We start from the raw sequence: 56,930 nt of genomic DNA on the forward strand, positions 1-56,930 counted from the left end.
CGAAGCAGTCCACACACCAGCCCCCGGAGGCCCGTCACCGCACCCCGACAGCCCCGCGCAGCGGACCCGCCCGCCGCCAGGCGCAACGGCGAGAAGCCCCCGCGGCTGGACAGCCGAAAACGTGGGCCGAAAAGCAAAGCGCCGCGGGCCACAAACGGCGAGGTCCCACACGGAGGGACAGCCAAAAACGCGGGTCAGATCCTCTCCAGGCTCCGGCCCGTACTGCGCGGGCCCAGCAGTGCCACGTCCAGGCACAGCAGCACCATCAGTCCCGCCGAGCCGGTGAACACCGCGGGCGGGCCGAGGTCGGTCAGTACGCTCAGCGCGACGAACGGCAGCACGACCGAGGTGAGCCGGGACAGTGAGTAGGCGATACCGATCGCGCTGCTGCGCAGACCGGTCGGGAAGATCTCGGTCTGGTAGACGTGGAAGGCGTTGGAGAAGACGTTGCTGCACACCGTCAGCAGGAAGCCGAAGGTGACGACGGCCCAGGCGGCGGTGGCGAAGCCGAAGGCCAGGCCGCAGCCGGCGATGCCGAGCGCCGAGGCGATGATCAGTGTCCGGCGCTCGATCCGGTCGATGAGCGGGAGGGACAGCGCGGAGCCGATCGGATAGCCGCAGAAGCTCAGCGCCGCGTACAGCAGCGACTCGGTGACGGTGTGGCCCTTCGCGGTGAGCACCACCGGCGCCAGCGACCCGAAGCCGTAGTAGCCGACGGTCTGCAGCACCTGGAAGATCCACCACATGACGGTGCGCCGCCGCTGCTCGCCCCGGAACATCTCCACCAGCGGCACCTTCCGCTCCGGGACCGTCTCCGCCTCCGGGACGGACGGCAGGCTGCCACCGCGCTCCCGGGCCACCCGCTCCTCGAGCCCGGCCACGATCCGTTCGGCCTCCTCGCCACGCCCCTGCACGGTCAACCACCGTGGTGACTCCGGGAGTTGGCGCCGCATCACCTGGAGGAAAGCGGCCCCCAGCGCACCGGCGACCAGCAGCCAGCGCCAGCCCTCGATGCCGAACAGCCGGTGCGCGGCCACCAGCCGGGCACCGAGCAGCGCGGCGACCGGAACCCCGGCAAAGCCGATGGTGTAGGCAGCGGCGATATAGCGGCCACGCACCGCCCGGGGCAGGAACTCCGCGAGATAGGTGTCCACCAGCACGAGTTCGGCGCCGAGCCCGAGACCGGACAGAAAGCGCAGCACGAGCAGCCAGGACAGGTTCGGGGCGGCGGCGCACAGCAGCGAGAAGAACGCGTACGCCCCCAGGTTGACCAGGAACATCCGGCGCCGCCCGAAGCGGTCGGCGAGCACCGACAGCACATTCGCACCGACGAACATCCCGAGGAAACCGGCGGCGATCACCCAGGACTTCGCGGTGTGCCCGAGGTGCCACTGTTCGGCGAGGGCCGCGGCCAGCACCCCGCCGAGGAAGATCTCGTAGAGATCGAAGAAGGCGCCGATGCCGACGATGAGGGTGATCCGGCGGTGCCACCGGGACGGCGGCAGCCGGTCCAGCCGTGCCCCGGCCCGGGCACCGATGGGGGTTCCCCCGCGCCGTTCCGGCGTGGGGGAGGTGGTGTCCGTCATGACGGTCCTCCCCTGAGCAGGTCCCGGCGCGCGCGGGACGGAGCCGGGTCCGCACCGCGTGGTCGGGCGTACGGCGAGGACCGTACTCCGTCAAGATCAGCAAGCGGAAGACCGCCTCCGCCCGTCCCGGACGGGTGGTATGGCCTGCGGATTCGGTGCGGCCGCGGGGCCGCTGGATACCATGCCGGGGTCCATCGAACGGTCCGGGAGGGGCTCCGCGTGACGGCGAAGCAGGACACGCCACGGCTGTCCGATCTCATGCCGTGGTCCGTGGCGCCGCTGCGGCTCGGCCGTTCCTGGGTGCGGGCGCCGGATCCGGCCACGCTGCGCGCCCGTTGGGCGGCGCTGGTGGCCGCCGAGGACGCGGTGGAACGCGAGCGGCTGTTCCGGCCGTCCCGGGCCCGGACCCTGCACTCCGCCGTCGGCCAGCTGCCGGGCCAGGCCACCCCGACCGGGCGGCTGTACCGGGCGAGCGGGCCGTGCCCCGAGCCGGTGCGGATCCTGCACGGCCCGTTCGACCAGCAGTGGCTGCTGCCGGACCACCGGCTGATCGACGGTGCGCGCCCGGAGCTGTGGCGGGTCGCGGACGAACGGCAGCTGTTCGCGGTCGAGTGGGGGCAGGTGCCGCAGCTGCCCGGACCTGCCGTGCTGTGCTCGGCGCTGCTGCCGGACGGGCGGCCGCCGGCCGGCCGCCCCGGACGGATCCACCCGCTCTACCGGCGGCCCGGCGGACGGGAGCCGAACATCGCCCCGGGCCTGCTCGCCCTGCTCGGCCGGCGCCTGGACCGCCAGGTGGACCCGACGGACCTGCTCGCCTGGCTCGCCGCGAGCGCCCACCACTCCCCCGACGGCTGCGCGGTCCCGCTCACCACCGACCCGGAACTCTGGGAGCGCGGCGTCACGCTCGGCGCACGGCTGCTGTGGCTCGGCACCCGGGGCGCCTTTGTGCACGGGGCGGACGGCGGGCCGTCGGGTGAGCGGCCCCGGATGCCGGGCGGCCGCCGCCCGTACGTACGCTCCGCACTGCCGGGCCGTGGGCTGCCCGGGGCCCTCGGCTACGACCCGGAGGAGGAGGCGCTGCTCCTCGGCAGCGGCCGGATCTCGCCGGTGCCGCCGGGCGCCTGGGACTTCCACGCGGGCGGCGCCCGTGTGCTGGAGGCGTGGTACGCCGAGCGCACCGGCGCGGGAACGGAACCGCCCGAGGCCGGTTCACTGGCCGCGCTGCGCCCCACCAGCTGGCCCCAGGAGTGGACCTCGGAGCTGCTGGAACTGATCACCGTGCTGGCGCTGTTGTCCGAACTCCGGCCGCAGTGCACGGAGTTGAGGCAGATCACGGCGGACGCCCCACAGCTGACGGCGGGTGAACTGCGGGCCGCGGGCATCCTCCCGGCGCCGGCCTCCGCGCACCGCCCGGCCTCCGTGCTCGACCACCACGAGGAGGGCCCGGAGGGGCAGTTCGCGCTGTTGTAGCGCCGGACATCCGACCACGGCCCGCCGGGAGCCCCGCACAGCAAACCACCCGTCGCAGCATGAGCGACGGGTGGTGGGGAGTGGTGCAACCGGCCGGGCGGGGACGGGGCCGGGCGAAAGGGGCGAGCGGCTCACGGCACCTCCGGGGCGAGGAGTCCCGCCCCGGCGAGCACACCGACGTATCGCCGGCGCCCCGGGTCTGATGAGCGATCGGACCGCAGTGCCGCGCCGGGACGGTGTGACCGCCCGAGATGCCGCTTCAAAAACGGGTCAGCCGTGCCCGCCGAACAGCGAGCGCCGCAGCCTGCGCAGCGGTGCGAACAGCGACACCCTGGCGCCGCGGCCATTCCTCGTACGCGAGTGATCACGAGCGGTGAGCTCCTGCATCAGCGACGTCGCACCCTCCGCCTCGCGCTGCGGGATGGCAGGACCACCCAGCACCGCGAGATGGCGGTCGAGACGCGCACTGGATGCGACGCTCCCGCACTTGATGGCAGGGACTCGCGCCCTGCTACGCACTGTTATCTGTTCCATGACTCTCCCCACCCTATGAGGGCACCCGGCCCGGGCAGGGTAACCCTATCTCTCTTGGAGGACACGCGTGCAGACCGGTCACCGGATTCACCTGCCTCGCTCTGACGTTGACGCACACCATACGGAATGTCACGTACACGGGCCGGAGCAGGGCGAGTTGAGCAACCGTCGGATGCCGGGGCGGGCCGCGCGGGGTGTCTGACGGGCCGCCGGAACGCACAAGGAGAGACCGGGATCACGGCCTCTCCCCGGCGCCCGGCGTACGGGTCGTCACGCAGCGGAGGCGAACACCGGCAGATAGCCGCCGGACTGGCCGGTGGCGGTGGGGTGGTAGGACTCCAGGACGGGGAACGTCACGCTGTGCAGCCAGGCGCTGCCGGAGCACAGCTCATGACCGGAGAAGGTGGCGTTGACATCGGCGAAGGAGAAGCCGTGGTCGGCGGCCCGCTTGGCGGTGACGCCGTTGATGTCGTCGGCGGCGGCGTTGATCGCGGCGCGGGACTTCTCGGAGAGACCGGCGATGCAGTTTCCCTTGAGTTTGTAGAAGTGCGGATAGCCGAGGACCACCACCTGCGCGGCCGGGGCCTTCTGGGAGATGGCGTTGTACACCCCGTCGAGCCGGCCGGGCAGGGTGTTGGCGATGTAGCTCCGGGCCTGGGCGACCCGGGTCAGACAGGCGCTCTCGCCCTGGAGCGCACAGGTCGTCATAGTGTCGGCGAATCCGGCGTCATTGCCGCCGATGGTGATGCTCACCAGACCGGTGGAGCCGTTGAGGGGCGCGAGTTGACTGCTGAGAACATCACCCGTTCGGGCGCCCGAACAGGCGGTGAACTGGAAGGACGAGGGGGAGTGCGCGGCAGCCCAGAGGGCCGGGTAGGCCTTGGTGCTGCGCTTGCAGGAGCCGCTGGCGCTGTCATAGCTGCCGGCTCCGACGCCGGAGGAGTAGGAGTCGCCGAGCGCCACATAGCCGGTGGCGGTGGGGAGTTGGGCGGACGCGGCGGCGCTCGCGCCGGTGAGCGCGAGCGCCGTGGTGACGAAGAAGGCGGACGTCAAGGCCGCGAATCGGGACAGTCTCATGGAACCTCCCTTAGCAGGATCTCTGCCACATCTGTCGTAGCAAGACTCGCGGGATGCCGGAAGTGTCCATGCCAAAAGTCGTCTGCGGTTCACGGCAAATCTGCCGGTCCGGGGGGATGTTCACTGCCCGGTCATTGCCTAGGCGCGAGGCGCCGAGGACAGTCCGGGAGACGTCCTGGCATCTGCGTCCGGGCCCGCGCGGCCTTTTGACAGCGCCTCGGCGCCCTTGCGCGATCAGTCCTCGGTGTGATGCCGACGGCGGGCGAGGCCGGGCACGAGAAAGGCGGTGGCCGCGACGAAGACGGCCACCAGCAGGAGCACCAGCGTCGGCCGGGTCCCCAGACCGAGCAGCCCGGCCCCGAGGAGACCGCCGGCGAACATCGAGGCGACCGAGAGCAGCCGGCGGCCCGCGGCATGGCTGCCGTATCCCAGCCGCCGGTCCCGCCCCACCGGCGACCCGCTGACCAGGGCCGTCATCGCCCGGGTCTCCACGGTCGTGGTGAGGTCGGGCGAGGCGGCCCGCATGGCGGTGACATTGCGCATGCCCATCGCCACCGCCATCAGGCCGATGACGACACTGCGCCGGCCCGGCGGCAGCCCCGGGGACGGCCCCGACTCCCAGGCCGCCGCCGCGGCGGAGAACAGCAGCGCCGCCTCCACGGCCAGCGCCGCCGGGAACCACTGGTACGACCGTGCGGCCAGGGTGGACTCCATCCGCGCCCCGAGGGCCGCGCCCAGCACAAAGGCGCCGAGCGAGATCATCGTCGCCACCACCGGGAGCCCGCCCTGCCCGGCGATACCGAAGCCGAGAAAGAGCAGATTGCCGGTCTGGGTGGCGGTGAAGACCTGACCGAGCGCCAGAAAGCTGACGGCATCGAGCATCCCGGTGGCCACGGTCAGACAGACCATGACCACCGTGAGGGGGGTTCCGCCCGGCGGCTCCAACGGACGCGGCTCCTTCCGGCGGTCACCTCGCCTCGCGGCACGTCCCCCCAGTCTCCGGACGGCCCGCCCACCGGACCGCCATTGCGCCGTCTGTGGGCGGCCCGCCGTGGGCGACCGGCCACCCCTCGCGTCCGCGGCCCGGCCGCGCAGGTTCCGCCCTTCGTCCGTCGCGCCCGCCACGGCGCTCGGCTGCGGCGCTCGGTCGGGACGCCCGGTTGGGGCACTCGGTCGGGGCCCTCGGCTGTGGTGCTCGGTCGGGGCGTTCGACTGTGGTGGTCGGCTGGGGTGCTCGACTGCGGGGAAACGCCGGGATAATCCGTGTACGTGGCGGGCCGCCGTGACGGATCATGGCGGCATGTGTGCCGATCACGTCCAGCCGTCCGCCGCCGAGGAGTCCGTTCCGCTCCGGCTGACCATGGACGACAGCGATTCGCCCGCCGATGTCGTCGATGCGCTCTTCCTGGGCCGGTTCGCCAAGGGAGAGCAGCCGTACGCCCGCAGCCGGTCCGTCGACCGGGTGCGGTCGGGGCTGACCCTGCTGCCACCGGGCGCCCGGATCCTGCGCGCGGCGAAGGACGAGGACCGCAGCGCCACCCTCGCCGAGGGCCACGGTTTCACCCTGCTGATCTCCCGCTGGAACCGCGGCGCCGATGTGACGGTCACCGCCGTCACCGACGAGCTGGCCGAGAAGGTACTGGGACAGGCCGCGGACGGGGCGGAGGACGAACCGGAGCCGCAGCCGGAGAACGTCCCGATGGGCTTCTGGTACTTCTCACCGCGCCGCGGGCCGCACCGTACCTCCCGGCAGATCTCGGCGGGCACCTGGGAGGAGATCCGCCCCAACTACACGGCGCCGGTGGCCGACGCGATGGACCGGCTGATGAAGGTCGCGCCCGACGAGATCTCCGGCCGCCTGCTGTTGCTGCACGGACCGCCCGGTACGGGCAAGACCTCCGCGCTGCGCACCCTGGCCCGCTCCTGGCGGGACTGGTGCCAGGTGGACTGCGTCCTGGACCCGGAGCGGCTGTTCAACGACGTCGGCTATCTGATGGACATCGCCATCGGTGAGGACGACAGCACCGGCAAGGGCCGCTGGCGGCTGCTGCTCCTGGAGGACTGCGACGAGCTGATCCGCGGCGAGGCCAAGCATGCCGCAGGGCAGGCCCTGTCCCGGCTGCTCAATCTGACGGACGGTCTGCTGGGCCAGGGCCGGAACGTCCTGGTCGGGGTGACCACCAACGAGGACCTGGAGCGGATGCACCCCGCGGTGGTCCGCCCCGGCCGCTGCCTGGCCCGTATCGAGGTCGGCCCGCTGAACCGCACCGAAGCAGCACACTGGCTGGGCACGGACCAGGGCATCGGCCGCGACGGCGCCACCCTCGCCGAACTGTACGCACTCCGCCGCGGCAACCGCCCCGCCTCGGTCCCGGCCCAGGACCCGGGGGCGGATGCGGGTCTCTACCTGTAAACCACAACTGGCCGGCGCCCAGCGGACGAAAGAAAAACCGCTGCCGCCGGGGACCGGACCCAGCACCCTGCCGGAGTCCGGCACGGTCGCACTCGGTCGTCGCCCGGCCGCCACCCGTCCCCCTCCGGCGCCGCGGTATTCCGCTCCGGAGAGGACGGCCGGAAGCGCATGGCGCCCGGCATCCTCGGCCGCCGGATACCGCTTGGCACCCCGACTCCGCAGCCACCAGCACAGTGCCGGCGCATCGTGTCGCCCTCATTGAGGAAGCGGATGCGACCTCCGAGATGCGCCCCCCCTTCACCGGGATCCGGACCCCGGCGAATCTGGTCAGTGCTCAGGGAAATGATGCGCCCACGGGAAGCCGGAGATTCTGGCCACTTGTTACGCGGCTCGGTCCATTGCTGACCCGGAGTGCCATCACTGTCGACATAGAGGTCAGACGCAAAAGCGGAACACCGCTGTCCGCACACGGACGCTTCTTGAAGCAGTACCAGTGCAGAGTGGGCCCGAATCCCACCACGAGGTGAGACCGGCCCGACAGCCTGGAGTCCCAGTGCCTGATGGCGACTTGGCCATACGCCTCGCCCACGCCCAAGCCGACAAGCATAAGGGGTGCCCTTGCCCTCGACCGGGCCTGGATTTCCCGGCCCGGCAGAGAGCAGGGCCACCCCTCACAGCGACCCGCCCATCAGCCACCCCCACAGGTCACCGCACTCTCCCCCGCGGTTTCAGCTCCACCGGCGGCAGTTCGGGCGCGGGCAGCCGGTCACCGTCGTAGCCGTGGACGGTGCCGAAGCGGGAGCCCGTCATCCAGTCCGCCCGGGCCTGCTCGATGTCTTCCTGCGAGCGGCCCACGAAGTTCCACCACATCACGATCTCCTCCTCGAACGGCTCGCCGCCGAGGAGCATCAGGCTGCTGTCGGTGTCGGAGCGCAGGGGCAACTCGCTGCGGCCGCAGCCGAGGTAGAGGAGGGCGCCGGGTGCCAGGCGGACGCCGTCGACCTCGCTCTCGCCGGAGATGGTCAGCGCGGCGTACTCGAAGTCGGGGTCGACCGGCAGGCGGGTGTCCGTGCCGGCGGTGAGGGTGAGGTCGGCGCCGACCAGCGGGGAGTAGGTGGTGCCGGGCGAGGTGGCGCCGGCCAGTTCGCCGAGGATGACGGTCGCGGACAGTCCGCCGCCGTTGATCACGGGCAGATCGGTGTGGTGCTCGAAGGACGGAGCGGTGTCACGGTGTGCGCCGGGGAGTGCCACCCAGAGCTGGGCGCCGTGCAGGAACGGGCCATGGCCGTGCGGTGACTCCTCGGAGTGGGCGATGGCCCGGCCGGACGTCATCAGGCCCAATTCCCGCGGCCGTACGGTCTGCAGGCTGCCGAGGCTGTCGCGGTGCAGCACCTCGCCCTCGTGCAGCCAGCTGACGGTCTGCAGTCCCATGTGCGGGTGCGGCGGCACCTGCATCCCGGGCTCGTCGGCGATGTCGTCGGGACCGTAGTGGTCGACGAAGCACCAGCCGCCGACCATCCGCCGGCCGAGGTTCGGCAGCAGTCTGCGGACGACGGTGCTCTCGCCGAGTGGTACCTGCTTGCCGGGCTGGACGTCGCGGACCGGGCCCGTACGGCCGGTGCCGCCGCACAGGCTGGGCGCGGGTCTGAGTTCGAGGTTGCTCATGGCGCCACGATAGGCACGGTCAGGTGTGCGGTCCGGGCAGGCACACGAAGCGCCGGAGGATGATGCCCCGTCATGCATACAGCTCACGCAGCCGCACGGACAGGCAGGTCACACAGCCCTCCAGCTTCTCGAACTCGCTGATGTCCACGACGACCGGCTGATAGCCCAGGTCGGCGAAGAGCTCCGCGCTGCGGGGCGCGCCGGCGGCCATCAGCAGCTTGCCGCCGCCGAGCAGCACGACATGGGCGCCGGACTCCTCGGGGACAGGCAGGAAGCGGGGGAAGGCGGCGGGGTCGTCGACCAGGGGCGGATGGCCGATGACGGTGCCGTCCGGGAGTGCGGTCACGGCGGATTTGAGATGCAGTACGCGGCTTACCGGTACCGCGACCACGCGGGCGCCCAACGGCTCGAAGGCGGCGCGGAGTTGGCGGACGCCGTCGGCGTTGGTGCGGCCGCCGCGGCCCACGTAGACGGTGTCGCCGACCTTGAGGATGTCACCGCCGTCCAGCGTGCCCGGCGCCCGGATCTCGTTGACGGAGCAGCCGAGCGCCTCGACGGCCGCGCGGGCGTCCGGTATCTCGGGGCGGCGCTGTCCGGCGCCGGGGCGGGCCAGCAGTGCGACATTGCGGAACATGACCATGGTGTCCTCGACGAAGACCGCGTCGGGGCAGTCGTCGGCGGGGGCGACCTCGGTGGTGTGCCAGCCGTGCTCGCGCAGCACCTGGACGTAGGACTCCCACTGGCGCAGGGCGAGGGCGGGGTCGACCGGGCGCCGGTCTATATGGGTGACCAGCCCCTCGGCGAGGCGGGGGCCGGGGCGGCGGACGAGCGCCTGCTTGCTGGGCATGCGGCTCCTTTCGGGCGGTGGTTCGGGGGGCAGTGATGCGTCGGTGGGGTGGGGCCGGCCAGGCGCCGGCGTGGTGGGCGGGGGCAGGCACCGGCGTGGTGGGCAGGCGCCGGCGTGGTGGGCGGGGTCAGGCACCGGCGCGGCAGGCGCGGTCAGGCATCGGCGCGGTGGGCAGGGTCAGGCATCGGCTCCGTACGTGGCGCGCAGGGCGTTCTCGACGGCCGTACGGGCTGCGTGGTGGTCCAGGCCGAGGCGCCGGGCGCGGCGGGCGTAGCTCTCGGCGGCCGCGGCGGCTTCCTTGTCCGCGGCCTCCCCGGCCGCCGCGATGAAGCTGCCGTTGCGGCCGCGGGTCTCGATCACCCCGTCGGTCTCCAGGGCGCGGTAGGCCTTGGCGACGGTGTTGGCGGCCAGGCCGAGGTCTTCGGCGAGGCCGCGGACGGTGGGAAGTTTGTAGCCGACCGGCAGACCGCCGTCCCTGGCCTGATCCGCGATCTGGGTGCGTACCTGCTCGAAGGGCGCGGTGACCGCCGTCGGATCGATGGTGATGGTCAAGCTCTGCGGGGACACGGTGGCGCTCCTGGTACTGGTGGTGGGGCGGGCGGATGCGCGACGGCGCGTACCCCCGGGGGGCCGTCCCCGGGAGGCGTGCGCGTTTGCGTACCCGTCGGTGCGCGTGTTTGTCGCATCCATTGTGCGCCAGGAGCGCCCGCTGTGACGGGAGGTCTCGCCGATCGGGAGGTCTCGCCGGTCGGGAGGTCTTGCCGATCGGGAGGTGTCACCGCTCGGGGAAGGTCACAGCTCCAGGGTGGTGCCCGACGTCCGCAGCCAGGCGTTCATGCCGAGGACCAGCTCGGCCCCGGGGCGGATGTCGGTGGTCGCGCCGTCGGCGGTGGCTTCCGCGAGGGCGCCGGAATCCAGCAGCGGCCGGACGGGAGCGGCCCGGTCGGCGGCCAGCTCCTTCAGTTCGCCGCGCAGCGCCTCGTGGTAGCGCGGGTCCTGGGTGCTGGGGTAGGGGCATTTGACCCGGTCGGCCACCGCGTCGGGCAGCACGTCGCGGGTGGCGGCGCGCAGCAGCGACTTCTCCCGGCCGTCGAAGGTCTTCATCGACCAGGGGGTGTTGAAGACATAGTCGACGAGGCGGTGGTCGCAGAACGGGACGCGGACCTCCAGGCCGACGGCCATACTGGCCCGGTCCTTGCGGTCGAGCAGGATCTGCACGAAGCGGGTCAGATGCAGATAGCTGATCTCGCGCATCCGGCGCTGGAGACCGGTGTCGCTGTCGAGGCAGGGCACTTCGGCGAGCGCCTCGCGGTAGCGGCGCGACTCGTATCCGGGCAGGTCGATCTTGCCGAGCAGACCGCGGTCCAGCAGCGCCTCGCGGGTGGCGTCACCCCCGGCGAACCGGCCGGAGAGACCTGCCGCGATCCAGGGGAAGGTGTCGGCGCGGACGGCCTCGGGGTCGTGGAACCACCGGTAGCCGCCGAAGACCTCGTCCGCCGACTCGCCGGACAGCGCGACCGTGGACTGCTCGCGGACGGCCTTGAACAGCAGGTAGAGGGAGGTGTCGCCGTCGCCGAAGCCGTTGGGCAGATCGCGGGCGGCGAGCACCGCGGCGCGGTGGCCGGGGTCCATCAGGGCGGCGGTGTCCAGGACGATGTCGTGGTGCTCGGAGCCGACGTGCTCGGCCAGGGCGTGGGCGTACGGCCCGTCGGGGGTGCCGCGCAGCGCGTCGGGCTGGAAGTTCTCGGTGTGGCCGGTGAAGTCGACGGCGAACGAGCGGACCGGGCCGCAGCCCCGGTCAGCCAGGGCGCCGGCGGCGAGCGCGGTGATGGCGGAGGAGTCCAGGCCGCCGGAGAGCAGAGTGCACAGCGGCACATCGGCGATCAGCTGGCGGTCCACGATGTCATCGAGCAGTGCACGGACATGCGCGACGGTGGTGCCGAGGTCGTCGGTGTGCTCGCGGGCCGTGAGGGCCCAGTAGCGCTTGACGGTCACCCCGCCGCGGCCGACCCGGACGAGATGGCCGGGGCGTACTTCGTGCATGCCCTTGTAGACGGCGTGGCCGGGGGTCTTGGTGAAGGTGATGAGCTCGGCGAGGCCCTCGGCGTCGACGATGGGGCGTACGGAGGGGTGGGCGAGGATCGCCTTGGGCTCGGAGCCGAACAGCACCCCGTCGGGGGTGGGGTGGTAGTAGAGCGGCTTGATGCCCATCCGGTCGCGTATCAGCAGGAGTTGCTGGGTTCGTGGGTCCCAGAGCGCAAGGGCGTACATGCCGTTGAGGCGCTCGGTGAACGCCTCGCCCCATTGCAGGTAGGCGTGCAGCACCACTTCGGTGTCGCTCCGGGTACGGAAGGTGTGGCCCAGCTGCTCCAGTTCGGCCCGCAGCTCGCGGTAGTTGTACACCTCACCGCTGTACGTGGTGACGAGCAGGGTGCGGCCGTCGTGGGTGACGGTCATGGGCTGTGTGCCGCCGTCGATATCGATGACGGCGAGCCGGCGGTGGCCGAACGCGGCGTGGGTGTCGAGCCAGAGACCGGCCGCGTCCGGGCCGCGGCAGGCCATGGTTCCGGTCATCGCCTCAAGAGTGGCGCGCTGCCTGGTGAGGTCGCTGTCGTAGGAGATCCATCCGGTGATTCCGCACATGCTCGCGGCTCCTCCTTCGTGGGCGGCGGGCCGTCGCCGCACCGGTCGGCGGCCGGTGCGGAGCGTCGGCGCGCCCCGGGGTCTCGGCCACCGGCCACTCCCTGAAGGTCCGTGTCAGGCGGGCGGGTTGAGAAGTGGCCGATGCGCCGCCCACGCTCACCCCGTCGCCCCGTCACCCCGTCACCCCGTTCGCACCGTCGGCCCCCGGTCCGTCGAGAACGACCGCGCGGCCGGGGCCCGACGGGTCGTAGGCGACGGCGTCGCCGGGACGGTGCCAGTGGAGCAGGAAGCGGTGCCCCGCACGCAGCCCGTCCAGGCCGGCCCGGCTGTAGGCGACCATGTCGTCCGGCAGCGCATCCAGCGGGTACCACGCCAACTCCGCGCACTTGTCCGGCTCGCGGTTCCACGGCTCGCCGCCCGCGCCGTACGCCGCCTCGAAGAACCAGCCGATCCGGGGCCGCGCCGGGGGCGGGGCGCAGTGCTGCATCACGAGCGCGACCCTGAGGTCCTCGGGCGCCAGCTGGAGCCCGGTCTCCTCCGCCGCCTCCCGGATCATCGCCTCCCGGACATCCTCACCGTCCTCCGCATGGCCCGAAGGGACGTTCAGCAGACCGTCCGCATAGCCGGTACCGGCCCGGCGGGCGAGCAGCACCTCCGCACCGCGGCGCAACACCAGGTGGACATCGACCACTTCGGTGTGCCGACGGGGGAGGTCGGCGATCAGCACATACCGCTCATCGGCCACCGCCTTGCCCCACAACGCCGGATCGTGCGCGAGGCTCTCCACCTGCGTCCGCACCGCCAACGGCGCAACGAGGGCGGAGAGTTCGGCGGCCGGAATGCCGACCGGGCCGGCCTCGCCCCAGCGGCCCTCCACCAGCACCAGCCGGCCACCGGGGGTGAGCAGGCCGGCCCAGCGGCGCAGGGCGGCCGCGGGATCGGGCAGGGCCCACAGCAGATGGCGCACCAGGACGACATCGAACCGCCGCTCCCCCACGGGTGGTTCGGCGGCGTCACCGACCAGGAACGCGGCATCGCGGCCCGCGAGCTTGGTGCGCGCCCGCGCGATCATGCCGGCGGAGCGGTCGATGCCCGTGACGCGATGGCCCTGCTCGGCGGCGAGCAGGGCCAGGCTTCCCGTGCCGCAGCCCAGGTCGAGGACGGCGGCGGGCGCGGACGGCAGCCAGGAGCGCAGCCGGGCGGCCCAGGCGGCGCGGACGGCGGGGTCGCGCAGGCCGTGGTCGGGCTCGTCGTCGAAGGATGCGGCGGCCGCTTCCCAGTACGCGGCGTCGGCGGTCGGCAGCGGTGATTCCCCCTGGTCGGCAGGTGGGTTGGGGGGGTCGGTCGAGGGCTGACGGGACGGGTCGGCGGGCGCGTCGGTGCTCATCTGCCGATGGTGACAGCCCCCACTGACAACGGCGGCGGACGCGGTTCCCGGGCCTGCCGCGCGGGCAGGCGCGGGCGCCGGGGAGAGCGCCCGGCCAGGGTGCGGGGTACCGTGGTAGAGGCCGGTCGGGTGCGACGGCGCCGCCGTGCGAGAGCGCCCGTCGCACGGTTGGGACCGGCATTGGACCGGTCATATGTGTGCCTCACAGAGCAGCCGTCTCTCCGGAGACGGCGTCTTCGACCTCACGCGGACGGCCGTGGTGATGGCCGATCGCGCGGGGGTGGCGCAGGGCTGGACGAAGGGCGCCGAGCGGCTTCTCGGCTATGCGGTGTCCGAGGCCGTCGGCAGGCCCCTGGCGGAGCTGTTCGCGGGGGTGACCCCCGGGGCGTCACACGACAGCAGGTGGGAGTCCCGGCTGGCAGCGGCGGACGGCTGGAGCGGGCTGGAGGCCGTACGGCACAAGGACGGCCACCGGCTCGACCTGGAATTCCGCGTCCTGCCGGTCATGGACGCCCAAGAGCCCTCCGCACGTCTCGTCCTTGCCGCCGAGATGACCCGGACGCCCTGGTCAGGAGCGAGCCAGTCCTTCCTGGAGGGCATTCTCGGCATGTCGCCGATCGGTGTGGCCATGGTGAACGCCGATCTGCAGTTCGTGTGGCTGAACGACGCCCTGGAGAAGATGGGCGGTACCAGCCGCGAGCAGCGCCTCGGGAAGCATCTGCGGGACATCCAGCCGGGCCTCGCCGTGGAAGCCATCGAGGCCGAGATGCGCAAGGTGCTGAGCACCGGTACCCCCTCGGTCGGCTACGAGTACCTGGGACGCCCGCAGTCCGACCCGGAGCGGGAGCACGCCTACTCCACCTCGTTCTTTCGTCTGGAGGACGAAGCCGGTCAGGTGCTGGGCGTCTGCTACATGGTCCTGGACGTCACAGAAAGTTACCGGGCGCGCCAGCGGATGGCCCTGCTGAACCGGGCCGGTGAGCGCATCGGCAGCACCCTGGACGTCTGGCAGACCGCGCAGGAACTCGCCGATGCGGCGGTGCCCGATCTCGCCGACTTCGTCACCGTCGATCTGCTCGATGCGCTGCTCTCCGGGGAGGAGCCGGCGCCCGGCCCGGTCGATGCCGCGGATCTGGTCACCATGCGCCGTGCGGGACAGCAGTCCGTGCGTGCGGGCTGCCCCGAGGCGGTGGTGGCGGTCGGAGAGGCGGCCGCCTATCCCCCGTCGGCGCCCGTCGTGCTGAGTCTCATCGAGGGCAATTCCGCGCTGTTCCAGACGCTGGATCTCGCCGCCGGTGACTGGGCGGCGGACGACCCGGTCCGGGCGACGCACCTGCGGGAGCTGGGCTTCCACTCGCTGATGGTGGTGCCGCTCCGGGCGCGGGGCGCCTTCCTGGGGGCGGCCACCTTCGCCCGCTGGCAGCACACCGGGCCGTTCCAGCCCGACGACCTGGTGCTCGCCGAGGAATTCGTCACCCGCGCGGCGATCTCCATCGACAACGCCCGCCGGTACACCCGCGAGCACAACGCCGCCCTCACCCTCCAGCACAGCCTGCTGCCGCACGATCTGCCCGAACAGTGCGCGGTGGAAGCGGCCTACCGCTATCTGCCGGCCGACTCGCTCAGCGGTGTCGGCGGCGACTGGTTCGATGTGATCCCGCTGTCCGGCGCCCGGGTCGCGCTGGTGGTCGGCGATGTCGTCGGCCACGGGGTGCATGCCGCGGCCACCATGGGACGGCTGCGGGCCGCGGTGCAGGCGCTCGCCGACCTGGACCTGTCCCCGGAAGAGGTACTGGCGCACCTGGACGACATGCTCAACCGGGTCGCCCACGACGCGAACGCCGACGACGGGGTCATCGGAGCCACCTGCCTGTACGCGGTCTACGACCCGGTCGGCTGCCGCTGCACACTGTCCCGCGCCGGTCACCCCGCGCCGCTGCTCGTCAGTCCCGCGGGCAACGGCCGGCTGCTGGAGCTGCCGACCGGACCGCCGCTGGGGCTGGGCGGGATGCCCTTCGAATCCGTCGAACTGCCGTTGCCGGAAGGCAGTCTGCTGGCGCTCTACACCAACGGTCTGCTGCTGGGGAAGGCCCTCGATCTCGACGGGGGGATCACCAGGCTGCGTACCGCCCTGGCCGATCCGCAGGCCCCGCTGGAGGACCTCTGCGACACGGTGATCGGCGGTCTGCCGGGCGGCCGGCCGGTCGATGACGTGGCGTTGCTGCTGGCCCGTACCCGGGCGCTGGCGCCGGCGCAGCTGGCGACCTGGGAGGTCCCCGCCGATCCGTCCGCGGTCGGCCAGGCCCGCAGATCCGCCGCCGGCCGGCTGGCGGAGTGGGGCCTGGAGGAGCTCGTGTTCTCCACCGAGCTGATCGTCAGCGAGCTGGTCACCAACGCCATCCGGCACGCCTCCGGACCGATCGGCCTGCGGATGATCCGGGCGCGGACGCTGATCTGCGAGGTGTCGGACGGCAGCAGCACCTCGCCGCACCTCCGCCATGCGCGGACCACCGACGAGGGAGGCCGTGGCCTGTTCCTCATCGCCCGGTACGCCGAGCGCTGGGGCACCCGCTACACCCCCCAGGGAAAGATCATCTGGGCCGAGCAGCCGCTCCGGTCGGCCGCCGGGGCCGGACCGGCGAACGACATGAGCGCACTTCTCGACGACATCGACGACCCGGCCGCCTTCACCGGCGCTGAAGACCGCTGAGCGCCGTAGGGCGTTGAGCACCGTAGAGCATTGAGCGCCGTAGAGCATTGAGCGCCGTAGAGCATTGAGCGCCGTAGAGCGTTGAACGCCGAAGGCCGCAGCCCGACCCGCTGAGCTCCGAAGAGCATCGAACACCGAAGGGCGCTGAGCCCCGAAGAGCGCGACGACAACTCCCGCCGCGGGCACGGACCGAGAGCGGCACACGGCGGCCACGGCCACGGCCTTCGGGGCGACCGGACCGCCGTCACGGGCAACGCTCACCGCCCGGCGATGCCCGTTTCCTCCCCGCCTGCATGAGCCCTCGCTTAGCCGTCCCTTAACGGCACCATAAGGATCTCCAGGATCGCCCTTCGCCCCTCAAATCCGCTGTTCAGCGCGGCTAGCGTGCTTCTCGCAAAGCGGGTCGCAGACCGTCGGCGCCGGTCACCGGGGGCGGCGTCGCCGGCTGTGTCCCGACCCCCCACCGCTCCCCTCCGCCCCCACTCGACGCACTTGATGAAGGAGACCCCCACGATGACCGTTCGTCGCAAGGCCACCGGGATCGCACTGGTCGGTATCGCCCCGCTCGCGCTCACCGCGCTCACCGCGGGCCCGGCTGCCGCGCACGGTTCGATGACGGACCCGGTCAGCCGGGTGTCGGCCTGCTACGCGGAGGGCCCCGAGAGCCCGCAGTCCGCGGCCTGCAAGGCCGCCGTACAGGCCGGCGGGGCCCAGGCGCTCTACGACTGGAACGGTGTACGGGACGGCAACGCGGGCGGCAAGTCCAGGACGCGGATCCCGGACGGCAAGCTGTGCAGCGCCAACAGCGCGGAGTACAAGGGCCTGGACCTGCCCCGCGCCGACTGGCCGTCGTCCCCGATGCGGGCGGGCGGCCACACCTTCCACTACAAGGCCACCGCGCCCCACCGGGGCTCCTTCGAGCTGTACCTCACCAAGGCCGGCTATGACCCGAAGAAGCCGCTGAAGTGGTCCGACCTGGAGTCGAAGCCGTTCGCAAAGGTCAAGGACCCGAAGCTGACCAACGGGGAGTACCTCTTCGACGCGAAGGTGCCGGCGCGGTCCGGGCGCCATCTGATCTACAGCATCTGGCAGCGGTCGGACAGCCCCGAGGCCTTCTACACCTGCTCGGACGTCGTCTTCGGCAAGCAGGCCGGCGGCACCGGTGCCAGCTCCGCGACGGCGCCCGCGCCGGCCGCCTCCGCGCCGACCGACGCCCAGATCGCGGCGGGCGCCCCCAAGTCGTCGGTGGGCACGGGCCGCCACGACCACGGCGGCGGCACCGCCCACACGGGCACGGTCCGCTCGGCGGACGCCGGCGCCCCGGCCCCGGCCGGTGCTTCGGAGGCCAACGGCCCGCACCCCGACGGCGGTTCCCGTCCGGCCGGGGCCCAGCGGCTGGCGGAGACCGGTGGGGACAGCTCCACGGCCCCGCTCGCCATCAGCGGCGCCGTCGTGCTCGCCCTGGGCGCCGGGGTCCTGTTCACCACCACCCGCCGCAGGGCCGCCCGGAACCGCAGCTGAGCCCGGCACCCCCGGCCCGTCCGGGAAGCGACGCCGCCCCCTTCTTCGCCTCGGGGGCGGCGTCGCCCTGTTACGAGCCGATCGGCGGCAGCTCCTCGATGATGTCGTTGGCGACATGCTGGTAGATGACCGAACTCCGGCAGTCGACGACCTCACGGCGCTTGAAGACCTGGTCCATCAGGAGCGCATGCAGCCGGTCGACGTCGGGGACGGCGACATGGACGAGGAAGTCGTCGCCACCCGCGACGACATAGACGCTGAGCACCTCGGGCAGGGACGTCAGAAAAGCCTTGAAGCGCTCGATGACCTCGCGGTTCATCGGGCGGATGCGGACCGTGAGCAGCGCCTGGACGGGCCGGTTGAGGGCGCGCAGGTCCACGGTCGCGCGATAGCCGGTGATCACTCCCCGGGCACGCAGCGCCCGGACCCGCTCCAGGCAGGTGGAGGGCGCGATGTTCAGCCGGCGGGCCAGGTCACGATTGGTCTGCCGTGCATCGCGCTGCAGTTCACGGACAATCGCCGAATCAATGTCGTCCATGAGCCCCATGGTGCCGCAGCCGCCGAATTATGTTCGGCCAGGGACCACATTGATCAATCTTACGGTTACGTTCAGCGACTGTGACCGTACAACAGACTTCGCTTCCCGCATCCGAACGACCGGATGTACGGCGGCTGGGCGTCGGCAGCGGTACCGCGCTGTGCGCCGGGGCCGTCCTCGGCCCCGGCGTCCTGACGCTGCCGTCCCTCGCCGCCGACGCGGCCGGCCCCGCCTCGATCCTGGCCTGGGTGGTCCTGCTCGCCCTGTGCGTGCCGGTGGCCGCCTCCTTCGCGGCGCTCGGCGCACGGTTCCCCGACGGCGGGGGCGTGGCCACCTATGTGCACCGGGCGATCGGGCCGCGGGCCGCGGCCGTGGTGGGGTGGTGGTTCTACGGGGCGGTGCCGATCGGCGTGGTCTCGGCGGCCTGGATCGGCGGGAAGTACATGGCCGACGCGGCCGGTTGGGGTGGCATGGGCGCGGCCGTGGTGGCCGGGGCGGTGCTGGCGGTGGCGCTGGTCTCCAACGCGGTGGGGCTGCGGATGTCCGGCCGGGTGCAGCTGCTGCTCGGCGGGCTGCTGGCGGTGGTGCTGCTGGGCACGGTGCTGGCCGCCGCCCCACAGGTGTCCGCCCGCCACTTCACGCCGTTCCTGCCCGGTGGCTGGTCCTCGGTCGGGTCGGCGGCCGGGGTGCTGTTCTTCGCGTTCGCCGGCTGGGAGGCGGCCAGCCATCTGTCGGGCGAGTTCGCCGATCCCGGGCGGGACCTGCCGCGGGTGACGCGCCGTACGCTCGCCGTCATCACCGTGCTCTATCTGGGGCTCGCGGTGACCACGATCGGTGCGCTGGGGCCGGCCGCGGCCGGCACCGACACCCCGCTGACCGAGCTGCTCGCCCGGAGCGTGGGCGGCGCCGCCCGCCCCGTGGCCGCCGCGGCGGCGCTCTTTCTGACCTTCGGCGCGGTCAACTCGTATCTGGCCGGGGCCTCCCGGCTCGGTGCGGCGCTCGCCCGGGACGGGGCGGCGCCGCGCGGGCTGGCCAAAGGCGGCGCGCCGGGCGAGGTGCCACGGCGGTCGCTGGCGGTGCTCGGCGCCGCGGCCGTGCTCGTGGCCACGGCGGCGGGCTTCGGCGGCGCCGATCTGGATCTCCTGATGAGGGCCACCGCCACCTGTCTGGCGGCGGTGACCCTCGCCGGCCTGGCCGCCGCGCTGGTGCTGCTGCCCCGCCGCACTCCCCTGTGGTGCGGCGGGTGCGCGAGCGCACTGCTGACGGCGGCCGTGCTGGCCTTCTCCGGATGGCTGCTGCTGATCCCGGCGGGACTCGCCTGCGCAGCCGTCGGCTTTCTGACGCTGCGCCGGGTTACCCGATGAGGCGGCGGAGCAGCCGGACGTAGCGGCTCCGGCGGGCGGTCCGGGCGACGGTGCCCGTACAGGCCCGTACAGGCCCGTTCGGCGTGGTCCAGGCTGTCCTCAGGACCGCGCCGTGGAGGTGCCGGAAGGCCGGCGGCCGGCTGAGCCGGGCCGGACCGCGGGCGTGCATGGCAAGGGTGTGGCGCAGCAGGGTGCGGTCCGGGCCGAGCGGGGGGACGGTGTATTCGTGGCAGCACGGAAGCACCCCTCACGCCCTGCCTCGCCTGGCTCGCACCCCGTTCTAGAGGCGCATCTCCAATATAGTGGAGAGTACCCTCTAGAACATGGCAAGGCCACCCCGGTTCGACACCGCTCAGCTCCTCGACGCCGCCGTACGACTGGCGGCCGAGTCCGGGCCCTCGGGCGTCACCATGTCCGCGGTCGCGGCGGCCGTCGGCGCACCCAGCGGTTCGCTCTACCACCGTTTCGCCGGACGCTCGGCACTGCTCGCCGAGGTGTGGCTGCGTACCGTCGAGAGCTTCCAGGCGGGCTACTTCGAGGCCCTCGAATCGTCGGACGACCCACGCACCGGGTGCCGGGCGGCCGCCCGGCACATCGTGGCGTGGAGCCGCGCACACCCGGCGGAGGCCGCGCTGCTCCTGTACGGGGCCCAGGAGTTCGGGCGGGACGACTGGTCCGACGCATATCTGCTCCGCGCGGAAGAGGGGAATATGCGGGTACGCGCCGCGCTGGCGGCGCTCGCGGGGGCCCTGGGGCTGCACGGCCGGGAAGGCTTCGACCGGGTGACGCTCGCCGCCGTCGACCTCCCGCTGTCGCTGGTACGCCGCCATCTGCGCGGCGGCACACCACTGCCCCCGCACGCCGAGGACTTGGCGGAGCAGTGCACCGGCGCCCTGCTGGCCGTCGGCTGACCCTCGCCCCCGGTACGGAGCCGCCCGGCCCCGCCTCCGGTACGGAGCGCCGCCCGGCCCCGCCTCCGGAGCGGGGGCCGGGCCGGCTCCCGGTCAGCCCGACACGCAGGTCGTCGTGGTGGCGTGGGCCGGGTCGAGGGCGTTGGCCGTCTCACGGAAGGCGACGCGGTCGATGAGCCCGATGGCCACATGCTCGGAGAGATCGATCGCGCACAGATCCTGGAGCACCACATTGCGTACGTCGGGGCCGTCGAGGAACGCACTCCGGTAGGGGGTGACGACCTCGTCGTACTTGGTCGCGATCACCGTGTAGTGCACCCCGGGGAGCGTGTCACCGCCCTCGTTGAGGCGGTTGAGGAGGCCGGAGCCGGCGATCTGGTCGGACAGCCCGGGGGTCAGCTCGTCGAGGTACCTCTTGGCGCCGGGAAAGTGGTCGAGCAGACGGGTCAGACCGTTCAGATCGGTGCCGTGGTTGTCGGGGGCCAGCCCGACCAGCGTGTTCACCTTGTCCGCGCCGCCATGGAACTTCAGGTACACCCGCGACATCATGCCGCCCTGTGAGTGGCCGACGAGATCGGCCTTCCGGGTACCGGTGGCGGCCAGCACCCGGTCGACGTATGCGGCGAGCTGCCCCGCGGACGCGTCGACCGCACCCAGCCCGTGGAAGAACGGGACGCCGGGCAGCTGACCGTAGTCCAGGGAGAAGACGCAGTAGCCGCGGGCCACCAAGTAGGGCGCGAGGCCGAGCCAGTTGTCGATGGAGTTGCCGAGGGTGCCGTGCACCAGGATCACCGGCCGCGGGTGGGCGGCGGAGGGCTTGCAGGAGTAGTTGTTCCAGCCGCTGCTGACGGCATTGCGGGGGGCGGCAGCAGCAGCGGGGGTGGTGGTGACGCCGAGGGCGAGAGCGAGAGCGGGAAGGAGGGTGAGCGTTCTTGACCAGCGCAGCTTCATACGATGCTCCTTGCGGGGTGAGGGGACTCCGAAGTGCTCGGTGAGCCGTTCACGCGATCCGGATCGCAAGGGCCAACGCAGTTGACTGACAAGTAAGTTACGGCTGGGTAAGCACGGTGGGCCAGCGGTGTGACGGTGAAGGAAGCGACACACAACCCTCACCGGACACCCTGGGTGCGGCGCACCGTTTCTGTGCCTGTGTGTCACCCCGCACGTCACTGCCGGGTCCGATGTCAGAGCCGTCCCGTAAAGTCGGAAACGGCTTGACGAGGGACATGGCATGAGGGGGCACGATGGAAACGGCCGGTACGGCGGATCTGACCGGGATCGTGGAGATCTCATCGGAGGCGGAGCTGCGCGAGCTGATCGGTGAGCCCAGCTCCCATGCGGCGAACAAGACCCGTCACCGCCTGCACGACCTCGACCGCCGGTGGCTGGCCCGCTCACCGTTCTGCGTGATAGCCACCGCGGACGCGCAGGGCCGGTGCGATGCCTCACCCAAGGGCGACCCCGCGGGCTTCACCCATGTCCTGGACGACACCACCCTCGTGATCCCGGACCGCCCCGGCAACAAGCGCATGGACGGCTGGATGAACGTCCTCGCCAATCCGCATGTGGGGCTGAACTACCTCCTCCCGGGCCGCGGTGACACCCTGCGCATCAACGGCCGCGCCCGGCTGCTGCGCGACGCTCCGTTCTTCGACGCGCTGACCGTCAAGGGCCACCGCCCGCGGCTGGCGCTCCTGGTGGAGGTCGAGGAGGTCTTCTACCACTGCTCCAAGGCGTTCCTGCGCTCGGAGCTGTGGCAGCCGGAGACCTGGCAGCCGGACGCGCTGCCCTCACGGGCCCGGATCGTCAAAGGCCTAGAGGTCCCGGACATGCCTCTGGAGGAGCTGGAGCAGCACTACGGCCCCCAGTATGCGGAGCGGCTCTACGGCTGAGACCCGGGGCGCCGGCGCGGGCCGACCGGGCCTGATCCGGGCCGGACCGGACTGATCCGGGCCGATGCGGGCCGGACTGATCCACGCTGTTCCCGGCCGGACTGTTCCGTGCTGATCCGGACTGATCCGGGCCGATCCCGGCCGGACTGATCCGGGCCGATCCCGGCCGGACTGATCCGGCCTGATCCCGGCCGGACTGATCCGGAAGGCAGGCCCTAAGGCCGGTTGGCTCCGGGGCCGAGGGGCTTCGTGCCCGGGGGTGGCGGGGTCCGGCCGAGGGTCGCCGCGGGCCGTACGCTCCCGGTCCCGAAGCGTGCCCTGGCCCGGTCGACGGCGGCCTCGATGCGGTGCGCCTTGTCGTCGGACGGGTCGAAGGTCAGCTGCCGTGCGGCGCGTTCGGCGCGGCACAGATCCTCCGCGCGCAGCGCCACGGACCGTACCCGTGCCCGCTGCAGCCCGAGCGCCGTGTGCAGCGCATAGGCCGCCTCGGTCAGCGCGGGCCCGTGCGCGGTCGGCCCGTCCAGCCGCCGGGTGCGGGTGGTGGTGGAGCGGTCGGCATAGCGGACGGTGAGGGTGAGCGCGCGGGCCACCTGCCCGCTCGCGCGCATCCGGGCCCCGAGGTCGTCGGCGAGCGAGAGCAGTGCGCGGCGGCGCCTGGCCGGGTCCAACTCGTCGTGGACAAAGCGGTGTTCGGTACCCATCGAGCGGGCCGCCGCGTTGGGCGTCACCGGCGTCGGGTCGATACCGCGGGCCCGCTCGTACACGATCCGGCCCGTCCTGGCGCCGAGGATCCGCTGCAGAGTCGCGGGCGGTGCGGCGGCGATCCGGCCGACGCTGTCGAGCCCGTACGCACACAGGGCGCGGGCGGCCGCCGGGCCGACGCCGTGCAGCGCCGAGGCCGGCCGGCGGTCGAGGAACGCGGCGACGGTTCCGGCGTCACCGGGGACGGCCCGGATCTCCCCGGGTGCCGCCCCCTGGGCCGCCATCCGGGCGAGCAGCGGGTTGACGCCGATCCCGATCGTGCACCGTACGCCGTGCCAGGCCAGGGCGCGCAGCCGCACCAGTTCGGCGATGCCCGCCGCGTCCCGGTCGAAGTAGCGCAGCGCACCGCGTACATCCGCCAGCGCGGCGTCCGGCGGCAGCGCCTCGACCGCCGGGGTGAACTGCCCCAGCAGGCCCAGCAGTTGCTCGTAACACCCGGCGCTCACGGGGGTACCGCCGGTGGTCCGGAACCGCACATGGAGCATGCTCGGCTGCCGCGGGGCACCGGGGGGATCCGGCGGGGCGGCGGGCTGTCCCGGCGCGGGGGTCATCCCGCACTCCCCGGGCTGGAGTGCCACAACTTGCGTCCGGTGGCGGCACGTTCACCGGGAGGCTGAAGGTCGGCCCACGGGTGCAGCTCGTAGCCGGTCTCCAGCCGGATGGTGCGGCCCGGGGCGGCGGCCGGCTCGGGCTCCCGGTCCGTCCCGGACTCCTCGCCGGGCCCCTGGCCCGGTTCCGCCGCCGGCGCGTCCGGCTCCGCCTCCGGGGTGCCCGCCCCGGCCGTCCCCGGGTCCGGCACCGCCGCGAGCCGGGCGGCGACCGCCTCCAGCCCGCCCTCGCGGCGCAGTTCGGCCAGCTCGGCGAGGTTCCAGGCGGCGGCACCGACCACGCTGAAGCTGCGCGGACCGCGCCGCTGGACCGTACCGCGCACCAGCAGCAGCCAGGAGTGGAAGACCGTGTGGGCACAGGCCGCATGGCTGTCGTCGAAGAAGGCGCAGTCGACCAGCCCCGTGCTGTCGTCCAGGGTGGTGAAGATGACCCGGCGGCCGGAGCGGATCGGCGGTGTCTGGGTGGCCGCCTTGGCCCCGGCGACCAGCACCGTCTCGCCGTGCCGGGCGCTGCGCAGCAGCCGGGCCGGCAGCGCGCCCAGCTCCGCGAGGAACTCCCGGTGGTCGGCCATCAGATGACGGGAGGCGTCCATGCCGAGGACGCCCAGCTCGGCGCTGAGCCGTTCGACCTCGCTGAGGTCGGGCAGCCCGGCCGGCTCGACCGGATCGACCGGTTCCGTGCCCGCACCGTCGAGGGTCCGGCCGGGCAGTGTCAGCTGGCCGCCGGGCGCCCGCCGTCCGTGGTGGTGCAGCTCGGCGATGTACAGCAGCAGGTCCCGCCGGTTCGCCCCGAAGGCGTCCAGCGCGCCCACCCGGGCGAGGCGTTCGGCCACCGGACGGTCCGGCCTGGCCCGCTGCCACAGGTCCTGCAGCGAGTGATAGGGCTGCCCGGCCTCGATCCGCTGCGCCTCGGCCTCGCTCATCCCGTGCACATCGCAGAACGCGAGCCGCAGCCCCCAGACCGCGGAGCGGTCCCCCGCACCGTCGCCGCGGGAGCCCACGCCGGACACCAGTTCGATTCGATGAGCGAGTGCCGACCGGTTCACATCCAGCGGGAGCACCGGCACCCCACGCCGCCGCGCGTCCGCGAGCAGCAGCCGCTTCGGATACATCCCCGGGTCGTGGGTGAGCAGCCCGGCGTAGAAGGCCGCGGGATGGTGCGCCTTGAGCCAGGCGGACTGGTACGTGGGCACCGCGAAGGCCACCGCGTGCGCCTTGCAGAAGCCGTACGAGCCGAAGGCCTCGACGATCTCCCAGGTGCGCGCGATCACTTCGGGCGCGTATCCGCGCCGCTCGGCGCACTGCGCGAACCAGGCGCGCACCCGGCCCTGCAGCTCCGGATGCGACAGCGCGCGCCGCTTCTCGTCGCCCTCGTCCCGCCCGCAGCCCGTCATGATCCGCAGCAGCTCGATGATCTGCTCGTGGAACACCACCACCCCGTAGGTCTCGCGCAGCGGCTCCTCCAGGTCGGGGTGCGGATAGCGGACCGCCCTGCGGCCGTGCCGGGCCTCGATGAAGGGCCGCACCATATCGGCGGCGACCGGCCCGGGACGGAAGAGGGAGATGTCGACGACCAGGTCATGGAAGGTGGCGGGCTGCAGCCGCCCGACCAGGTCGCGCTGGCCCGGCGACTCGATCTGGAAGCAGCCGAGCGTCTCGGTCGAGCGGATCAGGTCGTAGGTGGCGGGGTCCCCGGGCGGCACCTGTGCGGGGTCGTCGAGATCGATCCGGCGCCCCGTGGCCCGGCCGATCTCGGCGACCGCATGCGCCATCGCGGACTGCATCCGCACGCCCAGCACATCGAGCTTGAGCAGCCCCAGGTCCTCCACGTCCTCCTTGTCGAACTGGGACATGGCGATGGGGGCACCTCCCATGCCCTTAAGGCGATGGGGGACCTCGCCGCTGGTGGGCACGACAGGCGTACGGTCCAGCAGCGTGGCGTCGGAGAGCAGCACCCCGCACGGGTGCATGGCGATGCCGCGCGGCAGCGCGTCCAGCGCCTCGACCAGCGGCCACAGCTGCTCGCCACCGGCCTCCCGCACCCCGCGCAGCTCCGGCAGCTCGGCCAGCGCCGCCCGCGCGTCCCGGGCGCGGATGTGCGGGAAGGCCTTGGCCAGCCGGTCCACCTGCGCCGGGTCCATGCCCAGGGCGGCACCCACATCCCGTACGGCGTGCCGGACGCGATAGGTCTCGGGCATCGAGACGGTGGCGACCCGCTCCGCGCCGAACCGGTCGAAGATCGCGCGGTAGACCTCCAGCCGGCGCGCGGACTCGACGTCGATGTCGATGTCCGGCAGCGCCGCCCGCCGCTCGGACAGAAAGCGCTCCATCAGCAGCCCGTGCTCGACCGGATCGGCGTGCGCGATCCCCAGGAGGTGGTTGACCAGGGACCCGGCGCCGGACCCGCGGGCCGCCACCCGGACACCCATCTCCCGTATGTCGTCCACGACTTGAGCGACCGTCAGGAAGTACGAGGGGTAGCCGAGCCGTTCGATCGTACGCAGCTCGTCGTGCAGCCGCGTCCAGCGTTCACGGTCGTGGTCGTAGCCGCGCAGCACCATCCCGGCGGCGCAGCGCGAGCGCAGCACCCGGGCGGCGGTGCGGTGGCCCGCGCCGACCAGCCGCGGCTCGGGGAAGTGGATACGGCCGAGTCCGATGTCGTCCTGCGGGTCGACCAGGCACTCCCCGGCGGTCTCCTCGGTCATGGCGAGCAGCCGGTGGGCCAGGCCGCGCCGGAAACCGGCCGCTTCGGCGATCCGCTCGGCGGTGTGGCTCATCGTGGCGCCGTCCTTGAGCCAGCGCTCCCCGCTGTCCCGGGCCTCGGGCCGGTGCCGGTCCACCGGCACCAGACGGCGGGCAGAGTCCAGGACGTCGGCGACCGGGCCCTGGCCGGGGTCGGCATAGCGGACCGCGTTGGTCAGGACCGCGTGGACGCCCTGGTCGACGGCGAAGCCGAGGGTACGGGCGGCCAGCCGCGGGGAGCCCGGGCCGCTGCCGGGCCGGCCGTGGTCGACGACCTCCAGGCGCAGCGCCTCGCCGTACAGCTCGCGCCAGGGGGCGAGGAGCCTGGCGGCGCGGTCCGGGCGGCCGGCGGCCAGCGCCCGGCCGACCTCGGAGTCCGGTCCGAGCAGCACGGCCAGTCCGTCCGTGGCGGATTCCAGGGCGCTCCACGGGAGGACGGGCTGCTCCCCCTGTCCGGCGTGGGCGGCCGAGACCAGACGGCACAGGGCGGCCCAGCCGGCCGCTCCGTCGCGGGCCAGGAAGACGGCGCGGGCAGCGGACTCGTCGAGGAAGGCGCCACCGCGCACCGGGGTGCGGCGGCGGGCGGTGGGGGTGGGCGCCGACTCGCGCTCCGCCACGGCGAGTTCGCTGCCGAACAGGGGGCGGACACCGGCTTCGGCCGCGGCCTTGGCGAACCGTACGGCCCCGGAGAGCCCGTCCCGGTCGGTCAGTGCGAGGGCGTCCATGCCGCGCTCGGCGGCGCGCTCGGCGAGCCGCTCCGGATGGGAGGCGCCGTAGCGCAGGGAGAACCCCGAAGCGGTGTGCAGATGCGTGAACCCGGGCATCCGCACCTCCTGCACCTCATCCGCCCCCCGGCTGACCCTGTGTCCCCCGTTCCTCCTCTCCACCATAACCCGCGCATCGAACATTCGTACGAACACATGCCGGAGGGCCGCTCGCCGATCCACCGATCAGCCCCACCGATCTGCACACCTCCGCCACCAACCGGAAGATGTGGGAACACCGGGAGATGTAGGAACAAAAGCACCGGACCGGCAGCCGAAGTGCGGCGAGGAGCGAGTCATGGCCACGACGGACGACGGCACCCGCACCACCTTCCTCGGGGAGGTGAAGAGCGCGGTGACGCCCCATGCCTCGCTGCTGGTGCTCGGCGTCCTGGGGCTGATGATCGCGTTCATCACGTCGTACACCGGCGCCTTCCACCACCCCGAGCCGACCGATATGCCGCTCGGCGTCGTCGCCCCCGCGCAGACCAGGGGGCAGCTGGTGGGCAAACTGGACCGGCTGCCCGGCTCTCCCCTGGACCCACGCGCGCTGCCCTCCGAACGGGCCGCCCGGCAGCAGATCGCGGACCGGACGATCGACGGCGCACTGATCGTCAGCCCGCATGGCAGCACCGACCGGCTGCTGGTCGCCAGTGGCGGCGGCGCCTCCCTCGCCCAGGCGGTCGAACTGGTCGTCCGCTCGGCCGAGAAGGCCGAACACCGCACCGTACGCACGGTCGAGGTGACCCCCGCCTCCCCGGGCGACAGCCGCAGCCTGTCGTCCTTCTACCTCGTCGTCGGCTGGTGCGTCGGCGGCTATCTGTGTGCCGCGATCCTCGCGATCAGCGCCGGGGCGCGCCCCTCGAACGGACACCGGGCGGTCATCCGGCTGGCCGCGCTCGCGGTGTACGCCATCGCCGCCGGGCTGGCCGGCGCGATCGTCGTCGGGCCGGTGCTCGGCGCGCTGCCCGGCACCTTCTTCGGGCTGTGGGGGCTGGGCGCCCTGGTCGTCTTCGCGGTGGGCGCCACCACCCTGGCCTGCCAGGCCCTGCTGGGCATCCTCGGCATCGGCCTGGCGATCCTGCTGATCGTCATCCTCGGCAATCCGAGCGCGGGCGGCGCCTACCCCTATCCGCTGCTGCCCCCGTTCTGGCGCGCCATCGGCCCCGCCCTCCCACCGGGCGCGGGCACCTGGGCGGCACGCTCCCTCGCCTACTTCCACGGCAACGCGATCACCGGCCCGGTCCTGGTGCTCGCCGCCTGGGCGGTGGGCGGCACCCTGCTCACCCTGACTCTTTCGATCTTCCGCAAGAAGGGCGAGACCCCCTCATGACCCTCCCCGCCAACCGGCTCTCCGACCCCGCGGTACGTGCCCTGGTCACGGCCCTCAACCACCACGACGAGCAGGCGTTCTACGACGCCCTCACCCCCGGCGCCACGATGTCCGACAACGGGTCCGACCGGGATCTGCGCGAATGGTGCGGGCGGGAGATCTTCGCCACCCGCGGACACCTGGAGGTGCGGTCCGAGTCGGACGACGGCCGGTCCCTCGTGGCGGACTACCGCAACGACACCTGGGGCGAAATGCGGACACACTGGCGGTTCACCGTGGAGGACGGGAAGGTGAGCCGCTTCGAAACCGGGCAGGCGTGAGGCCGTCCACGCCGGACGCCATGGCGCCTGACCACCCGCGCCCGGCCGGGCGCACCGGGTGGGGGTACGCCCGGCCGGGCATGCCCCCACCCGCCCCTGGCTCACATATGCGTGCCGCCGTCGATCCGGACCTCCGTACCGGTGATGAACGCGCCGTCGTACGAGGCGAGCATCGCGATGACCCCGGCGACCGTCTCCGGGCCGGCGAAGCCTTCCCCGATGGCCGGAAAGAGCTTGGTGAACAGGGTCATATCGGCGTCCTCGGGCAGCCCCGGAACCGGGCCGTCGGTCATACCGCTGGCGATGGAGCCCGGCGCCACACACACCGCGCGCAGTCCCCGCTTGCTGTACTCGCTCGCGATGGCATGCGTCATGGACTGGATGCCGCCCTTGCTCGCCGCGTACGCCGACATGTACGGGTGCGCGAACGAGGCCGACGTGGAGCTGAAGTTGACCACGACCGGCGCCTCGCCCTCCAGGAGGGCGGGCAGCGCCTCCCGGACCATCAGGAAAGTGCCGGTCAGATTGACCGAGATGACCTGGTTGAAGAGGTCCAGCCCGGTCTCGTGGGTGTGTGCGGCGCGCAGCATGCCGGCCGCGTTGACCAGGACGTCCAGACCGCCGAGGCCGGCCACCGCGGCGGCGACCCCCGCACGGACCGCCGCCTCGTCGGCCACGTCCAGCACCACGGTCTCCAGCCGGCCGTCGGTCCCCTCCGCGGCGGCCCGGTCGGCGGTGATCCGCAGTCCCGCGGCGTCGATGTCCGCGGCCACCACCCGGCCGCCCTCGGCGAGGATCCGGTGGGCGGTGGCCTGGCCGATGCCCGAGCCGGCTCCGGTGATCAGCGCGCGGCGTCCGTCAAAGCGGTTCATGGTCCAGCTCCGTTCTTGAGGCACCCGGGCACGCTAACGCGCATATGGCACGTCGTGCCACTCTCGCGTGACATGCCGATATGTCACAGCGCTCCGTAAACTGGCGCCATGCCGACCGCACCCCGCCCCACTCCGCCGCCCCGCCCCTCGCTCACCGCGCGGCGGAAGGCCGAGACCCAGCTGGAGATCGCCCGTACCGCGGCGGCCCTGTTCGCGGAGCGCGGCGCCGCCGTCACCGCCGACGAGATCGCACGCGCCTCAGGGGTCGCGCTGCGCACCTTCTACCGCTACTTCCGCACCAAAGAGGACGCGGTGGCGCCGCTGCTCGCCGCCGGAGTGCGGCAGTGGCTCGACGATCTGGCCACGCCGCCGGCGGCCCCGGACGCCCTCCCCGTACGCGAGGTGCTGGAGCGGACGGCCCTCCGGGCGCTGACCCCTGCCGACGAGCCGGCCGCCGAGGCGCTGCGCTGGACCCGCGGGCTGCTGCGGGCGATGCCGGGCGATCCGGCGCTGCGCGCGGTCTGGCATCGGGTGCACCACGACTCCGAGGAGGCACTGCGGCCGGTCCTGGCACGGCTGACCGGCGCGAGCCCGTCGGCGGCGCGGCTGGCCGCGGCCGCCGCGAACACCGCGATGCGGGTCGCGGTGGAGGAGTGGGCGGCGGGCGACGGGGCACCGGACGGACCGCAGGGGCCCGCCGCGCTGGTGGTGCGGACCATGCGGGCCCTGACGGCGGGCCTGCCGGAACTGGACGGGGCGAACGGGGCAAACAGCGTGAACGGGGCGAACGGGCGGGGCGGCGAGCAGAAGCCGGGTCGGCGCGGCGGCGGGGAGGGTCGCGGCAGCGGGCGGGCGGAGCCGGTGCAGGAGGGCTCCGCGACGGGCACACCGGGCCGGTAAGGCGACCGGCGGGCGGCCGGTTCTTACCTCTCCGGGCGCCCCGGGCAGCACGGAGGGCCCCTCCGGCCCCCCTCTTCGGCCAATCGCCGGAGATCGAAACCCGCCCGAACGACCGGTCGGCGGCCGGATCCCTTCGTTCCGTGGCCGAGTGGCCCTTGCCCGGGGCATACCGGGGGCGACATCCCCGCTGGCCGCGCACAGCGTCGCCCCGGCCGCCCCGCACCACCCCCGGCCGGTTCGCGCCATTACTCTCAGCTTTCACCTAACGACTCAAAGCGATCGCTCCTTGCCCACTCGGGATGCTTTCGGGGTGCGGTTGGGCCAGACTCCCGTCCGGTATCTGCACCTTCGAGCAAGGGAGTGTTCGTCATGCGGTACATCACTGGGGCGGTTGCGCTGGGCGCGGCGCTGGTTCTGGGCACGCTCGCCACCACCGCGCACGCCGTCGCCGCACCGGCGCAGCCCACGCGGACCGGCGGGCTCTACGCCTCGTCGGAACTGGTGCTGACGACCGGCCAGGGCGATAGCCGCGCAACCGCCACGGTGCAGCGCGCCGTGACGCTCAGCTGTATGCCGGGGGCGCGGGGCAGCCACCCGAACCCGAAAGCCGCCTGCGCCCAACTGCGCGCGGTGGCCGGTGACTTCAACGCGGTGACCGCCGCCACGTCGGACCGGCTGTGCACCAAGGAGTGGAACCCCTTCGTGGTCACCGCCGACGGCGTGTGGCAGGGCAAGCGGGTCTCGTACACCTACACCTTCGCCAACTCCTGCGCGATGACCGACGGCATCGGCTCGGTCTTCGACTTCTGACCGGACCACTGGTTCAGATCCCCGGGCGCCGGACGGCGGTGCCCGGGGATCTCGCGTGCGGTGGGCCGTTGACCGGCCCTACGGTCGGCGCATGAACGCTCTCGACACCGGCACCGACACCGGCACCGACGCCGGCCCGAACTCCGTACGCCCGCCCGGCGCGGGCGTCGCCGTGCTCTCCGACATCCACGCCGTACTGCCGGCACTGGAGGCGGTGCTCTCCGAACCGGACGTCCGCGCCGCCGACCGCATCGTGCTGACCGGTGATCTGCTCGCCGGGCCGCTCCCCCGCCAGACCCTGGAGCGGCTGCGCGGCCTCGGCGACCGGGCGGTGTGGATCAGGGGCAACGCCGACCGCGAGATGGCCGCCGCCCGGCCGGGGACGGGGGACGAACCGGCGGATCCGATGGACGCCTGGGCGGCTGGTCAACTCGGCCCGGACGACCTGGACTTCCTGGGGTCGCTGCCCGCCACCGCGACGCTGGAGGTGGCCGGGCTGGGTCCGGTCCTCTTCTGTCACGCCACCCCGCGCAACGACACCGAGATCGCACTCGTCGACTCCCGTCCCGAGCGCTGGGCGGAGGTGCTGGAGGGGGTGCCCGATGCCGTACGGACGGTGGTCTGCGGGCACACCCATATGCCGTTCGTCCGGTTCACCCACGGGCGGCTGGTGGTCAATCCGGGGAGCGTCGGAATGCCGTACGGCAGACCGGGCGCCCACTGGGCGCTGCTGGGGCCGGGCGGCGGAGCGGTCACACTGCGGCATACGGCCTTCGATCACGAGGCGGCCTGTGCCCGGATCGCCCGGGAGTCGGACTCTCCGTCGGCGGCCGCATGGGCGGATACCTATGTCCGGGCCCGGCATTCGGCCGAGGAGGCACTGGCCGCGTTCGGGCCGGGCGACGGCCGGCAGGCGGCCCCGGGCACGGGCGGCTGAGCACCGTGGGACGGCGCCGGGGCCCCGGACCGCGAGCGGGCCCGGGACCCGGCACCGTACGCCGGGCTGCGCGGGGCGTACCTGCGGGTCGGTCAGCCGATTTCCGCGCCGTAGGCCTTCAGGGCCTCCGTGACCGGCTGGAAGAAGGTTTCGCCGCCGCCGGAGCAGTCGCCGCTGCCACCGGAGGTGAGGCCGAGCGCGGCCTCCCCGTCGAAGAGCGCGCCACCGCTGTCACCGGGCTCGGCGCAGACGTCGGTCTGGATCAGACCCTCGACCGTGCCCTCCTGGTAGTTGACGCTGGCGTTCAGCGCCTTGACCGTGCCGTCGTGCACCTGGGTGGTGCTGCCGCTGCGCTGCACCTTCTCACCGACGGTGGCCTCCGCGGCCTTGGTGATCTTCTGGGTGCTGCCGTTGTAGAGGTCGACCTCGCTCGGGTGCGGGGTGTCGCCGGTGTACTTGGCGAGCGAGTAGTCGTCACCGGGGAACTTGGAGTCCTCGGTGGTGGCGATCGCCGAGCCGCCCTGCTTGTCGGACCAGCTCTTGATCTCGTTGCCGCAGTGGCCGGCGGTCAGGAAGTGCGGCTGACCGTCCTTGACGACGTTGAAGCCGAGCGAGCAGCGGGCGCCGCTCCCCCAGATCGCGTCGCCGCCGCCGATGAAGGGTTTGAACTCACCCTTGCTGTGGCGGACCTCGACCTTGTCGCCGAGGCCCTCGGCGACCTTGGTGAGCCGGTCCAGCTTGGTGCCCTTGACCGTACGGTCGGCGGTCACCACGACCTTGTTGGTCTTCGGGTCGATGCCCCAGGACGTGCCGGGGATGGTCGCCTTCGACTTCAGCGTCTGCCGGGCCGAGTCGAGCTGGGCGAAGGTGTGCTTGACGAGTCTGGCTTCCGCTCCCTTCGCCCGTACGGCCTTGGCCGCCGCCTTGTTCACGACGTTGACCACCAGCTTCTTGGCCTTGGCGTCATAGAACGCACCGGCGGTGTCCGTCTTGAGCTGGGATGCGAGGGTGTTCGCCGCCGCGGAGGTCAGCTTGGCGAGCGTGGGGGTGGGGGCGGGAGCCGGGGAAGCGTTGGCGTTGGCGAGGGTGACGGTGGCGGTCGCGGCGAGGGCCAGCGCGCCCGCGCCCGCGATGACGGTGCGCCGGTTGGGTATGCGACGGTGCTTCAACTCAGAGCCTCCCGTGGGGGGAAGAGCCCGGAAACTGTGGGGAGTTGCCCGGGCCCGGAGAGTGAGGGATCAGGACTGGCACAGGTCCGCCCCGAGAAGCGGCGTCTCGGGGAGGCGCGTCCATGCCAAGGTGGACCGAGTATTCCCATCCGCCTCACTCGCGCACAAGACCGAGTTCCGGTCTCATATGCGGGAGTTCACCAATTCGCCACACGAAGGTCACACCGACATCCGCGCACCTCGATCCCGAGTGCGGACATCAGCAGGCACGTGGGGCGCTCGGCGGACGGCAACGCGTGAGGACTATAGCTGGCCGGAAAACACCGGCCGGGAACCGCCCCCGGGGCCACAGAAAACGCCGTATGTACCCGCACCAACGGGTACATACGGCGCTCAGCAGGACATCGGGAAGGTAAGGGCACCCCCGCCTCAGGGCCTCATCCGTGAGAGACGTCTACGGGAGACGTCTACGGGAGATCCTCCACCGGCGGGAGGTCCGCCAGCTCCGGCGGCAGCTCGGCCTCCGCACCGTGCTCGACGGCGGTACGCGGCGCGCGGGGCGCCGCCGGGGCGGCCGGCCGCTGAACGCCGTCCCGCTCCGCCTCGGCCGCCGCGGTCTGCGCCTGGGCCTGCAGCCCGGACCGCTCCAGGAACCGCAGCAGCTCGACCGGGAAGGGCAGGACGAGGGTGGAGTTCTTCTCGGCGGCGACCGCGACCACGGTTTGCAGCAGCCGCAGTTGCAGCGCCGCGGGCTGGTCGGACATCGCCAGGGCGGCCTCGGCCAGCTTCTTCGACGCCTGCAGCTCGGCATCGGCGTTGATCACCCGGGCACGCCGGTCACGGGTCGCCTCCGCCTGGCGGGCCATCGACCGCTTCATCGTCTCCGGCAGCGAGACGTCCTTGATCTCCACCCGGTCGACGGTCACCCCCCAGCCGATGGCCGGGCTGTCCATCATCAGCTCCAGGCCCTGGTTGAGCTTCTCGCGGTTCGACAGCAGGTCGTCCAGCTCGCTCTTGCCGATGATCGACCGCAGCGAGGTCTGCGCCATCTGGGAGACCGCGAAGCGGTAGTCCTCGACCCGGATGACCGCGTCGGCGGCGTCCACGACCTTGAAATAGACGACCGCGTCGACCCGCACCGTGACGTTGTCGCGGGTAATGCCCTCCTGGGCGGGCACCGGCATCGTGACGATCTGCATGTTGACCTTGCGCATCCGGTCGACGATCGGAACGATCATGGTGAACCCGGGCTCGCGCACCTGGGAGACCAGCCGCCCCAGCCGCAGCACCACCCCGCGCTCGTACTGCTTGACCACCCGCGCCGCCGCCATGAGATACACCGTGCCCGCGCAGGCCACCGCCACCCCGGCCGTCACCAGTTCTTCGACCATCACGGCTCCCTGAAGATGTGCCGCACGTGTCCGAATCACGCTGCTTACCATGGTATGCCCGGCCTGAAGGGCGGTCGAGGCTCGCTGCGCACACGGCCGGACCCCCGTCCACCGGCGGACGGGGGCCGTCATACCGCCGGAGCCGACTCCGGCGTTCCCTCCAGGGATCCCTCCGTACAGACCCGGGCCGCGCGATCCCGGGTCCGTCCGGACTTCAAGCCGGCCGGCGTCAGTAGACGCTCACGCCGTAGGCGCTCAGCGCTTCGGTGACGGGCTGGAAGAACGTGGTGCCGCCGGAGGTGCAGTCACCGCTGCCGCCGGAGGTGAGGCCGAGCGCCTTGGTCCCGGAGTAGAGGGGACCGCCGCTGTCGCCGGGCTCGGCACAGACCGTGGTCTGGATGAGTCCGGAGACGATGTCGCCGCCGCCGTAGTTGACCGTGGCGTTCAGTGCGGTGACCTTGCCGCTGTGGGTGCCGGTGGTGGAGCCCCGGCGGGTGACCGACTGGCCGACGCTCGGGGTGCCGGCGCTGGTGATGTCCTGGCTGCCGACCGTGCCGGCGTGCGCCACGGAGGAGTTCGTGTACTTCACGATGCCGTAGTCGTTGCCGGGGAAGCTGGAGCCGGCGGTCGGGCCGATGCTCGTGGTGTGCGAGGAGTTGGTGTACCACGGCGGGTTTCCGTCGGTGCAGTGACCGGCCGTCAGGAAGTAGTAGGTGCTGCCGCTGCGGACGTTGAAGCCGAGCGAGCAGCGCCAGCTGGGTGCGTAGACGGCGTCGCCGCCGGAGAGGAACTTGCGGAAGGTGCCCGCGATGCGGTCGATACGGACCGCGTCGGCATTGCTGCCCGCGGCCCGCTCGATCGTGGCGATCTCGGCCCGGGAGACCGTCCGGTCGGCGGTGACGACCAGGGTGCGGGTCGCGCTGTCGACCCGCCATGCGGTGCCCGGGACATCCGCGGCACGTACCGCGTTACCGGCGGCGGTGAGCCGGTCGGCGCTGAACGTCGGTGCGGGGGCGGGGTTCTGTGCGTGGGCGGTGGGGATGGCGATGGCACCGACGGCCACCAGTCCGGACGCCACGGCGATCAGCCGGGCGCGTCTCGCTACGCCGCTGCTGGGGGTGGTGCGCTCGTTCCTCACTGATTCCTCCGAGGGGATCGGGGGCCGCCGGTGGGCAGCCCGTGAGGCGCAGCCGAAGGGCACGCGGGAATCCGCACGTTCATTTTCGACGTGCCCCTGACAAGCGCTGAGCGGAGTGTCGAGCGCACCACCCCCGCAGCGCAAGAGGTCCGCACGGATGTCTCACGCCCGACACAGGGCCGCAATCTCACCACCGCCACAACACTCCGCCCCGGCAGCCGCACTGACGGCTGCCGGGGCGGCGCTGACCCCCTCGGTCGCGGGTTGGACGGATCGGTGGACGATGCGGTTCCGCCGGATCTCCCCGGCCGCCGGCCCGCCGTCCACAGTGAGCCCGTCTACATGCGCCGCCCCACGGACCCCATCGGCACCAGATCCGGGAAGGCGGCGAAACGTGGCGTGAATTATGCGCCCGGCACCCCGACCGGGGGGCGTGAACCACGCCCGGAACGCTGGGTTCCGGCTGCCATGGTCGGACAATCGGCCTGCGCAACTTTCGAGGGAAGCGGGTCCGGTGGACACAGGTCGGAATCCGACGCCGCGTCAACACCCCTCCGATGGGTCAGTCTCCCGATCATCGGGCTATCCCGTGGACCTCCGTCGAGGCCATTGGCATTTGCCCTGGTCCCGTACACGAACCGACCCGGGGGTCCGCCCCGTTATGTCGCCGTCTCCGGCCCCCGTCACCCGATAGAGTACCGACCGTGATGTTCGTCGTACTGTCAGTTTCGTTACGGGGCGCGTAGGCTGATGCTGCGCCACCCTCTTTGCACCAGATGTGTCACGAACCCCCCGTGCGGCGGCTATCCACTTGGCACACCCTCCGCCTCATGAACGACGATAGGGGCGGACACGCAGAGACCGCGGGTGAGAGGAGGCGTCAATGGGATCGGTGCGCAAGGCGAGTGCCTGGCTTGGCCTCGTCGACGACAGTGATGACGAGCGCTACTACGACGACGACTACGCCGAGGGACCCGATGCCGGTGACTCGGGCGACAGCCCCTGGGTCACCGACCCCCGGGTCCGAGTGGCCGACGAGACCGCCCAGGACCAGGGCACCCGCATCGCCACGGTCACCCCGGAAAGCTTCCGGGACGCCCGTGGCATCGGCGAGCTGTTCCGGGACGGCGTCCCGGTCATCGTCAATCTGACGTCCATGGAGCCCTCCGACGCCAAGCGGGTGGTGGACTTCGCGGCCGGCCTGACCTTCGGTCTGCGCGGTTCGATCGAGCGGGTCGCCACCCGCGTGTTCCTGCTGACCCCCGCCGACTACAAGGTGGTCAGCGGTGAGGCCCGTGGCCACCGCAACGGCGGTTTCTTCAACCAGAGTTGAGCACGACCCGCGTGTGTCCGGCCGGGGGTCCGGGGGCCCGCGGCGAAAGCCACCGGCGGACCGGCCCCCGGGCGGTGCAGCGTCCCGCTCAGCGGGCGAGGCCGCTCACCGGAAGGCGTCCAGACCGGTGAGCGCCTTGCCCAGCACCAGCTGGTGCATCTCGACGGTGCCCTCGTAGGTGAGCACCGATTCGAGGTTGGTCGCATGCCGCATGACGGGGTACTCCAGCGAGATCCCGTTGGCACCGAGAATCGTCCGGGCCGTACGGCAGATCTCGATCGCCTCCCGTACGTTGTTCAGCTTGCCGAAGCTGATCTGCTCGGGGCGCAGCCGCCCCGCGTCCATCCGCTGCCCCAGATGGTGGGCCAGCAGGATCCCCTTGTGCAGTTCGACCGCCATGTCGGCGAGCTTGGCCTGGGTGAGCTGGAAGCCGCCGATCGGCCTACCGAACTGCTCCCGTGTCTTCGCGTAGTCCAGCGCCGCCTCGAAACTGGCGCGCGCGGCCCCCATGGAGCCCCAGACGATGCCGTAGCGGGCGTGGCTGAGACAGCCGAGCGGGCCGCGCAGTCCGGTGGCCTCGGGGAGTACGGCGTCGGCGGGCAGACGTACCTCGTCGAGGACGAGCTCGCTGGTGACGGACGCCCGCAGCGACCACTTGTGCTTGATCTCGGGGGCCGAGAAGCCGGGGGTGCCGGCCGGGACGAGGAAGCCGCGGATGCCGTCGTCCGTCCGGGCCCAGACGACCGCGACACCGGCCACCGAGCCATTGGTGATCCACATCTTGCGCCCGGTGAGCACCCAGTCTCCCCCGTCGCGCTTGGCGTGGGTCCGCATCGCGGCGGGGTCGGAGCCATGGTCGGGCTCGGTCAGCCCGAAGCAGCCGATGATCTCGCCGGCCGCCATCCGCGGCAGCCACTGCTGCTTCTGCTCCTCGGAGCCGAAGCGCCAGATCGCGTACATGGCGAGGGAGCCCTGGACGGAGACCAGCGAGCGGATCCCGGAGTCGGCGGCCTCCAGCTCCAGACAGGCCAGGCCGTACTGAACGGCGGAGGCGCCCGCGCAGCCGTAGCCGGTCAGGGACATCCCGAGCGCGCCGAGGGAACCGAGCTCACGGGCGAGCTCGTGGATGCCGGGCAGTTCGCCGCGCTCGTACCAGTCGGCGATCTGCGGCAGCACGCGGTCGGCGGCCCACCGGCGGACGGTGTCCCGGACGGCACGGTCCTCGTCGGTCAGCAGATCGTCGAGGCCCAGGGGGTCGCCGGGTTCGAACGGCGGGACCGTCGAGGACTCCGAGGACGGCTGTGCGGACATGGCGGGCCTCCGGCGGATCAGCGCGAAAAACTAGCAGTGGTAGTTATTTGCGCTGTCGACGGTACGGCCCGCGATGCCGCGCGGCAAGGGTCATCGCCGCGCGGCGGGGCGGGCCGCAGGTGAGGAGAGCCGGGGGTCAGCGGCCGGAGCTCGCCGGGGCGGGCTCGCTGCTGCCGCGGCCGGCGCCGTCCGGGGCAGGCTCCCCGTCCGCCTCCGCCCGCTCGGTGGAGTCCGCCGCCCGGCGCGGCAGCCGCAGCGCGATCCCCGCGCCGACCAGCAGCAGCACGGCACTGGCGACGAGGGTGATGTGCAGCCCGCGGACGAAGGAGTCCCGGGCGGCCTCCCGCAGTGCGGCACGGGCGGCCGGGCCCAGGCCGGCGGCGACCTTGTAGGCCTCGCCGAGGGAGTGCGCCGCGGAGGCGGAGGCCCGCGCGGGGACGCCGTCGACGTGGTTCAGACCCGGCGCGTAGGCGGCGTTCATGACGCTGCCGAGCAGTGCCACACCGATACCGGCGCCGAGCTGGTAGGAGGTCTCCCCGATCGCGGCGGCACCGCCGGACTGCTCGGCGGGAGCCTCGCTGAGCATCGACTCGTAGGCACCGAACAGCGTGGACTGGAAGCCGAAGCCGAGCAGTACAAAGCCCAGCGACAGCAGCCAGGGGCTGTCCTGACTGCTCATCGCGGTCAGACAGAGCACCGCGACGGCGGTCAGCACGAAGCCGAGGGAGACCATCGCCCGCGGCCCGAGGGCCTGCAGCATCTTCGAGCCGGTGAGGCCGGCGGCCATCGCGGCGAAGACCAGCGGCAGCATCCGCAGCCCGGTCTGCAGAGGGCTCAGTCCGAGCACCAGTTGGAGGTACTGAACGGCGATCAGCTGCAGACCCACCAGGGCGAGCATGGCCAGCACGATGCAGCCGACGGAGGTGCCGAACCCGGGCGCGGCGAACAGCCGCACATCGATCAGCGGGTGCTTGCGGCGGCGCTGGCGGCGGACGAAGAGGATCAGCAGCAGGGCGCCCAGGACGATGGGCAGCAGCGTGGTCGGGCCGACCACGGCCGCACCGCTGCCGATCCGCTTGACGCCGAGGACGATCCCCAGCACACCGAGCGCCGCGACGATCGCACCGATCACGTCCCAGGGGCCGTTGCGCTCACCGCGCGACTCCGGCAGCAGCCATCGCCCTATCAGCAGCATCGCGGCCATCATCGGGATGTTGATGAGGAAGACCGAGCCCCACCAGAAGTTCTCGACGAGGAAACCGCCGAGGACCGGGCCGACCGCGGCACCGACCGCGGCCACCGCACTCCACACGCCGATGGCGACCGCGCGCTCACGCCGGTCGGGAAAGACCTGCCGCAGGATCGACAGCGTGGCCGGCATGATCATGGCGCCGCCGATGCCGAGCAGGGCACGGGCCACCATCAGGATCTGCGGATTGGGCGCCAGCGCGGCGGCGGCCGAGGCCAGGCCGAAGAGGCCGTAGCCGAGCAGGAGGATGCGGCGGCGGCCGACGCGGTCGCCGAGGGTGCCGAAGAGGATCAGCAGCGAGGCCGCGATCAGCGGATAGACATCGACGATCCAGAGGAGCTCCACCGGTCCCGGCCGCAGGTCCTCGGTGACCGAGGGCACGGCGACGTACAGGATCGTGGTGTCCAGTGCGACGAAAAGCAGGCTGACGCAGAGCACGATCAGCACGGTCCAGCGGTTCGCACCGCCGCCTGAAAGCCGGGGAACACCAGCCGTCCGTCCACTGCCGGACGCGGTCGTCCCGGACATGCAGCACCTCCAGTCATGCTCTCGCGGCCACGGAACAGGGCGCGAAAACGCCCCGGGCGAACCGGCGGCACGGGCGAGTTGAAGACGTCAGACTACGCGAGTCCCCGAGAGTGCCGCGTGGCTCACCTCACGATGAGACGCTCATCGCAGCGTTGCGCGTTCCCCCACCCACCGTCGGCAGTCGTTCTTCGGCCACCTGGATAATCGTCCCGATGAACGATCTTGCCTCCGCCGCCGTTCCCGGCCGGACCCGGTGCGACGGACCCGTCGTACGGGCCGCGCTGCGCCGGGCCGTGCCCGCGCTGCTGGCGTATGCGGCGATCCGGGCACTGGGCGTCATCGCCCTCGCCCTCTGGTCGGCGGCCGACGGCAAGAGCTGGCACACGCTGCTGACCGCCCGCTGGGACGCGCTCTGGTACACCCGGGTCGCCGAGCAGGGCTACGGCTACACCGTCGCGCTGCCCAGCGGCGATGTGCACTCCAACCTGGCCTTCTTCCCGCTGCTGCCCTGGCTGGAGCGCGGCCTGTCGGCACTCTCACCGCTGTCGCCCGCCGACGCGGGGATGGCGGTGGCCTGGCTGACCTCGCTGGGTGCGGCCTGGGCGCTGTACGCGACCGGCGAGCGGCTGCACGGGCCGCGGGCCGGGGTCGCGCTGGCGGCGCTGTGGGCCGCGCTGCCGGTCGGGATCGTGCAGTCGATGGCGTACTCGGAGTCGCTGTTCACCGCACTCGCGGCCTGGGGTCTGTACGCCGTGCTGACCGGGCGCTGGGTGTGGGCGGGGGTACTGACCTCGCTGGCCGGGCTGACCCGGCCGGTGGGTGCGGCGGTGGTGGCGGCCGTGTGGATCACCGCGGCGGTGACGCTGTGGCGGGAGCGGGCCGGCGGGGCGGGGCTGCGTGCGGGGCTGCGCCGGCACCCGGGAATGCTGCCCGGCGTGCTGCTCGCCCCGCTCGGCTGGTGCGGCTTCTTCTGGTGGGTGGGCGCGCGGCAGGGCTCGTTCACCGGCTATCTGGAGGTCCAGGAGGGCTGGGGAAACGGCTTCGACGGGGGCATCGCGTTCGGCTCCTTCGTCTGGCAGCAGCTGTCGGGGCCCGCGTTCGCGGCCGGACTGGGCCTGGCCGTCGGCGTCGGGCTGGTGATCTGGCTCTACGTCCGCGGGGTGCGGCAGGGGCAGCCGCTGCCGCTGGCGGTCTACGGCGGGACTGTGCTGCTGCTCGCGCTGACCGCCAAGGGCTACTTCGGGTCCAAGCCACGGCTGATGCTGCCGGCCTATCCGCTGCTGCTGCCCCTGGCGGTGGGGCTCGCGCGGTCGCGACCGGTGTGGTCCTGGCTGGCCCTCGGACTGCTGGCGGCGGGCTCCGCGGCCTACGGGGCGTTCTGGCTGAACGGCTCGGGCCCCCCGTGACGGCACTCAGTGTGATCACTTCGTGCCGCTCCGTGAGCGCCGCTGCGAGGAAACGTCACACAACCCGCGAGCGAATAGCCGATAAACTCCGGAGGGGAAAAGCAGATAAGGCGCTCATGGTGCCGACACGCGCACGCCGGGAAGGGATTGAGAATCACCGGGAATTCCGTTCCAAATCCCTGCGGTGAAGCCCCGTTTGAGACACATTCCACATCACATCGTCATTACAAAGCGCACAGTTTGACCAAGCAGCTACATCACACGCGGTAACGTCGATTGAGTGCGTACCGATGACAAGCTCGACCAGATGGAGGAGCAGCGCCCGACCGATCGCGTCCGACCACCCCGCATGACCCGGACCCGCCTGTGGCTGCTCTGGGGAACGCTGGCGGTGTATCTCGCGATCGTGGTCGGGGTGCTGGCCACCTCCTGGCTGGTCACGCTCGACTGGCAAGTCATGTTCTTCAGGCCCTACAAGCAGTGGCCTGAGATCCATGCCTTCCTCGACTACTTCGTTGTACTGGGCCAGCGCGGACCGACCGCGGTGGCGGTGGCCGCCTGGCTGGGCTGGCGCTGCTGGCGTCAGCGCAACCTCCACCCCCTGCTGGTGCTCGGCGCCTCACTGCTGCTGCTGAACGTCACCGTGGGCGCCGCCAAGCTCGGCATGGGCCGGCTCGGCCCGCACTACGCGACCGTGGTCGGCGCCCACGAGATGGGGCTCGGCGGCGACATATTCCCGTCGGGTCACACCGCGAACGCCGTGGTCACCTGGGGTGTGCTGGCCTACCTGGCGACCACCTCGCTGCGCCGCCGCACGCTGTCGGTGATCGCCGCGCTGGGCGCGCTGGGTGTCGGCATGACCACCGTCTACCTCGGTACGCACTGGGTCAGCGATGTGCTGCTCGGCTGGGCCGCGGGGCTGTTGGTGCTGCTGGCGATGCCCTGGCTGGAGCCGGGGATCACCTGGTTCGAGGACCGTCTCATGGGCATCCTGCTGCGGCTGTGGCTGCGGCTGCGCCCCGATTCGCTGCGTGGCCCGCTGCCGGTCGGCTCGCCGGCGCCGGGAGTGTCCCGGCAGCGCATCGCCTCCGACGGCGAGGTGCTCGTACGCGAGACGATCGCCGCCGGTACGGGCGGCCGCTCCGCCTCCGGGCACACCCCGGACGGCTGGTCGCACCACCCGTCACGCCCGTATTCCATCCGCTCGGAGCGCACTCCGGCCACCCCGGCGGGCAGCCGGCGGCCGCCGCACGCGGACCGCGTTCCGCGCACCACACCGATGAGCCCGACGTCCGGGCGCGGCCGCACCGGAAGCGGCTGACCGCCCCACCAGCCGCGGGGCCGGTACGCACACACCCCCAACCCCGCAGCGAAGGCCCCGGCCGCTCCTGGGAGCGGCCGGGGCCTTCGTCGTCGGCAGCGGTGCTCAGCCCTGCCAGGTGCGGTGCACCTCGCCGTCCTTGACCTCGAAGTTGAGCCGGCCGGCCAGGTACTCCATCGTGATCATCGCGCCCGGCGGCAGCGAGCGGACGGTGGTCCAGCCCCGCTCTCTCGCCTGTTCCTCGGCGTCCTGCTGGGCGAGGCCGACATACGCCTCGATGTCGTCCTGAGGGTTGTCCGGGAGGTTCAGTGCGTCCATGACAGCCACCGTAAGCGTCCGCGGCGGTGCGTGGAAGGCCCGCCCTCGCACACCTCGGTGACCTCCGGGTCCGGCATTGGTCACACTTGTGTCACAGCACATGTTCCGGCGTTTGCCGGAACTTCCGTCACCCATACGCGCCGCGTGACCGCGCAACCGGGTGGAAAATCTATCGGCCGGAATTCCGCCTTGATCGAACACGGAACGGACGCAGTCCATCCGGTCAACGCGACGCGCCGTCCGAAAACAATCCCCTGTCAGTTCGGGATTTCCTTTACCCGGCGGCCTTTATCGGCCGTCCGGAAATTGGCCAACGAGACACACTCCACACACATTTTCCGCACATCGCCCATCGCCCCGCTTACCGGACCCGCGCCCTCCCCGGACCCGCCGTCCACCGCCCCGCCGGATCCCACCGGAACGGCCCGGAGCGCCCTCTCGCACTGCGTCCCACGCGCGAGCATCATGACCCGGGCCCCAGTCCACGTTCGACGAACGAGGTGCAGCGGATGGTTACGGACACCGACCGGGCGAACATCCGGCCCCCCAGGGCGCGGCGCCGCGGCTCGGTGCTGGTGGACTGGCTTACGACCACCGACCACAAGAAGATCGGGCACCTCTACCTGATCACCGCGTTCGGGTTCTTCCTGGTGGGCGGCGTCCTGGCGATGGTGATGCGCGCCGAACTGGCCCGTCCCGGGCTGCAGATCATCGACGCGGAGCAGTTCAACCAGGCGGTGACCATGCACGGCACGATCATGCTGCTGCTGTTCGCCACCCCCGCGTTCGCCGGTTTCGCGAACGAGATCATGCCCTTGCAGATCGGCTCGCCCGATGTGGCCTTCCCGCGGCTGAACATGCTCTCGTACTGGCTCTTCCTCTTCGGCGGCCTGATCGTGCTGGGCAGCTTCCTGACGCCCTTCGGCGGCCCGGCCTTCGGGTGGACGGCCTACGCCCCGCTGAACTCGATGGTCCGCTCCCCCGGCATCGGCGCCGATATGTGGATCATGGGCCTGGCGCTCGCCGGATTCGGCACCATTCTCGGTGCCGTCAACTTCATCACCACGATCATCGTGCTGCGGGCGCCCGGCATGACGATGTTCCGGATGCCGGTGTTCACCTGGAACATCCTCTTCACGTCGATCCTGGTGCTGATGGCCTTCCCCGTGCTGGCGGCCGCGCTGCTGGTGCTGGAGGCGGACCGGCAGTTCGGGGCGGTCGTCTTCGACGCGCGATGGGGCGGGGCGCTGCTGTGGCAGCACCTGTTCTGGTTCTTCGGCCATCCCGAGGTCTACATCATCGCGCTGCCGTTCTTCGGCATCATCACGGAGATCATCCCGGTCTTCTCCCGCAAGCCGATCTTCGGCTACGTCATGCTGATCGGCGCGACGATGGCCATCACGGCCCTGTCGGTGATGGTCTGGGCGCACCATATGTTCGTGACCGGGGCGGTGCTGCTGCCCTTCTTCTCCATCATGTCGTTCCTGATCGCGGCGCCGACCGGGGTGAAGTTCTTCAACTGGATCGGCACCATGTGGCGCGGCTCGGTGTCGTTCGAGACGCCGATGCTCTGGTCGATCGGGTTCCTGGTGAGCTTTCTGTTCGGCGGGCTGACCGGCGTCATCCTGGCCTCACCACCGCTGGACTTCCACGTCACCGACTCGTACTTCGTCGTCGGCCACTTCCACTACGTCGTCTTCGGGACGGTCGTCTTCGCCACCTACGCGGGCTTCTACTTCTGGTGGCCGAAATTCACCGGCAAGATGCTCGACGAACGTCTGGGAAAGATCCATTTCTGGACGCTGTTCGTCGGTTTTCACACCACCTTCCTCGTCCAGCACTGGCTGGGGGTGGAGGGCATGCCACGGCGGTACGCCGACTATCTGGCCGCCGACGGCTTCACGGCCCTGAACACCTTCTCCACCGTCGGCTCCTTCCTGCTCGGCCTGTCCACGCTGCCCTTCCTCTACAACGTCTGGAAAACCACCCACTACGGCACCAGGATCACGAGGGACGACCCCTGGGGCTTCGGCCGGTCCCTGGAGTGGGCGACCTCCTCACCGCCGCCCCGGCACAACTTCACGACCCTTCCGAAGATCCGCTCCGAGTCCCCCGCGTTCGATCTGCACCACCCGGAGGTGGGGAAGCAGCCGGTGCCGGTGCCAGCGCCCGGGCAAGCCGGTCCCTGACCTCCCGGACCTGATCGACCAGCTCCGGCGGCTCACGGACCTCGAAGTCGAAGCCCGTCAGCACGATGTGGAGCACCATCAGTTCGAGACTGTGCGCCCCGGTTCGCAGCAGACAGTGCTGCTCGTCGACCGCTTCGAGCACTCCGGCGGCCGGGCTGAGGCGCTCCGCGGCCCGCTCCAGCGAGGCATGCAGCAGCACGGTGGCCTGCCGCGCGTAGACGCGGGTGGAGATGCCCTGGGAGACATACGCGGCGAGGTCCTCGGCCGGGGGCGTACGGGGCGTGAAGCGCGGCCCGTGCGGCGGCGTGGGGGTGATGCGGTCGGCACGGAAGGTGCGCCAGTCCGCGCGGTCCACATCCCAGGCGACGAGGTACCAGTGGCGCCGGGCGCAGACCAGGCGGTGCGGTTCCACGGTGCGGCGGGAGACCGTGCCGTCATGGGTGGTGTAGTCGAAGCGGAACCGCTGGCCGTCCCGGCAGGCGTGCGCCAGCTCGGTGAGGGTGTGCGGATCGACCCGGGGGCCGCCCGCGTCGAGTATCGGCACGGTGAAGGCGGTCAGCGCACCGACCCGGCGCCGCAGCCGGTGCGGCAGCACCTGCTCCAGCTTCGCCAGCGCCCGTACGGAGGCCTCCTCGATGCCGTCGACACCGCCGGCCGCGGCGGTACGCAGCCCGACCGCGACCGCCACCGCCTCGTCGTCGTCCAGCAGCAGCGGCGGGAGTTCGGCGCCCGCGCCGAGGCGGTAGCCGCCGGCCGTCCCGGGCGCGGAGTGGACGGGATAGCCCAGCTCGCGCAGCCGGTCGATGTCCCGGCGCACCGTGCGCGGGGTGACATCGAGCCGGCCGGCGAGCTCCGCGCCGGACCACTCCCGGTGAGCCTGCAGCAGGGAGAGCAGACGAAGCAGACGTGCCGAGGTCTCCAACATGGCCCGAGTCTCGCAGCCCTTGCGGACAGGCACGGTCCTCGATACGGGACCGGGCCCGCGGGCGGCGCTCCGTCAGCTCTCGCCCGGCCCGGCGACCCGTAGGGCCAGGTCGTTGTCGAGCGTGTAATACGGGCCGATCCTGAGCTCCCCCGCAGCGGCCGGCACCGGCAGCGCCGGGTAGCTGAACACCTGCTTCTTGTCGGCGACATCGTCCAGGAGGCGGGCGATACGCACCGGCCGGGCGCCCTCGGCGGGGCACAGCCACAGGTCCCATGGCTCGTTGCCCTGCTCCCAGCGGCCGGCCAGCTCCTCGTAGGGCAGCGTGAAGGTGAACTCCGCACCCTTGATGGTCAGCGGGGCAGTGACGGGGGCCGGTGCCGCGTCCGGGGACGCCGGGGTACGGCGCGCACGGGCCTCCGCACGGGCACCGGCGCCCGGGACGGCACCGTAGAGCCGGCCGGAGACCGTCATGCCGTCGGGCCCGACAAGGATGTCACCGGCTTCGGCGTGCGGGCCGCGCAGCCAGCTGCGCAGAGCCAGATTGCCGAACTTCGTCGCGTACGGGATGCGCACACCGAGCCGGCCGATGCCCGCCAGCGGCCGGCGGTCCACCAGCGACCGCAGATCGTGGACGCCGGGCAGCAGGCGCCGGGGGTCCCCGTCGCCGAGGTCGGCATAGGCGTTCCAGCGGCCCTCGGCGAGCGCCACGGTGCTGGGCAGTACGGCGCGCAGCCGCCCGGCACCGTTCGGCCCGAGCGGCAGCCGCACCTCGTCGTCCGCGCCGTCGCCGCCCCGCAGCCGCAGTACCAGCGCCGCGCTCCAGGTGGTGGGGGTGTCCTCAGGGGCGTTCAGGTCGAAGGTGAGACCGCCCGCGGAGTCCGCGATGCAGTCGGCCCGCAGCTCCACCGGCGCCGCCCCGCCGCCCCGCTCGCCCGGCCGCTCGGGGCCCTCGGGTCCCGTGCTCGCCGGAACCTTGGGTTCCTGATCGATGGCAGAGGACTCCTTCGTCTTGTGTCCGGTCACGGTCAACTGGCTCGACGCCGTCATACCGTCCGCACCCCTCTCAGCGCGGCGCGGGCCGCATCCTTGGTGGCGTATGCGCCGCTGAGCAGGGCTCCGCGGGCACGATGCAGGCTGCTGTGCCATCGGCTGCCGCGCCTGCGGGTGAGCAGCTCCCCGAAGAGCGCCTCATAGCGCCCGGCGACCGTGGCGGGGTCAAAGCGCGCCGACGAGGCCAGCGCGGCCACGCCCATCCGCTTGCGGGCGGCATCGTCGTTGATCAGGCTCAGCAGCGAGCCGGCCAGCGCCTCCGGATTGCCGACCGGCACCAGCTGGCCGTCCACCCCGTCGTCGATGATCTCGCCCGGCCCGTGCGGGCAGTTGGTGGCGACGACCGGCAGACCACAGCGCATGGCCTCGACGATGGTCATCCCGAACGACTCCAGGCTGGAGGAGACCGCGGCGATCGAGCCCTTGGCCCACTCGGGCTCCAGAGGATTGGCCGGGCCCATCAGGAAGACGTGGTTGTACAGACCCAGTTCGTCTATCAGGGCGCGCAGCGTGGCCTTCTCGGCGCCGCCGCCGTAGATCCGCAGCCGCCAGTCGGGGCGCTCCGCGGCGACCTGGGTGAAGGCCCGGATGAGGACGTCGTAGCGCTTGACGCGGGCGAGCCGGCCCGCCGCGACGACCCACTTGCCGCTGCCGTCGGCGGGCGCAAGAGCGGACGCCGGCACACTGTTGGGCACCGCCTCGACGCGCACACCGGGCAGCCGCAGCGTCCGGCGGTAGGCGCGGGCATCGGCCTCGGTGACGGTGGTGACCGCGTCGAGGCGCGGATAGGCGCCGCGCAGCGCCAGCTTGAGCTCCCGGCTGTGGGTGTCCAGGGTGAGGTGCTCCTGGCCTATCCGCACCGGGCCGCGGCGCGCCTGCTTGGCGATGTGCACATTGAGGCCGGGCCGGGTGCCAACCACCACATCCGCCTCCGTCCGGCGCAGATGCTGGGCGATCCGGCGGTCGGTGAGCTCGCTGTACTGGCCGAAGCGGCCCTCGGCGGCGGGGAAGACCTTGGCGGGACGGGCATGCTCGGGGTCCGCGCCGTCGTGGCCCGGGCTGTTCTCCCTGAGGTCCACGAGATGCCGCAGCGCGACCCGCGGGCCCAGGTCGAAGACCGGGTCGTCGCGGTGGCGCAGTACGGACACGATCTCGACGTCATGCCGTTCGGCGAGCGTACGCGCCAGATTGAACGTCGTCCGGATCGTCCCCCCGATGCCGTAGGCATTATGAATCAGGAATGAGATGTGCATCCGTCCCCGTGTCCCCTGGTCTTCCGGTCGTGCCTGGTCTCCCCGTGGACCACTTCGCGCTCCCCTCCTGATGGCGCGAGGCGGCCCCCTGCACTAGGGAAGGACCGCGAAACGGGGCTCCTGGTTGGGCCTTTCGCCAAGTTGTTCCGAAAGAGTTAGTCCATCGGTAACCGGGTCATGGAACCCTTAGGCCACAAATCCCCTCCGCCCCCCCGATCCGGGACGGGCCGGGCACGTCGCCTCCGGTCAGCCGGCGGTCTTCTCCCAGAGCGAGGCATGCCGACGGCTCTCGCTGGTGAACGGCGCCCGCGTCCACCCTTCCCAGCGGTTGCGCAGCCGCAGCCGCTTCCAAGGGCCGCTGGCTGCTGATGCTGCTCCTGATGTCCGACGTGGGGGACGCCGACGCGCCCACCCGATCCGCGCCGGGTCCCATCTGGACGTCGCCGCGCTCCTCGACGCCGAGGGCGAGGCCCCTCACCGCGGGTTCGGGTGTCAGCCGCCGGCCCGTGGGGCAGCACCACACGCACCCTGTAACTGGGGGTGTCTCCCCCTACGGAAGCCGCAGCCTGGTGCCGATCGACAGCCGGTCGGGGTTCCGGCCGATGGCCGTCCGGTTGGCCTTGTAGAGCGCCTGCCAGCCGCCCTTCACCCGGTACTTGCGCGCGATCTCGCCGAGCGTCTCCCCGCGCCGTACGGCATGGGTCCGGCTCTTGGCGGTCAGCCCGTAGCGCCGGGCGCACTCGGGCCAGGCGCCCCAGCCCTGGGCGGCCTGGACCTTCTTCGCGATCTCGATCTGTTCGTCACGGGAGGCGAGGTCGGCGCGCCGCGCGAAGGCGAGGCCGCCGAACGCCTCCCAGGTGGGCTGGTGGAACTGGAGCCCGCCGTAGAAGGAGTTGCCGGTGTTGATGTGCCAGTCACCGCTGCTCTCGCACTCGGCGAGGCAGCCCCAGGGCCACTGGTCACCGGCGCAGGTGTATGAGGCCTTGCCGCCGTCACCGCCGCCGTCCGGCCCGTCGGCGGCGGCGCCCCCGGGCAGGCCCAGGACCAGGGCAGCGGCCGCCGCGGTGAGCAGCCCGACGGATCCCACGAAGCGCCGTGGCGCCGAAGAGTTGTCCGACATAGCCGGTGACGGTAAGCAGCCCTCGGGCGCTGACCAGCGTGCCACGCCCTCAGCGCCCCGGTCCCACCCGGTCCGGCGTACGGAACGCCGCCGACTGCGCCACGTTATGCGCAAGAGTTGGCGTTAAGTGACCGCTTCTGGGACAGCTTTCCTTGGTTTTCCGCTGTGCGGCGATTGGTTCGATTCTGTTCCCGTCCTCGCGTGACTCCTGCCGCAGGTCACCCGTTGTCCTTGTACGAGCCGGGAGACCACCCGGCAGACGCACAGAGATCGAGGAGCCACCCGTGCCGCGCATGCTCGACGTCAGCGACGACGTTCGCGCCGAGATCGGCGACGAAGAAGCCGACCGCCTGCTGGCCGGTGGCGACGCCCCCGGCAGCTATGACTGCACCTCCTGCCGGACCCCCGGAGACAGTGACCAGGAGCGCACCAGCACCGTCCTGTTCGTGGGCGAGGAGACCGCGGTGCTCGCGTTCGCCCATGCCACCTGCATCCCCTCGCAGGTCGTCCCGGTGTCGGAGGAGCAGCTCCAGGGAGCCGTGCGCTCCATCACCGGAGAGGACGCCGCCCCCCGCACCCCCGGATCGGAGCCGTCCCCGGGCGTCCCGGTGCCCACCACTCCCCGCCAGGCGACCCTCGGGATCACCTGTGGTCTGGTGCTCGTCGAGGCCGACCTGCGCCCGGCCCTGGTGGTCGAGCCCGACGGCCCGATCGCCCGTCCCGGCTCGGTCGGCCCGGACGACGACTTCCTTCCGCTGCTGCTGGAGCAGGGCTTCCACCCGGTGACGGACATGAACCAGCTCCCCGGCCCGAACCCGGGCTGGTCCGCGCTGCTGGCCATGGGCAAGCTGCACGCCGTCCTGCAGCCGGGCAGCTCCGGCCAGCAGTCCGCCTGGTGGCAGGCCCACCAGCCGCTGGCCGTCTCCGACGGCTGGCGCGCCGCGGCCAACAAGGCGCAGTCCGTGGTGCTGTACGCCGCGCCCGCGGGCACCATCGGCCACCAGCCCCGCGAGGACCTGATGCGACAGGCGCTGGAGGACGCCGCGGCGAAGGGCGCCCTGGTCGCCGCGGAGATCCCGCTGGCCGGTACCTGACAGTCCACCGGACCCGATCGCGGGGGCAGGACCGCCAATCCGGACGGTCATGACCCCGCGATCAGCCATTTCCGCAGGAAAGCCGCATCCCGCGGCCACCAGGGTCGTTGGCACATACGTGCACGCATACGACCCCTCCTCCCGCGCCCAGTACACCCACCCGATCCCCGGCATGCGCCCGTCGCACGAACACGGGACGACGCACACCACGGACCATGGGTCGGCCACGCCGATCTATGACGCGCTGTACGCCGAGTGGCGCCGCAGCTTCCGGGCCCTGCCCGGGGACCGTACGGACGAGCCGGAGCTCCCGGAGTCGCTGCGCGGGAGCTGGAGCCGTACCCCGGGCTCCGCGGGCCACTGGGAGGTCGTGAGCCGGCAGCCCTACCACCCCCGGGGGCATGTCCCGGCGGCGCTGCCACCGGCACAGCGGGACGCCCGGCCGCACGGACGCTGATCGTCCGCACGGCCCGGGAAGGAACCGCCGCTACTTCTTCTTGCTGCGCTTCTCGCGCACCCGCACGGAGATGTGGATCGGCGTCCCGTCGAAGCTGAACTCCTCCCGCAGCCGGCGCTCGACGAAGCGGCGGTAGCCGGCCTCCAGGAAGCCGGAGGCGAAGAGGACAAAGCGCGGCGGCTTGGTGCCCGCCTGGGTGCCGAAGAGGATGCGGGGCTGCTTGCCGCCGCGGATCGGGTGCGGGTGGGAGGCGACGATCTCACCGAGGAAGGCGTTCAGCCGCCCGGTGGGGATACGGCTCTCCCAGCCGGCCAGCGCGGTCTCGATCGCCGGAACCAGCTTCTCCATGTGCCGGCCGGTGCGCGCCGAGACGTTCACCCGCATCGCCCACGGGATCTGCACGAGGTCCCGCTCGATCTCCCGCTCCAGGTAGAAGCGGCGCTCCTCGTCGAGGGTGTCCCACTTGTTGTAGGCGATGACCAGGGCGCGTCCGGCCTCCACGGCCATCGTGATGATGCGCTGGTCCTGGACGCTGATGGACTCGGACGCGTCGATCAGGACGACGGCGACCTCGGCCTTCTCGACGGCCGCCGCGGTGCGCAGCGAGGCGTAGTAGTCGGCGCCTTCCTGGAGGTGCACCCGGCGGCGGATACCGGCGGTGTCCACGAACTTCCAGGTCTTGCCGCCCAGTTCGATCATTTCGTCGACCGGGTCACGGGTGGTGCCGGCCTGCTCGTTGACGACCACCCGCTCCTCGCCGGCGACCTTGTTCAGCAGCGACGACTTGCCGACGTTCGGACGGCCGATCAGCGCGATCCGGCGGGGGCCGCCGAGGGCCGTGCCGAAGGTCTGCGCGGGGGCCTCGGGCAGGGCGTCCAGCGCGGCGTCGAGCATGTCGCCGGTGCCCCGGCCGTGCAGCGCGGAGACCGGGTGCGGCTCGCCGAGGCCCAGCGACCACAGCATCGCGGCGTCGGCCTCGCCCGACGGGCCGTCGACCTTGTTGGCGACCAGGACCACGGGCTTGCCGGCCCGGCGCAGCAGCTTGACGACGGCCTCGTCGGTGTCGGTCGCGCCGACCTTGGCGTCGACGACGAAGACGACCGCGTCCGCGGCCTCGATGGCGAACTCGGCCTGCAGCGCCACGGAAGCGTCGATACCGAGGACGTCCTGCTCCCAGCCGCCGGTGTCGACGACCTTGAAGCGGCGGCCGTTCCAGTCGGCCTCGTAGGTGACGCGGTCGCGGGTGACGCCCGGCTTGTCCTCGACGACCGCTTCCCGGCGGCCGATGATGCGGTTCACCAGGGTCGACTTGCCGACATTGGGGCGGCCGATGACGGCGAGGACGGGCAGCGGGCCGTGGCCGGCCGCGGCGATGTCGCCCCCGACCTCCTCGAGGTCGAAGCCCTCCTCCGCGGCGAGCTCCATGAACTCCGCGTACTCGGCGTCGCCAAGCGCACCGTGCTCGTCGCCGGTAGGGATCTGGTCGTTCATGAAGTCCGTTCCTCGTTCATCATCGTGATCGGTGGGCCGCTCGTCCGCGCCCCACTACTCAAGTCTGGTTCAGCGCCCGGTCAGGCGCCTGGCCTCTGCCAGGTGGGCGGTCAGCCGCTCCTGGATCCGTACGGTCGCCTCGTCGAGCGCCTTACGGGTGCGCCGCCCGCTGCCGTCGCCCGCCTCGAAGGCGTCGCCGAAGACGACATCGACACGGGACCGCAGCGGCGGCACGGCCGGGGTCAGCCGGCTGTGCCGCTCCGTGCTGCCGAGCACCGCCACCGGCACGACCGGGGCCCCGGAGCGCACCGCGAAGTACGCCAGGCCCGCCCGCAGGGAGGCGAAGTCGCCCTCGCCGCGGGTGCCTTCCGGGAAGATCCCCAGCACGCCGCCCTGCGCCAGCACCCCGAGGGCTTCGGTGATCGCCTTGCGGTCGGCGGTGTCGCGGTCCACCTTCAGCTGCCCGATGCCCCGAAGGAACGGGTCCAGCGGGCCGACGAAGGCTTCCTTCTTGATCAGGAAGTGCACCGGCCGGGGCGCGGTGCCCATCAGCATCGGGCCGTCGATACCGTGCGAGTGGTTGACGGCGAGGATCACCGGGCCGGCGGACGGCACCCGCCAGGCGCCCAGCACCCGCGGCCGCCACAGCCCGTACATCAGGCCGATGCCGATCCGCCGGCCGACCGCGGCACCCGCCGCGCTCGGCGCACTGCCGCTGTCGGTCACCGGGCGACCCGCCCCGCCTTTTCGGCGCCGGCGCCCTCGATGAGGGTGACCACGCACTCGATGACCTGGTCCAGCGTCAGCTCGGTGGTGTCCACCTCGACGGCGTCGTCCGCCTTGGCCAGCGGGGAGGTCTTCCGGCCGGAGTCGGCGGCGTCCCGCTTGACCAGCGCCTCGCGGGTGGCGGCCAGGTCGGCGGCCTCCTTGCCCTTGAGCTCGCCGCTGCGGCGGGCCGCCCGCGCCTCGGGAGAGGCGGTGAGGAAGACCTTGAGGTCGGCGTCGGGCAGGACGGTGATGCCGATGTCCCGGCCCTCGACGACGATGCCGTGCGGCGCCTCGGCGGCGATGCTGCGCTGCAGGTCGGTGATCAGGGTCCGCACCTCGGGAACGGCGCTGACCGCGCTGACCGCGGCGGTGACCTCCTGGGTGCGGATCGGGCCCGCGGCGTCCAGGCCGTCGACCGAGATGGTCGGGGCGGCCGGGTCGGTGCCGGAGACGATCACGGGCTTGGCGGCGGCGTCGGCCACCGCGGTCGCGTCATTGACGTCGATCCCGTTGGTCAGCATCCACCAGGTGATCGCACGGTACTGGGCGCCGGTGTCGAGGTAGCCGAGGCCGAGCTTGGCGGCGACGGCCTTGGACGTGCTGGACTTGCCCGTGCCTGCGGGGCCGTCGATGGCGACAATCACTGCTGCCGGGGCGGTCCGAGCGGCGGTTTCCACGGTGACGAACACCTTTCTTGTACACGGGGCGGGGGTCCAAGGGCCATAAGGGCCTCGGACAAGGTTACTGGCTCACCCGCACGGTGCCGTCCACGGTGTCACTGCCGGATGGACCAGCCCCGCTCCCGCAGCTCCGCGGTCAGCACCGGCACCGCCTGTGGCTCGACCATGAGCTGGATGAAGCCCGCCTGCTGACCGGTGGCGTGCTCGATGCGGACGTCCTCGATATTGACCCCGGCCCGGCCGGCGTCGGCGAAGATCCGGGCCAGCTCACCGGGCTGGTCACCGATGTAGACGGCGACGATCTCGTACGTGGCCGGTGCGGCGCCGTGCTTGCCGGGCACCCGCTCCCGGCCGGCGTTACCGCGGCGGAGCACGTCCTCGATACCGCTGACGCCGCCGCCGCGCTTCTCCTCGTCGGCGGACTCCAGGGCGCGCAGGGACCGTACGGTCTCGTCCAGGTCGGCGGCGATCTCGGCCAGGACATCGGCGACCGGGCCCGGATTGGCCGACAGGATGTCGATCCACATCGCGGGCTCGGAGGCTGCGATCCGCGTCACATCCCGGATGCCCTGCCCGCAGAGGCGTACGGCGGTGTCGTCGGCGCCCTTGAGGCGGGCGGCGACGAGGCTGGAGAGCAGCTGCGGGGTGTGCGAGACGAGGGCGACGGCGCGGTCGTGCGCATCCGCGTCCATCACCACCGGGACGGCCCGGCACAGCGCGACCAGCTCCAGGGCGAGGTTGAGCACCTCGGTGTCGCCGTCGCGGGTCGGGGTGAGCACCCAGGGACGGCCCTCGAAGAGATCGGCGGTGGCGGCCAGCGGGCCGGAGCGCTCCTTGCCCGCCATCGGGTGGGTGCCGAGGTAGCCGGACAGATCGCGGCCCATCGTCTCCAGCTCACGGCGCGGGCCGCCCTTGACGCTGGCGACGTCGATGTAGGCGCGGGCCACCCCGCGCTGCATCGCGTCCGCCAGCGCCGTCGCGACATGGGCCGGCGGCACGGCCACGATGGCCAGATCGACCGGCCCCGGGGGCGCCTCGGCGGTGCCCGCGCCGAGCGCGGCGGCCGTCAGGGCCTGGGCCTGATCGTGGTCCTCCAGGAACACCTGGACGCCCCGCGCATGGAGCGCGAGCGCGGCCGAGGTGCCGATCAGGCCCGTTCCGATGACGAGTGCGGTCCTCACTGCGCGATGTCCTTCCGCAGCGACCCGGCCGCGCCGAGGTAGACATGGGCGATCCCGGCCTTGGACAGATCGGTCTCGACATGGGCGAGCACCCGCACCACACGCTCCATGGCGCCGGTGATGTCCAGCTCCTGCGCACAGATCAGCGGGACGTCCGTGATGCCCAGGGCGCGCGCGGCGGCGGCCGGGAAGTCGCTGTGCAGATCGGGGGTGGCGGTGAACCACACACTGATCAGGTCGTCCGCACGCAGGTCGTTGCGCTCCAGGATGGCGGTGAGCAGCTCGCCGACCTGCTCCTGCATGTGCCCCGCGTCGTCCCGCTCCAGCTGGACGGCCCCGCGGACCGCTCGTACCGCCACGTCACTGCTCCCCTGCGTTATGTGCCGCGTCACGCACCTGTGCGCGCACTGATCAGCGTAACCAGCCGCACGGACAATCCGTACGGCGGCGGGAGGGCCGGCAGCACGGGTGCGGCCCTCCGGCGCGCGCCGCCACCGCCCGTGCACCGACGGTGGCCCGGCCTTCGTCCGGCCGGGACCGGCCTCCAAAACCTGGTGACATTCACCCTCCCCGCCATTGGCTGCCATCCCACGTTTTCGGCTGTCCCGCCGTGGGTGTTGCTCGCCGTTGCGCCTGCGGCGGGCGGTGCCGCTGCGCGGGGCTGTCGGGTGCCGGTGACGGGCCTCCGGGGCAGGGGTGTGGGACTGCTTCGCTTTACGTCCCACACCCCTACCCCTCCGGCCCGTCCCCTCCCATGGGTGGAAAGGGGAAAGGTTGGTTGGGGGCGAGCGTTCAGGGGCCGGTTTCCCCCTGATTCACACGGCGCACCGGACCACTGACGTGCCACACCCACCGGCCTTTCCCCATCCCCCAACGGGAGGGGACGGGCCGGAGGGGGCTGGTGTGTGGACGTAAAGCGAAGCAGTCCACACCCCTGCCCCGGAGGCCCGTC

47 protein-coding genes and 1 pseudogene are annotated in these 56,930 nt (G+C 72.2%); 18 read left to right on the plus strand and 30 right to left on the minus strand.

Going from position 1 to position 56,930, the window contains the following annotated elements; all coding sequences use genetic code 11:
* Window positions 1–194: 194 nt before the first annotated feature.
* Window positions 195–1,586 (minus strand): MFS transporter, encoded by a 1,392-nt coding sequence (locus tag AB0C46_RS36460; protein ID WP_362833327.1) that lies wholly within the window; start codon window positions 1,584–1,586, stop codon window positions 195–197.
* Window positions 1,587–1,805: 219 nt separating this feature from the next.
* On the opposite strand from AB0C46_RS36460, the gene AB0C46_RS36465 reads away from it, so the two are divergent.
* Complete coding sequence (locus tag AB0C46_RS36465) at window positions 1,806–3,056, plus strand: type ISP restriction/modification enzyme (protein WP_362833328.1); 1,251 nt, start codon at window positions 1,806–1,808, stop codon at window positions 3,054–3,056.
* A gap of 270 nt (window positions 3,057–3,326) precedes the next feature.
* Here the strand turns inward: AB0C46_RS36465 and AB0C46_RS36470 are convergent, their stop codons facing one another.
* From AB0C46_RS36470 to AB0C46_RS36480, 3 genes are all read right to left on the minus strand, one after another.
* The gene (locus tag AB0C46_RS36470) at window positions 3,327–3,590 is read right to left on the minus strand and encodes a hypothetical protein (protein WP_362833330.1); all 264 of its coding nucleotides are present in this window, start codon (window positions 3,588–3,590) and stop codon (window positions 3,327–3,329) included.
* 270 nt (window positions 3,591–3,860) lie between these two features.
* Window positions 3,861–4,667 (minus strand): SGNH/GDSL hydrolase family protein, encoded by an 807-nt coding sequence (locus AB0C46_RS36475; RefSeq protein WP_362833331.1) that lies wholly within the window; start codon window positions 4,665–4,667, stop codon window positions 3,861–3,863.
* A gap of 234 nt (window positions 4,668–4,901) precedes the next feature.
* Window positions 4,902–5,612, minus strand: coding sequence for a YoaK family protein (locus AB0C46_RS36480; protein WP_362833333.1), 711 nt, complete (start codon window positions 5,610–5,612; stop codon window positions 4,902–4,904).
* A 355-nt stretch (window positions 5,613–5,967) separates the two neighbouring features.
* On the opposite strand from AB0C46_RS36480, the gene AB0C46_RS36485 reads away from it, so the two are divergent.
* On the plus strand, window positions 5,968–7,080 hold the full coding sequence (locus AB0C46_RS36485) for a DUF5925 domain-containing protein (protein WP_362833334.1): 1,113 nt from the start codon (window positions 5,968–5,970) through the stop codon (window positions 7,078–7,080).
* Window positions 7,081–7,785: 705 nt separating this feature from the next.
* Here the strand turns inward: AB0C46_RS36485 and AB0C46_RS36490 are convergent.
* The 5 genes from AB0C46_RS36490 to AB0C46_RS36510 all read right to left on the minus strand — a co-directional run bounded on the left by AB0C46_RS36490 (window position 7,786) and on the right by AB0C46_RS36510 (window position 13,622).
* Complete coding sequence (locus tag AB0C46_RS36490) at window positions 7,786–8,745, minus strand: pirin family protein (protein WP_362833336.1); 960 nt, start codon at window positions 8,743–8,745, stop codon at window positions 7,786–7,788.
* A gap of 70 nt (window positions 8,746–8,815) precedes the next feature.
* Complete coding sequence (gene ddaH, locus AB0C46_RS36495; RefSeq protein ID WP_362833338.1) at window positions 8,816–9,592, minus strand: dimethylargininase; 777 nt, start codon at window positions 9,590–9,592, stop codon at window positions 8,816–8,818.
* A 177-nt stretch (window positions 9,593–9,769) separates the two neighbouring features.
* Complete coding sequence (locus AB0C46_RS36500; RefSeq protein ID WP_362833340.1) at window positions 9,770–10,159, minus strand: GntR family transcriptional regulator; 390 nt, start codon at window positions 10,157–10,159, stop codon at window positions 9,770–9,772.
* A gap of 225 nt (window positions 10,160–10,384) precedes the next feature.
* The gene (gene asnB / locus AB0C46_RS36505) at window positions 10,385–12,235 is read right to left on the minus strand and encodes an asparagine synthase (glutamine-hydrolyzing) (protein WP_362833342.1); all 1,851 of its coding nucleotides are present in this window, start codon (window positions 12,233–12,235) and stop codon (window positions 10,385–10,387) included.
* 172 nt (window positions 12,236–12,407) lie between these two features.
* Entirely contained in the window at window positions 12,408–13,622 is a 1,215-nt protein-coding gene (locus AB0C46_RS36510; protein WP_362833344.1) for a methyltransferase domain-containing protein, read from the minus strand.
* Between the two features lie 193 nt (window positions 13,623–13,815).
* Between AB0C46_RS36510 and AB0C46_RS36515 the strand changes: the two genes are divergently transcribed.
* Entirely contained in the window at window positions 13,816–16,332 is a 2,517-nt protein-coding gene (locus AB0C46_RS36515) for a SpoIIE family protein phosphatase (protein WP_362833346.1), read from the plus strand.
* Window positions 16,333–16,845: 513 nt separating this feature from the next.
* Window positions 16,846–17,853 carry a lytic polysaccharide monooxygenase gene (locus AB0C46_RS36520; protein ID WP_362833348.1) on the plus strand — a complete coding sequence of 336 codons (1,008 nt, stop codon included), beginning with the start codon at window positions 16,846–16,848 and terminating at the stop codon, window positions 17,851–17,853.
* Between the two features lie 70 nt (window positions 17,854–17,923).
* On the opposite strand, the gene AB0C46_RS36525 is transcribed toward AB0C46_RS36520, so the two are convergent.
* Window positions 17,924–18,391: an Lrp/AsnC family transcriptional regulator gene (locus AB0C46_RS36525; RefSeq protein ID WP_362833349.1), complete on the minus strand. Its 468-nt coding sequence runs from the start codon at window positions 18,389–18,391 to the stop codon at window positions 17,924–17,926.
* Between the two features lie 80 nt (window positions 18,392–18,471).
* Between AB0C46_RS36525 and AB0C46_RS36530 the strand changes: the two genes are divergently transcribed.
* Window positions 18,472–19,755, plus strand: a complete 1,284-nt coding sequence (locus AB0C46_RS36530) for an amino acid permease (protein WP_362833351.1) — start codon at window positions 18,472–18,474, stop codon at window positions 19,753–19,755.
* Window positions 19,756–20,078: 323 nt separating this feature from the next.
* Window positions 20,079–20,666: a helix-turn-helix domain-containing protein gene (locus AB0C46_RS36535; protein ID WP_362833353.1), complete on the plus strand. Its 588-nt coding sequence runs from the start codon at window positions 20,079–20,081 to the stop codon at window positions 20,664–20,666.
* A gap of 93 nt (window positions 20,667–20,759) precedes the next feature.
* Here AB0C46_RS36535 and AB0C46_RS36540 read toward each other — a convergent pair whose 3' ends face one another.
* The gene (locus AB0C46_RS36540; RefSeq protein WP_362833355.1) at window positions 20,760–21,617 is read right to left on the minus strand and encodes an alpha/beta fold hydrolase; all 858 of its coding nucleotides are present in this window, start codon (window positions 21,615–21,617) and stop codon (window positions 20,760–20,762) included.
* A gap of 293 nt (window positions 21,618–21,910) precedes the next feature.
* Here AB0C46_RS36540 and AB0C46_RS36545 point away from each other — a divergent pair, with 293 nt between their 5' ends.
* Window positions 21,911–22,558, plus strand: a complete 648-nt coding sequence (locus AB0C46_RS36545) for a pyridoxamine 5'-phosphate oxidase family protein (RefSeq protein ID WP_362833357.1) — start codon at window positions 21,911–21,913, stop codon at window positions 22,556–22,558.
* Between the two features lie 215 nt (window positions 22,559–22,773).
* On the opposite strand, the gene AB0C46_RS36550 is transcribed toward AB0C46_RS36545, so the two are convergent.
* Both AB0C46_RS36550 and dnaE read right to left on the minus strand, forming a co-directional pair.
* Window positions 22,774–23,871 carry a hypothetical protein gene (locus AB0C46_RS36550; RefSeq protein WP_362833359.1) on the minus strand — a complete coding sequence of 366 codons (1,098 nt, stop codon included), beginning with the start codon at window positions 23,869–23,871 and terminating at the stop codon, window positions 22,774–22,776.
* Window positions 23,868–27,494 (minus strand): DNA polymerase III subunit alpha, encoded by a 3,627-nt coding sequence (gene dnaE, locus AB0C46_RS36555; RefSeq protein WP_362833360.1) that lies wholly within the window; start codon window positions 27,492–27,494, stop codon window positions 23,868–23,870. Before dnaE ends, AB0C46_RS36550 begins: the two co-directional genes overlap by 4 nt.
* Window positions 27,495–27,732: 238 nt before the next feature.
* Here dnaE and AB0C46_RS36560 point away from each other — a divergent pair, with 238 nt between their 5' ends.
* Entirely contained in the window at window positions 27,733–28,767 is a 1,035-nt protein-coding gene (locus AB0C46_RS36560; protein WP_362833362.1) for a DUF3533 domain-containing protein, read from the plus strand.
* Window positions 28,764–29,087 carry a nuclear transport factor 2 family protein gene (locus AB0C46_RS36565; RefSeq protein WP_362833364.1) on the plus strand — a complete coding sequence of 108 codons (324 nt, stop codon included), beginning with the start codon at window positions 28,764–28,766 and terminating at the stop codon, window positions 29,085–29,087. The genes AB0C46_RS36560 and AB0C46_RS36565 overlap by 4 nt, the downstream gene beginning before the upstream one ends.
* 101 nt (window positions 29,088–29,188) lie before the next feature.
* Here the strand turns inward: AB0C46_RS36565 and AB0C46_RS36570 are convergent, their stop codons facing one another.
* On the minus strand, window positions 29,189–29,959 hold the full coding sequence (locus AB0C46_RS36570) for an SDR family oxidoreductase (RefSeq protein ID WP_362833366.1): 771 nt from the start codon (window positions 29,957–29,959) through the stop codon (window positions 29,189–29,191).
* 108 nt (window positions 29,960–30,067) lie between these two features.
* Here AB0C46_RS36570 and AB0C46_RS36575 point away from each other — a divergent pair, with 108 nt between their 5' ends.
* From AB0C46_RS36575 to AB0C46_RS36585, 3 genes are all read left to right on the plus strand, one after another.
* Window positions 30,068–30,859, plus strand: a complete 792-nt coding sequence (locus AB0C46_RS36575; RefSeq protein WP_362833368.1) for a TetR family transcriptional regulator — start codon at window positions 30,068–30,070, stop codon at window positions 30,857–30,859.
* A 369-nt stretch (window positions 30,860–31,228) separates the two neighbouring features.
* Window positions 31,229–31,669 (plus strand): subtilase-type protease inhibitor, encoded by a 441-nt coding sequence (locus tag AB0C46_RS36580; protein ID WP_362833370.1) that lies wholly within the window; start codon window positions 31,229–31,231, stop codon window positions 31,667–31,669.
* Between the two features lie 91 nt (window positions 31,670–31,760).
* Window positions 31,761–32,606, plus strand: a complete 846-nt coding sequence (locus AB0C46_RS36585; RefSeq protein ID WP_362833371.1) for a metallophosphoesterase family protein — start codon at window positions 31,761–31,763, stop codon at window positions 32,604–32,606.
* A gap of 92 nt (window positions 32,607–32,698) precedes the next feature.
* Here AB0C46_RS36585 and AB0C46_RS36590 read toward each other — a convergent pair whose 3' ends face one another.
* From AB0C46_RS36590 to AB0C46_RS36600, 3 genes are all read right to left on the minus strand, one after another.
* Entirely contained in the window at window positions 32,699–33,775 is a 1,077-nt protein-coding gene (locus AB0C46_RS36590; RefSeq protein WP_362833373.1) for a S1 family peptidase, read from the minus strand.
* Window positions 33,776–34,242: 467 nt separating this feature from the next.
* The gene (locus tag AB0C46_RS36595) at window positions 34,243–35,166 is read right to left on the minus strand and encodes a slipin family protein (RefSeq protein ID WP_362833374.1); all 924 of its coding nucleotides are present in this window, start codon (window positions 35,164–35,166) and stop codon (window positions 34,243–34,245) included.
* A 229-nt stretch (window positions 35,167–35,395) separates the two neighbouring features.
* Window positions 35,396–36,304: a S1 family peptidase gene (locus AB0C46_RS36600; RefSeq protein ID WP_362833375.1), complete on the minus strand. Its 909-nt coding sequence runs from the start codon at window positions 36,302–36,304 to the stop codon at window positions 35,396–35,398.
* 883 nt (window positions 36,305–37,187) lie between these two features.
* Here AB0C46_RS36600 and sepF point away from each other — a divergent pair.
* Window positions 37,188–37,637: a cell division protein SepF gene (sepF, locus tag AB0C46_RS36605; protein ID WP_362833376.1), complete on the plus strand. Its 450-nt coding sequence runs from the start codon at window positions 37,188–37,190 to the stop codon at window positions 37,635–37,637.
* Window positions 37,638–37,742: 105 nt separating this feature from the next.
* Here sepF and AB0C46_RS36610 read toward each other — a convergent pair whose 3' ends face one another.
* Window positions 37,743–38,948 (minus strand): acyl-CoA dehydrogenase family protein, encoded by a 1,206-nt coding sequence (locus AB0C46_RS36610; protein WP_362833377.1) that lies wholly within the window; start codon window positions 38,946–38,948, stop codon window positions 37,743–37,745.
* Between the two features lie 136 nt (window positions 38,949–39,084).
* Window positions 39,085–40,725, minus strand: coding sequence for an MFS transporter (locus tag AB0C46_RS36615; RefSeq protein WP_362833378.1), 1,641 nt, complete (start codon window positions 40,723–40,725; stop codon window positions 39,085–39,087).
* 212 nt (window positions 40,726–40,937) lie between these two features.
* On the opposite strand from AB0C46_RS36615, the gene AB0C46_RS36620 reads away from it, so the two are divergent.
* Window positions 40,938–42,131 carry a hypothetical protein gene (locus AB0C46_RS36620; protein WP_362833379.1) on the plus strand — a complete coding sequence of 398 codons (1,194 nt, stop codon included), beginning with the start codon at window positions 40,938–40,940 and terminating at the stop codon, window positions 42,129–42,131.
* A gap of 280 nt (window positions 42,132–42,411) precedes the next feature.
* Window positions 42,412–43,452, plus strand: coding sequence for a phosphatase PAP2 family protein (locus tag AB0C46_RS36625; protein WP_362833381.1), 1,041 nt, complete (start codon window positions 42,412–42,414; stop codon window positions 43,450–43,452).
* 105 nt (window positions 43,453–43,557) lie between these two features.
* Here AB0C46_RS36625 and AB0C46_RS36630 read toward each other — a convergent pair whose 3' ends face one another.
* On the minus strand, window positions 43,558–43,770 hold the full coding sequence (locus AB0C46_RS36630) for an I78 family peptidase inhibitor (RefSeq protein WP_362833382.1): 213 nt from the start codon (window positions 43,768–43,770) through the stop codon (window positions 43,558–43,560).
* Between the two features lie 509 nt (window positions 43,771–44,279).
* Between AB0C46_RS36630 and ctaD the strand changes: the two genes are divergently transcribed.
* Window positions 44,280–45,959, plus strand: coding sequence for a cytochrome c oxidase subunit I (ctaD, locus tag AB0C46_RS36635; protein WP_362833384.1), 1,680 nt, complete (start codon window positions 44,280–44,282; stop codon window positions 45,957–45,959).
* On the opposite strand, the gene AB0C46_RS36640 is transcribed toward ctaD, so the two are convergent.
* From AB0C46_RS36640 to AB0C46_RS36660, 5 genes and pseudogenes are all read right to left on the minus strand, one after another.
* Window positions 45,850–46,884, minus strand: coding sequence for a YafY family protein (locus tag AB0C46_RS36640; protein ID WP_362833385.1), 1,035 nt, complete (start codon window positions 46,882–46,884; stop codon window positions 45,850–45,852). The two genes, ctaD and AB0C46_RS36640, sit on opposite strands and share 110 nt — an antisense overlap.
* A gap of 72 nt (window positions 46,885–46,956) precedes the next feature.
* Window positions 46,957–47,931 carry a hypothetical protein gene (locus AB0C46_RS36645; RefSeq protein ID WP_362833386.1) on the minus strand — a complete coding sequence of 325 codons (975 nt, stop codon included), beginning with the start codon at window positions 47,929–47,931 and terminating at the stop codon, window positions 46,957–46,959.
* Window positions 47,928–49,187 carry a glycosyltransferase family 4 protein gene (locus tag AB0C46_RS36650; RefSeq protein WP_362833387.1) on the minus strand — a complete coding sequence of 420 codons (1,260 nt, stop codon included), beginning with the start codon at window positions 49,185–49,187 and terminating at the stop codon, window positions 47,928–47,930. Before AB0C46_RS36650 ends, AB0C46_RS36645 begins: the two co-directional genes overlap by 4 nt.
* A 246-nt stretch (window positions 49,188–49,433) precedes the next feature.
* Window positions 49,434–49,529: pseudogene (locus AB0C46_RS36655) on the minus strand (SAM-dependent methyltransferase); the annotation flags it as partial.
* 208 nt (window positions 49,530–49,737) lie between these two features.
* Complete coding sequence (locus AB0C46_RS36660) at window positions 49,738–50,307, minus strand: transglycosylase family protein (RefSeq protein WP_362833388.1); 570 nt, start codon at window positions 50,305–50,307, stop codon at window positions 49,738–49,740.
* A gap of 284 nt (window positions 50,308–50,591) precedes the next feature.
* On the opposite strand from AB0C46_RS36660, the gene AB0C46_RS36665 reads away from it, so the two are divergent.
* Both AB0C46_RS36665 and AB0C46_RS36670 read left to right on the plus strand, forming a co-directional pair.
* On the plus strand, window positions 50,592–51,401 hold the full coding sequence (locus tag AB0C46_RS36665) for a hypothetical protein (RefSeq protein ID WP_362833389.1): 810 nt from the start codon (window positions 50,592–50,594) through the stop codon (window positions 51,399–51,401).
* Window positions 51,402–51,519: 118 nt separating this feature from the next.
* A complete protein-coding gene (locus tag AB0C46_RS36670; RefSeq protein WP_362833390.1) occupies window positions 51,520–51,858 on the plus strand; it encodes a hypothetical protein in 339 nt (112 codons plus the stop codon).
* A gap of 30 nt (window positions 51,859–51,888) precedes the next feature.
* Here AB0C46_RS36670 and der read toward each other — a convergent pair whose 3' ends face one another.
* The 5 genes from der to aroH all read right to left on the minus strand — a co-directional run bounded on the left by der (window position 51,889) and on the right by aroH (window position 56,337).
* Complete coding sequence (der, locus tag AB0C46_RS36675) at window positions 51,889–53,349, minus strand: ribosome biogenesis GTPase Der (RefSeq protein WP_362833391.1); 1,461 nt, start codon at window positions 53,347–53,349, stop codon at window positions 51,889–51,891.
* A 69-nt stretch (window positions 53,350–53,418) separates the two neighbouring features.
* Complete coding sequence (locus tag AB0C46_RS36680) at window positions 53,419–54,075, minus strand: lysophospholipid acyltransferase family protein (protein WP_362833393.1); 657 nt, start codon at window positions 54,073–54,075, stop codon at window positions 53,419–53,421.
* Window positions 54,072–54,806, minus strand: coding sequence for a (d)CMP kinase (gene cmk / locus AB0C46_RS36685; protein ID WP_362833395.1), 735 nt, complete (start codon window positions 54,804–54,806; stop codon window positions 54,072–54,074). The genes AB0C46_RS36680 and cmk overlap by 4 nt, the downstream gene beginning before the upstream one ends.
* An 86-nt stretch (window positions 54,807–54,892) precedes the next feature.
* A complete protein-coding gene (locus AB0C46_RS36690; protein ID WP_362833396.1) occupies window positions 54,893–55,978 on the minus strand; it encodes a prephenate dehydrogenase in 1,086 nt (361 codons plus the stop codon).
* Window positions 55,975–56,337 (minus strand): chorismate mutase, encoded by a 363-nt coding sequence (gene aroH, locus AB0C46_RS36695; RefSeq protein ID WP_362833398.1) that lies wholly within the window; start codon window positions 56,335–56,337, stop codon window positions 55,975–55,977. Before aroH ends, AB0C46_RS36690 begins: the two co-directional genes overlap by 4 nt.
* Between the last annotated feature and the right edge of the window lie 593 nt (window positions 56,338–56,930).

The organism is Streptomyces sp. NPDC048637 (genome assembly GCF_040650675.1).
GTDB lineage: Bacteria > Actinomycetota > Actinomycetes > Streptomycetales > Streptomycetaceae > Streptomyces.

Coding starts and splice junctions, on each gene's coding strand:
- AB0C46_RS36460 (WP_362833327.1), bottom strand. CDS start 1,586: ATGACGGACACCACCTCCCCCACGCCGGAACGGCGCGGGGGAACCCCC.
- AB0C46_RS36470 (WP_362833330.1), bottom strand. CDS start 3,590: ATGGAACAGATAACAGTGCGTAGCAGGGCGCGAGTCCCTGCCATCAAG.
- AB0C46_RS36475 (WP_362833331.1), bottom strand. CDS start 4,667: ATGAGACTGTCCCGATTCGCGGCCTTGACGTCCGCCTTCTTCGTCACC.
- AB0C46_RS36485 (WP_362833334.1), top strand. CDS start 5,968: ATGTGTGCCGATCACGTCCAGCCGTCCGCCGCCGAGGAGTCCGTTCCG.
- AB0C46_RS36490 (WP_362833336.1), bottom strand. CDS start 8,745: ATGAGCAACCTCGAACTCAGACCCGCGCCCAGCCTGTGCGGCGGCACC.
- ddaH (WP_362833338.1), bottom strand. CDS start 9,592: ATGCCCAGCAAGCAGGCGCTCGTCCGCCGCCCCGGCCCCCGCCTCGCC.
- asnB (WP_362833342.1), bottom strand. CDS start 12,235: ATGTGCGGAATCACCGGATGGATCTCCTACGACAGCGACCTCACCAGG.
- AB0C46_RS36510 (WP_362833344.1), bottom strand. CDS start 13,622: ATGAGCACCGACGCGCCCGCCGACCCGTCCCGTCAGCCCTCGACCGAC.
- AB0C46_RS36515 (WP_362833346.1), top strand. CDS start 13,816: ATGTGTGCCTCACAGAGCAGCCGTCTCTCCGGAGACGGCGTCTTCGAC.
- AB0C46_RS36520 (WP_362833348.1), top strand. CDS start 16,846: ATGACCGTTCGTCGCAAGGCCACCGGGATCGCACTGGTCGGTATCGCC.
- AB0C46_RS36525 (WP_362833349.1), bottom strand. CDS start 18,391: ATGGACGACATTGATTCGGCGATTGTCCGTGAACTGCAGCGCGATGCA.
- AB0C46_RS36535 (WP_362833353.1), top strand. CDS start 20,079: ATGGCAAGGCCACCCCGGTTCGACACCGCTCAGCTCCTCGACGCCGCC.
- AB0C46_RS36540 (WP_362833355.1), bottom strand. CDS start 21,617: ATGAAGCTGCGCTGGTCAAGAACGCTCACCCTCCTTCCCGCTCTCGCT.
- AB0C46_RS36545 (WP_362833357.1), top strand. CDS start 21,911: ATGGAAACGGCCGGTACGGCGGATCTGACCGGGATCGTGGAGATCTCA.
- AB0C46_RS36550 (WP_362833359.1), bottom strand. CDS start 23,871: ATGACCCCCGCGCCGGGACAGCCCGCCGCCCCGCCGGATCCCCCCGGT.
- dnaE (WP_362833360.1), bottom strand. CDS start 27,494: ATGCCCGGGTTCACGCATCTGCACACCGCTTCGGGGTTCTCCCTGCGC.
- AB0C46_RS36560 (WP_362833362.1), top strand. CDS start 27,733: ATGGCCACGACGGACGACGGCACCCGCACCACCTTCCTCGGGGAGGTG.
- AB0C46_RS36565 (WP_362833364.1), top strand. CDS start 28,764: ATGACCCTCCCCGCCAACCGGCTCTCCGACCCCGCGGTACGTGCCCTG.
- AB0C46_RS36570 (WP_362833366.1), bottom strand. CDS start 29,959: ATGAACCGCTTTGACGGACGCCGCGCGCTGATCACCGGAGCCGGCTCG.
- AB0C46_RS36575 (WP_362833368.1), top strand. CDS start 30,068: ATGCCGACCGCACCCCGCCCCACTCCGCCGCCCCGCCCCTCGCTCACC.
- AB0C46_RS36580 (WP_362833370.1), top strand. CDS start 31,229: ATGCGGTACATCACTGGGGCGGTTGCGCTGGGCGCGGCGCTGGTTCTG.
- AB0C46_RS36585 (WP_362833371.1), top strand. CDS start 31,761: ATGAACGCTCTCGACACCGGCACCGACACCGGCACCGACGCCGGCCCG.
- AB0C46_RS36595 (WP_362833374.1), bottom strand. CDS start 35,166: ATGGTCGAAGAACTGGTGACGGCCGGGGTGGCGGTGGCCTGCGCGGGC.
- sepF (WP_362833376.1), top strand. CDS start 37,188: ATGGGATCGGTGCGCAAGGCGAGTGCCTGGCTTGGCCTCGTCGACGAC.
- AB0C46_RS36610 (WP_362833377.1), bottom strand. CDS start 38,948: ATGTCCGCACAGCCGTCCTCGGAGTCCTCGACGGTCCCGCCGTTCGAA.
- AB0C46_RS36615 (WP_362833378.1), bottom strand. CDS start 40,725: ATGTCCGGGACGACCGCGTCCGGCAGTGGACGGACGGCTGGTGTTCCC.
- AB0C46_RS36620 (WP_362833379.1), top strand. CDS start 40,938: ATGAACGATCTTGCCTCCGCCGCCGTTCCCGGCCGGACCCGGTGCGAC.
- AB0C46_RS36630 (WP_362833382.1), bottom strand. CDS start 43,770: ATGGACGCACTGAACCTCCCGGACAACCCTCAGGACGACATCGAGGCG.
- ctaD (WP_362833384.1), top strand. CDS start 44,280: ATGGTTACGGACACCGACCGGGCGAACATCCGGCCCCCCAGGGCGCGG.
- AB0C46_RS36640 (WP_362833385.1), bottom strand. CDS start 46,884: ATGTTGGAGACCTCGGCACGTCTGCTTCGTCTGCTCTCCCTGCTGCAG.
- AB0C46_RS36645 (WP_362833386.1), bottom strand. CDS start 47,931: ATGACGGCGTCGAGCCAGTTGACCGTGACCGGACACAAGACGAAGGAG.
- AB0C46_RS36650 (WP_362833387.1), bottom strand. CDS start 49,187: ATGCACATCTCATTCCTGATTCATAATGCCTACGGCATCGGGGGGACG.
- AB0C46_RS36660 (WP_362833388.1), bottom strand. CDS start 50,307: ATGTCGGACAACTCTTCGGCGCCACGGCGCTTCGTGGGATCCGTCGGG.
- der (WP_362833391.1), bottom strand. CDS start 53,349: ATGAACGACCAGATCCCTACCGGCGACGAGCACGGTGCGCTTGGCGAC.